Origin of the sequence: Bacteriovorax sp. PP10, assembly GCF_035013165.1 — a bacterium.
Taxonomy (GTDB): domain Bacteria; phylum Bdellovibrionota; class Bacteriovoracia; order Bacteriovoracales; family Bacteriovoracaceae; genus Bacteriovorax; species Bacteriovorax antarcticus.
The window spans coordinates 806,666-863,399 of record NZ_JAYGJQ010000002.1; the positions used below are offsets into that span (position 1 = coordinate 806,666).

The 56,734-nt window shown below is 38.2% G+C and carries 60 protein-coding genes (2 of these 60 cut by a window edge); 25 read left to right on the forward strand and 35 right to left on the reverse strand.

Features of this window, described 5'->3' with window-relative positions; genetic code table 11:
- The 4 genes from SHI21_RS13850 to SHI21_RS13865 all read left to right on the forward strand — a co-directional run.
- A protein-coding gene (locus SHI21_RS13850) for a M23 family metallopeptidase (protein WP_323577253.1) crosses the window boundary here: on the forward strand, nucleotides 1–339 show its final stretch. 783 nt of this gene lie to the left of the window's left edge; the window shows 339 of its 1,122 coding nt (coding positions 784–1,122); the start codon falls outside the window, past its left edge; it ends in the stop codon at nucleotides 337–339.
- A gap of 16 nt (nucleotides 340–355) precedes the next feature.
- Nucleotides 356–1,714 carry a glycerate kinase type-2 family protein gene (locus SHI21_RS13855; protein ID WP_323577254.1) on the forward strand — a complete coding sequence of 453 codons (1,359 nt, stop codon included), beginning with the start codon at nucleotides 356–358 and terminating at the stop codon, nucleotides 1,712–1,714.
- Between the two features lie 6 nt (nucleotides 1,715–1,720).
- Entirely contained in the window at nucleotides 1,721–2,587 is an 867-nt protein-coding gene (locus tag SHI21_RS13860) for a GNAT family N-acetyltransferase (protein WP_323577255.1), read from the forward strand.
- Between the two features lie 112 nt (nucleotides 2,588–2,699).
- Nucleotides 2,700–3,353: a hypothetical protein gene (locus tag SHI21_RS13865; protein WP_323577256.1), complete on the forward strand. Its 654-nt coding sequence runs from the start codon at nucleotides 2,700–2,702 to the stop codon at nucleotides 3,351–3,353.
- Nucleotides 3,354–3,408: 55 nt separating this feature from the next.
- Here the strand turns inward: SHI21_RS13865 and SHI21_RS13870 are convergent, their stop codons facing one another.
- Complete coding sequence (locus SHI21_RS13870) at nucleotides 3,409–5,796, reverse strand: S41 family peptidase (protein ID WP_323577257.1); 2,388 nt, start codon at nucleotides 5,794–5,796, stop codon at nucleotides 3,409–3,411.
- Nucleotides 5,797–5,920: 124 nt separating this feature from the next.
- Complete coding sequence (locus tag SHI21_RS13875) at nucleotides 5,921–6,592, reverse strand: hypothetical protein (RefSeq protein ID WP_323577258.1); 672 nt, start codon at nucleotides 6,590–6,592, stop codon at nucleotides 5,921–5,923.
- Between the two features lie 84 nt (nucleotides 6,593–6,676).
- Between SHI21_RS13875 and SHI21_RS13880 the strand changes: the two genes are divergently transcribed.
- On the forward strand, nucleotides 6,677–7,054 hold the full coding sequence (locus SHI21_RS13880; protein ID WP_323577259.1) for a four-helix bundle copper-binding protein: 378 nt from the start codon (nucleotides 6,677–6,679) through the stop codon (nucleotides 7,052–7,054).
- Between the two features lie 36 nt (nucleotides 7,055–7,090).
- Here SHI21_RS13880 and SHI21_RS13885 read toward each other — a convergent pair whose 3' ends face one another.
- From SHI21_RS13885 to SHI21_RS13900, 4 genes are all read right to left on the reverse strand, one after another.
- Nucleotides 7,091–7,501: a VOC family protein gene (locus SHI21_RS13885; RefSeq protein WP_323577260.1), complete on the reverse strand. Its 411-nt coding sequence runs from the start codon at nucleotides 7,499–7,501 to the stop codon at nucleotides 7,091–7,093.
- Nucleotides 7,502–7,705: 204 nt separating this feature from the next.
- The gene (locus tag SHI21_RS13890) at nucleotides 7,706–7,963 is read right to left on the reverse strand and encodes a hypothetical protein (RefSeq protein WP_323577261.1); all 258 of its coding nucleotides are present in this window, start codon (nucleotides 7,961–7,963) and stop codon (nucleotides 7,706–7,708) included.
- Nucleotides 7,964–8,301: 338 nt separating this feature from the next.
- A complete protein-coding gene (locus tag SHI21_RS13895) occupies nucleotides 8,302–9,003 on the reverse strand; it encodes an alpha/beta hydrolase (protein ID WP_323577263.1) in 702 nt (233 codons plus the stop codon).
- A 61-nt stretch (nucleotides 9,004–9,064) separates the two neighbouring features.
- The gene (locus SHI21_RS13900; RefSeq protein WP_323577265.1) at nucleotides 9,065–9,247 is read right to left on the reverse strand and encodes a hypothetical protein; all 183 of its coding nucleotides are present in this window, start codon (nucleotides 9,245–9,247) and stop codon (nucleotides 9,065–9,067) included.
- 223 nt (nucleotides 9,248–9,470) lie between these two features.
- Here SHI21_RS13900 and SHI21_RS13905 point away from each other — a divergent pair, with 223 nt between their 5' ends.
- Nucleotides 9,471–9,896: a YybH family protein gene (locus SHI21_RS13905; protein ID WP_323577266.1), complete on the forward strand. Its 426-nt coding sequence runs from the start codon at nucleotides 9,471–9,473 to the stop codon at nucleotides 9,894–9,896.
- Here the strand turns inward: SHI21_RS13905 and SHI21_RS13910 are convergent.
- From SHI21_RS13910 to SHI21_RS13935, 6 genes are all read right to left on the reverse strand, one after another.
- Complete coding sequence (locus tag SHI21_RS13910; protein WP_323577268.1) at nucleotides 9,885–10,907, reverse strand: DNA topoisomerase IB; 1,023 nt, start codon at nucleotides 10,905–10,907, stop codon at nucleotides 9,885–9,887. The genes SHI21_RS13905 and SHI21_RS13910 overlap by 12 nt on opposite strands.
- A gap of 102 nt (nucleotides 10,908–11,009) precedes the next feature.
- The gene (locus SHI21_RS13915) at nucleotides 11,010–12,272 is read right to left on the reverse strand and encodes a paraquat-inducible protein A (protein ID WP_323577270.1); all 1,263 of its coding nucleotides are present in this window, start codon (nucleotides 12,270–12,272) and stop codon (nucleotides 11,010–11,012) included.
- 136 nt (nucleotides 12,273–12,408) lie between these two features.
- Nucleotides 12,409–13,026 carry an SOUL family heme-binding protein gene (locus tag SHI21_RS13920; protein ID WP_323577272.1) on the reverse strand — a complete coding sequence of 206 codons (618 nt, stop codon included), beginning with the start codon at nucleotides 13,024–13,026 and terminating at the stop codon, nucleotides 12,409–12,411.
- A 72-nt stretch (nucleotides 13,027–13,098) separates the two neighbouring features.
- A complete protein-coding gene (locus tag SHI21_RS13925; protein WP_323577273.1) occupies nucleotides 13,099–13,344 on the reverse strand; it encodes a hypothetical protein in 246 nt (81 codons plus the stop codon).
- A gap of 101 nt (nucleotides 13,345–13,445) precedes the next feature.
- Nucleotides 13,446–14,627, reverse strand: a complete 1,182-nt coding sequence (locus SHI21_RS13930; RefSeq protein WP_323577274.1) for a hypothetical protein — start codon at nucleotides 14,625–14,627, stop codon at nucleotides 13,446–13,448.
- Nucleotides 14,628–14,808: 181 nt separating this feature from the next.
- Nucleotides 14,809–15,291 carry a hypothetical protein gene (locus SHI21_RS13935; protein WP_323577275.1) on the reverse strand — a complete coding sequence of 161 codons (483 nt, stop codon included), beginning with the start codon at nucleotides 15,289–15,291 and terminating at the stop codon, nucleotides 14,809–14,811.
- A gap of 159 nt (nucleotides 15,292–15,450) precedes the next feature.
- On the opposite strand from SHI21_RS13935, the gene SHI21_RS13940 reads away from it, so the two are divergent.
- Nucleotides 15,451–16,116, forward strand: a complete 666-nt coding sequence (locus SHI21_RS13940; protein WP_323577277.1) for an SGNH/GDSL hydrolase family protein — start codon at nucleotides 15,451–15,453, stop codon at nucleotides 16,114–16,116.
- Between the two features lie 153 nt (nucleotides 16,117–16,269).
- On the opposite strand, the gene SHI21_RS13945 is transcribed toward SHI21_RS13940, so the two are convergent.
- The 4 genes from SHI21_RS13945 to SHI21_RS13960 all read right to left on the reverse strand — a co-directional run bounded on the left by SHI21_RS13945 (nucleotide 16,270) and on the right by SHI21_RS13960 (nucleotide 20,994).
- Complete coding sequence (locus SHI21_RS13945; RefSeq protein ID WP_323577278.1) at nucleotides 16,270–17,526, reverse strand: twitch domain-containing radical SAM protein; 1,257 nt, start codon at nucleotides 17,524–17,526, stop codon at nucleotides 16,270–16,272.
- On the reverse strand, nucleotides 17,523–18,704 hold the full coding sequence (locus SHI21_RS13950) for a twitch domain-containing radical SAM protein (protein WP_323577279.1): 1,182 nt from the start codon (nucleotides 18,702–18,704) through the stop codon (nucleotides 17,523–17,525). Before SHI21_RS13950 ends, SHI21_RS13945 begins: the two co-directional genes overlap by 4 nt.
- Nucleotides 18,705–18,845: 141 nt before the next feature.
- On the reverse strand, nucleotides 18,846–19,784 hold the full coding sequence (locus tag SHI21_RS13955) for a ParB/RepB/Spo0J family partition protein (protein WP_323577281.1): 939 nt from the start codon (nucleotides 19,782–19,784) through the stop codon (nucleotides 18,846–18,848).
- A gap of 211 nt (nucleotides 19,785–19,995) precedes the next feature.
- Nucleotides 19,996–20,994, reverse strand: a complete 999-nt coding sequence (locus SHI21_RS13960) for an SDR family oxidoreductase (RefSeq protein ID WP_323577283.1) — start codon at nucleotides 20,992–20,994, stop codon at nucleotides 19,996–19,998.
- Between the two features lie 154 nt (nucleotides 20,995–21,148).
- On the opposite strand from SHI21_RS13960, the gene SHI21_RS13965 reads away from it, so the two are divergent.
- The 3 genes from SHI21_RS13965 to SHI21_RS13975 are packed head-to-tail and all read left to right on the forward strand — an operon-like array spanning nucleotide 21,149 to nucleotide 22,638.
- Nucleotides 21,149–21,607, forward strand: coding sequence for a hypothetical protein (locus SHI21_RS13965; protein WP_323577285.1), 459 nt, complete (start codon nucleotides 21,149–21,151; stop codon nucleotides 21,605–21,607).
- Between the two features lie 12 nt (nucleotides 21,608–21,619).
- Complete coding sequence (locus SHI21_RS13970) at nucleotides 21,620–22,210, forward strand: SCO family protein (RefSeq protein WP_323577287.1); 591 nt, start codon at nucleotides 21,620–21,622, stop codon at nucleotides 22,208–22,210.
- Nucleotides 22,207–22,638 carry a copper chaperone PCu(A)C gene (locus tag SHI21_RS13975; protein WP_323577289.1) on the forward strand — a complete coding sequence of 144 codons (432 nt, stop codon included), beginning with the start codon at nucleotides 22,207–22,209 and terminating at the stop codon, nucleotides 22,636–22,638. The genes SHI21_RS13970 and SHI21_RS13975 overlap by 4 nt, the downstream gene beginning before the upstream one ends.
- Before the next feature lie 68 nt (nucleotides 22,639–22,706).
- Here SHI21_RS13975 and SHI21_RS13980 read toward each other — a convergent pair whose 3' ends face one another.
- From SHI21_RS13980 to SHI21_RS13995, 4 genes are read right to left on the reverse strand one after another with little or no spacing between them, the layout of a single operon-like run.
- Nucleotides 22,707–23,240 (reverse strand): SRPBCC family protein, encoded by a 534-nt coding sequence (locus tag SHI21_RS13980; protein WP_323577291.1) that lies wholly within the window; start codon nucleotides 23,238–23,240, stop codon nucleotides 22,707–22,709.
- A gap of 12 nt (nucleotides 23,241–23,252) precedes the next feature.
- Entirely contained in the window at nucleotides 23,253–24,854 is a 1,602-nt protein-coding gene (locus SHI21_RS13985; protein WP_323577293.1) for an ABC transporter substrate-binding protein, read from the reverse strand.
- A 40-nt stretch (nucleotides 24,855–24,894) separates the two neighbouring features.
- A complete protein-coding gene (locus SHI21_RS13990) occupies nucleotides 24,895–25,968 on the reverse strand; it encodes a GNAT family N-acetyltransferase (protein WP_323577295.1) in 1,074 nt (357 codons plus the stop codon).
- Nucleotides 25,952–26,962 (reverse strand): radical SAM protein, encoded by a 1,011-nt coding sequence (locus tag SHI21_RS13995; RefSeq protein ID WP_323577297.1) that lies wholly within the window; start codon nucleotides 26,960–26,962, stop codon nucleotides 25,952–25,954. The genes SHI21_RS13990 and SHI21_RS13995 overlap by 17 nt, the downstream gene beginning before the upstream one ends.
- Nucleotides 26,963–27,075: 113 nt before the next feature.
- Between SHI21_RS13995 and SHI21_RS14000 the strand changes: the two genes are divergently transcribed.
- On the forward strand, nucleotides 27,076–29,826 hold the full coding sequence (locus tag SHI21_RS14000; protein WP_323577299.1) for a sensor histidine kinase: 2,751 nt from the start codon (nucleotides 27,076–27,078) through the stop codon (nucleotides 29,824–29,826).
- Between the two features lie 9 nt (nucleotides 29,827–29,835).
- Here SHI21_RS14000 and SHI21_RS14005 read toward each other — a convergent pair whose 3' ends face one another.
- The 7 genes from SHI21_RS14005 to SHI21_RS14035 form a co-directional block, all read right to left on the reverse strand.
- Nucleotides 29,836–31,107 carry an Hsp70 family protein gene (locus SHI21_RS14005; protein ID WP_323577300.1) on the reverse strand — a complete coding sequence of 424 codons (1,272 nt, stop codon included), beginning with the start codon at nucleotides 31,105–31,107 and terminating at the stop codon, nucleotides 29,836–29,838.
- Nucleotides 31,108–31,175: 68 nt separating this feature from the next.
- Nucleotides 31,176–32,294, reverse strand: a complete 1,119-nt coding sequence (locus tag SHI21_RS14010) for a sensor histidine kinase (protein WP_323577302.1) — start codon at nucleotides 32,292–32,294, stop codon at nucleotides 31,176–31,178.
- Nucleotides 32,287–33,774, reverse strand: a complete 1,488-nt coding sequence (locus SHI21_RS14015; RefSeq protein WP_323577303.1) for an ATPase domain-containing protein — start codon at nucleotides 33,772–33,774, stop codon at nucleotides 32,287–32,289. The genes SHI21_RS14010 and SHI21_RS14015 overlap by 8 nt, the downstream gene beginning before the upstream one ends.
- Before the next feature lie 42 nt (nucleotides 33,775–33,816).
- Nucleotides 33,817–34,680 carry an alpha/beta fold hydrolase gene (locus tag SHI21_RS14020; RefSeq protein ID WP_323577305.1) on the reverse strand — a complete coding sequence of 288 codons (864 nt, stop codon included), beginning with the start codon at nucleotides 34,678–34,680 and terminating at the stop codon, nucleotides 33,817–33,819.
- Between the two features lie 94 nt (nucleotides 34,681–34,774).
- A complete protein-coding gene (trhA, locus tag SHI21_RS14025; RefSeq protein ID WP_323577306.1) occupies nucleotides 34,775–35,404 on the reverse strand; it encodes a PAQR family membrane homeostasis protein TrhA in 630 nt (209 codons plus the stop codon).
- A gap of 3 nt (nucleotides 35,405–35,407) precedes the next feature.
- Entirely contained in the window at nucleotides 35,408–36,334 is a 927-nt protein-coding gene (ylqF, locus tag SHI21_RS14030; RefSeq protein WP_323577308.1) for a ribosome biogenesis GTPase YlqF, read from the reverse strand.
- Between the two features lie 8 nt (nucleotides 36,335–36,342).
- Nucleotides 36,343–37,254: an acyl-CoA desaturase gene (locus SHI21_RS14035; RefSeq protein WP_323577309.1), complete on the reverse strand. Its 912-nt coding sequence runs from the start codon at nucleotides 37,252–37,254 to the stop codon at nucleotides 36,343–36,345.
- Nucleotides 37,255–37,537: 283 nt separating this feature from the next.
- Here SHI21_RS14035 and SHI21_RS14040 point away from each other — a divergent pair, with 283 nt between their 5' ends.
- On the forward strand, nucleotides 37,538–38,629 hold the full coding sequence (locus SHI21_RS14040; protein ID WP_323577311.1) for a calcium:cation antiporter: 1,092 nt from the start codon (nucleotides 37,538–37,540) through the stop codon (nucleotides 38,627–38,629).
- 89 nt (nucleotides 38,630–38,718) lie between these two features.
- Entirely contained in the window at nucleotides 38,719–39,495 is a 777-nt protein-coding gene (locus SHI21_RS14045; RefSeq protein ID WP_323577312.1) for a hypothetical protein, read from the forward strand.
- Between the two features lie 49 nt (nucleotides 39,496–39,544).
- Here the strand turns inward: SHI21_RS14045 and SHI21_RS14050 are convergent, their stop codons facing one another.
- The 4 genes from SHI21_RS14050 to rlmF form a co-directional block, all read right to left on the reverse strand.
- Nucleotides 39,545–40,291 (reverse strand): hypothetical protein, encoded by a 747-nt coding sequence (locus SHI21_RS14050; protein ID WP_323577313.1) that lies wholly within the window; start codon nucleotides 40,289–40,291, stop codon nucleotides 39,545–39,547.
- Nucleotides 40,292–40,597: 306 nt separating this feature from the next.
- Nucleotides 40,598–40,978 (reverse strand): OsmC family protein, encoded by a 381-nt coding sequence (locus tag SHI21_RS14055; RefSeq protein ID WP_323577314.1) that lies wholly within the window; start codon nucleotides 40,976–40,978, stop codon nucleotides 40,598–40,600.
- 25 nt (nucleotides 40,979–41,003) lie between these two features.
- Entirely contained in the window at nucleotides 41,004–41,702 is a 699-nt protein-coding gene (locus SHI21_RS14060; protein WP_323577316.1) for a pirin family protein, read from the reverse strand.
- Nucleotides 41,703–41,878: 176 nt separating this feature from the next.
- Entirely contained in the window at nucleotides 41,879–42,769 is an 891-nt protein-coding gene (gene rlmF / locus SHI21_RS14065; RefSeq protein ID WP_323577318.1) for a 23S rRNA (adenine(1618)-N(6))-methyltransferase RlmF, read from the reverse strand.
- Between the two features lie 315 nt (nucleotides 42,770–43,084).
- Between rlmF and SHI21_RS14070 the strand changes: the two genes are divergently transcribed.
- From SHI21_RS14070 to thpR, 7 genes are all read left to right on the forward strand, one after another.
- Nucleotides 43,085–43,243 (forward strand): hypothetical protein, encoded by a 159-nt coding sequence (locus SHI21_RS14070; RefSeq protein ID WP_323577319.1) that lies wholly within the window; start codon nucleotides 43,085–43,087, stop codon nucleotides 43,241–43,243.
- A 471-nt stretch (nucleotides 43,244–43,714) separates the two neighbouring features.
- Nucleotides 43,715–46,132 (forward strand): hypothetical protein, encoded by a 2,418-nt coding sequence (locus SHI21_RS14075; protein WP_323577321.1) that lies wholly within the window; start codon nucleotides 43,715–43,717, stop codon nucleotides 46,130–46,132.
- A 25-nt stretch (nucleotides 46,133–46,157) separates the two neighbouring features.
- Nucleotides 46,158–48,866 (forward strand): RCC1 domain-containing protein, encoded by a 2,709-nt coding sequence (locus tag SHI21_RS14080; RefSeq protein WP_323577322.1) that lies wholly within the window; start codon nucleotides 46,158–46,160, stop codon nucleotides 48,864–48,866.
- Between the two features lie 84 nt (nucleotides 48,867–48,950).
- Nucleotides 48,951–50,648 (forward strand): AMP-binding protein, encoded by a 1,698-nt coding sequence (locus SHI21_RS14085; protein ID WP_323577324.1) that lies wholly within the window; start codon nucleotides 48,951–48,953, stop codon nucleotides 50,646–50,648.
- Between the two features lie 2 nt (nucleotides 50,649–50,650).
- Nucleotides 50,651–51,007, forward strand: coding sequence for a nucleotide pyrophosphohydrolase (locus SHI21_RS14090; protein WP_323577326.1), 357 nt, complete (start codon nucleotides 50,651–50,653; stop codon nucleotides 51,005–51,007).
- Nucleotides 51,008–51,066: 59 nt separating this feature from the next.
- Nucleotides 51,067–51,609 carry an SRPBCC family protein gene (locus SHI21_RS14095; protein ID WP_323577327.1) on the forward strand — a complete coding sequence of 181 codons (543 nt, stop codon included), beginning with the start codon at nucleotides 51,067–51,069 and terminating at the stop codon, nucleotides 51,607–51,609.
- A gap of 210 nt (nucleotides 51,610–51,819) precedes the next feature.
- A complete protein-coding gene (thpR, locus tag SHI21_RS14100; RefSeq protein WP_323577328.1) occupies nucleotides 51,820–52,371 on the forward strand; it encodes an RNA 2',3'-cyclic phosphodiesterase in 552 nt (183 codons plus the stop codon).
- A gap of 122 nt (nucleotides 52,372–52,493) precedes the next feature.
- Here the strand turns inward: thpR and SHI21_RS14105 are convergent, their stop codons facing one another.
- The 3 genes from SHI21_RS14105 to SHI21_RS14115 form a co-directional block, all read right to left on the reverse strand.
- Entirely contained in the window at nucleotides 52,494–52,670 is a 177-nt protein-coding gene (locus SHI21_RS14105) for a hypothetical protein (protein WP_323577331.1), read from the reverse strand.
- Between the two features lie 70 nt (nucleotides 52,671–52,740).
- Nucleotides 52,741–52,887, reverse strand: a complete 147-nt coding sequence (locus SHI21_RS14110; protein ID WP_323577332.1) for a hypothetical protein — start codon at nucleotides 52,885–52,887, stop codon at nucleotides 52,741–52,743.
- 67 nt (nucleotides 52,888–52,954) lie between these two features.
- The gene (locus tag SHI21_RS14115; protein ID WP_323577333.1) at nucleotides 52,955–53,323 is read right to left on the reverse strand and encodes a response regulator; all 369 of its coding nucleotides are present in this window, start codon (nucleotides 53,321–53,323) and stop codon (nucleotides 52,955–52,957) included.
- Nucleotides 53,324–53,522: 199 nt separating this feature from the next.
- On the opposite strand from SHI21_RS14115, the gene SHI21_RS14120 reads away from it, so the two are divergent.
- Both SHI21_RS14120 and trmA read left to right on the forward strand, forming a co-directional pair.
- On the forward strand, nucleotides 53,523–54,566 hold the full coding sequence (locus SHI21_RS14120; protein ID WP_323577335.1) for a linear amide C-N hydrolase: 1,044 nt from the start codon (nucleotides 53,523–53,525) through the stop codon (nucleotides 54,564–54,566).
- 45 nt (nucleotides 54,567–54,611) lie between these two features.
- Nucleotides 54,612–55,709: a tRNA (uridine(54)-C5)-methyltransferase TrmA gene (trmA, locus tag SHI21_RS14125; RefSeq protein WP_323577337.1), complete on the forward strand. Its 1,098-nt coding sequence runs from the start codon at nucleotides 54,612–54,614 to the stop codon at nucleotides 55,707–55,709.
- Here the strand turns inward: trmA and SHI21_RS14130 are convergent.
- Nucleotides 55,692–56,126, reverse strand: a complete 435-nt coding sequence (locus tag SHI21_RS14130) for an SRPBCC family protein (RefSeq protein WP_323577338.1) — start codon at nucleotides 56,124–56,126, stop codon at nucleotides 55,692–55,694. The two genes, trmA and SHI21_RS14130, sit on opposite strands and share 18 nt — an antisense overlap.
- A 140-nt stretch (nucleotides 56,127–56,266) precedes the next feature.
- Between SHI21_RS14130 and SHI21_RS14135 the strand changes: the two genes are divergently transcribed.
- The 3 genes in view from SHI21_RS14135 to SHI21_RS14145 are tightly spaced (at most 20 nt apart) and all read left to right on the forward strand, a layout consistent with a single transcriptional unit that may run on beyond the window.
- Nucleotides 56,267–56,518, forward strand: coding sequence for a BON domain-containing protein (locus tag SHI21_RS14135; RefSeq protein WP_323577339.1), 252 nt, complete (start codon nucleotides 56,267–56,269; stop codon nucleotides 56,516–56,518).
- Between the two features lie 20 nt (nucleotides 56,519–56,538).
- A complete protein-coding gene (locus SHI21_RS14140) occupies nucleotides 56,539–56,718 on the forward strand; it encodes a hypothetical protein (RefSeq protein WP_323577340.1) in 180 nt (59 codons plus the stop codon).
- A gap of 1 nt (nucleotide 56,719) precedes the next feature.
- A protein-coding gene (locus SHI21_RS14145; protein WP_323577342.1) for an OmpA family protein crosses the window boundary here: on the forward strand, nucleotides 56,720–56,734 show its 5' end (the start). 615 nt of this gene lie beyond the right edge of the window; 15 of the gene's 630 nt are visible here — the first part of the coding sequence; the start codon lies at nucleotides 56,720–56,722; its stop codon lies off the right edge, out of view.

The following is a 56,734-nucleotide window of genomic DNA, read 5'->3' on the forward strand; positions in this document are numbered from 1 at the left end:
ACAATCTCAAGAACTCGCTCGAAAGGAAAATTTATTACGATTCGCCACGATAATGGATATCTCACGACGTATATTCATTTAAAGAAATATGCACCAGGCCTTAAAGTTGGGAAAAGAGTTGAGCTTGATGAGAAGATCGGTGAGGTAGGTAGAACTGGTTTTACAACTGGAGCTCACTTACATTTTGGTGTGATTAAAGACGGCTACTTTGTGAACCCAATCTATTTGGTAAAGAACTACCCTTATAGTCAGAAAGATCAGCACTTGGACTCTGAGATTGGTCTTGAAGAAAAGGCCATCAATAATGGCGATGTGCTTGAAGATGCTATTGAAGAATAGTACTCTCTGAGTCACTATGACAAAACAATCAAATTCAAATGTACTAAAAGATCACGCAGAAACAATTTTCCGTGCAGGACTTGCGCGAGTTAATTCACGTTTATTACTTGACCAGGTCCTAAGTCTGAATGGCGACATTCTGACGATTAAGACCGAAGCTGATGAACTCTCAATCAATCTGACTCACTTTAGAAAAATCAAACTCATTGGATTTGGGAAAGCTGCGGCCCAGATGGCCTCTGGTCTTTGTGCCATATTAGATTCGAAAATCGTTGAGGGGGTCATTGTTGTTAAAGACCCTACAGAAGTTAAGCTTCCAAAAAGTGTTGAAGTGATTGTTGGTTCTCATCCAATACCAAATGAGCAAAGTGAATACGCTGGAAAAAAACTACTTGAATTCTGCAATTCATGTGGCCCGAACGAACTTGTCTTAGGAGTGATTTCTGGTGGAGCTTCTGCCCTAGTTGAATTGCCAGCAGAAGGTTTAACTCTCGATGACGTAAGAAAGACTACGCAAGTCTTGATGGCAAGTGGTGTGGCGATTCAGGAGATGAATTGCATCCGCAAACATATATCGCAAATCAAAGGTGGAAGACTCGCTCGTGAAATTTTCCCGGCAGCTTCTGTTAACTTTATTTTATCAGATGTGATGGGAGATGATTTAGCGGTTATTGGCTCAGGTCCCACTGTTGCTGACAAAACAACTTTTGCAGATGCACTGAAGATCATTGAAAAATATAAACTCTCAAGTAAATTACCTGCGAGTGTGATCGCGCATATTAAAGAAGCAAAAGATGAAACTCCTAAAGTAGGAGATTTTAACTTAAGTGGAACAAGAAATATTTTAGTGGGAACAAATCGCCAGGCATTAGCTGCTGCCAGAAAGAAAGCTCAAGAGCTAGGATATGAAACACTTATTCTAAGCCATGAGATCCAGGGTGAAGCGAGCATGGTGGCCCATAAATTTTATAACTTTTCAAAAGAGTTAGAAAAAAATCCTAAGATGAAAAAGCCTGCTTGTATTTTAGCTGGAGGGGAAACCACAGTTACATTACAGGGAACAGGAAAAGGCGGGCGCAATCAAGAGATGGCCTTAGCCTATGTTTGTTGTCTGATGGATCAGCCTGATCATTCTTTAAACCAAATTTTTCTTTCAGCTTCAACAGATGGAAGTGACGGGCCGACAGATGCAACGGGAGCTTTTGCTTCAATGGACATTTTAAAGTCAGCTCAAAAGCTGAGTTTAGACCCTGAAGCATTCTTAGATAATAATGACTCTTATCATTTCTTTGAAAAAACTGGCGGGCATTTAAAGACAGGTCCGACTGAAACGAATGTTTGTGATTTGCAAGTTCTACTGATTGGTGGAGAGTAAGGCCTCATGTTTTTATCCGAAAGTCATATTGAGGAACTGATAGCTTTTACAGAAAAGTATTCTGGAAAACCTCAGCCCTCTAGCGCGATGGTTAGAAGATTTCTAAGAGAATTGATTTCGACTAAAGATTTAGTTTTTGATTTACAAGATAATCATGGGCGCATGGCCTTGGCCGTACTCTTGGATAAAGTGATTAATCCTGCGAATGACTCTTGCTTAGAAATTTTGGCCGTAAGATCAGACCTCGATGCTTCTTCTTTAGTTTTTAAATTTATTGAAATGGCCAAAAACCATCCCACAATGAACCGTACTGGCTTTCAAGTTGGATTTCATCAAGACTCTCTTATAAGCGATACAGAGCTTAGCAAATTAGGACTGTCACATTATTATGATACCTTCGAAATGCTTCACTCTGATCTCTCTAGTGTCGCTAGAGATGATCATGTAAATATCAGTGACGCTGTCATGTCAGATCAATATGAACTCTATCAGGTTTTATGTGAATCATTTGCTCAAAGTCCTGATACAAGTATTCCAGATGAAGCGACATGGAATAGAAATTTTTTAAAATCTTCAAAGTCGCATTTCTATTTATTTCGCTCAAACAATGTGATTGTTGGATTTGCTAATCTTGTTGAAGGCGAAGATGGAGTAGAAAGTGAGATTAGAACATTGGGTGTTCTAAGCAGTGCAAGAGGAAAAGGAATTGGAAAACACTTGCTTCAACACAGTTTAATACAATCATCAAAATTGGGATTTAAAGCATGCCGATTAACGGTTGCTGTGGCGAATGAAAAAGCTCTTTCAATGTACTCACAGGCCGGATTCAAAGTTGCAGAAAAATTTAAAACTTTTCGAATTAACTTTCCATAGTCACCAAAAAATTACTTTGTAAGACTTCTTAACTTTCTTGGTATTTGATTTGCAAATCCTACATTCAACAATCGCGTTTTGAATGTTCAAGATGCATCAAACAAGGAAGCTTATGAAGCGTTTAATACCTATTTTTTCAATTCTACTTATTTTGATTACATTAAATGCCTGCAGTCATGACGAAAGCAGAGTGCCTGTGTCAGCACCAACTCATGAAGCACTTGGAAGTGAAACGGCCGAAGCTAATGGTACTGTTAGGCATATGCTTACGAACCCAACTGGAAAAGTTGAGGGATTCATTATGAGTGATGGAACTCAAGTAATGTGCCCACCAAATATGTCTGAGCAAGTGATGAAAACAATTTCTCCAAATGATAGAGTGAGCGTTCAAGGTGTAAGAGAAAACGATAGAGTTTTAAGAGCTAGCAAGATTACGAATACATCGACTAATAGATTTGTTGATATCGCAGCAACTCCACCGGCCAGTGAACCTGCTGTGCCAATGCGCAAAGATATCAGACCACCAAGAACAGCTGGTATGAAGCCATTAACTGCAAAGGGAACAGTTCGATCTCAAATTTTTGGGAAAGCGGGTGAACTCAATGGAGTCGTTCTTTCAGATAAGAGCATTATACATTTTGGACCTAGGGTATTAGAAAAATCGAAAGCGCAATTTGATATAGGCAAGAGTGTAAAGGCGTCTGGATATGGGACTAGTGGCTCATATGGGAAATCATTGGAAGCGACGAGCATTTCTAACTATTAATAGTAAAAGAGCAAAATTGACCTTGGGGTATGTAAAGATGCCCCAAGGTTTTACCTTATTTTAATACTGGCGTTAAGGAAATATTCTTAATTGTAATACCTTTATCTGTCGTCTCAGGATCACTTTCAAATACAAAACGAATCTCAATGGCCTGTCCTTGAAACTGTGCCAGATCAACTTTATAGTTTTTCATTGGTAGATCACCGCTTAGTTTATCAATTAAGACAACTTCTTTGCCGTTAACGATAGCGATCACTTTCATATAATCTAAGTCTTTTTCAATTTTAACAGCAGCATCAAATTTTAATTCATAACTTGCTACAGGTAGAGTTACAAATAACGAAGCCTCAGCGAAAGACATATCAGCGTAGTAAGATCCATCACCAAGATATAGTGAGTTATTACTTATGTTCCATCCATCTTGTTTTTGAGTGTTGTGAGTGTACAGAGCTAGACTTTGATTATCCTTTAAATTAATTTTTAAAGATTGGTTTAGACCAATAACTTTGCTCTCTGGAACAATTCTATAATTGATAACTTTTCTCCAGACTCTTTTATCTTTGCTTGATCCAAGAATTTCGAATCTTCCATCGCCAACAGTATTAGTTTCAATGACCGCAGGAAGAGTTATCGCCGCATTCACTGCTGCTGGTTTAATCGCGCGTGCCTCACGGACTCTGCCATCCACTTTAAATTCTATTCCCGTTGTATCGTTCCAGCTCGCAATCAATTTTGCTTTCTTGTTGATTAAGAAATCTTGTCTGTCTTCATTGGCAAGGAAGATATTAGAAGTATATTTCTTAGATTCCTGTTGAAGGAATCTTTCCAGCACCAGGATCTGGTCATTGTTGCTATTGAATTGATCACTCATGCTTGGAGCTGAAATGCGATCAACTTTTACACCAATATCTTCAATTAACTTACCTTGATTCACACCAGATCTAAATGCCTGACGGAAAGCAAAGGTAATATTCTGACCATTGGGAAGTTTTTTGAAAATGCCTGAGTCCACACCATATTGTTCAAAGTCTTCAAGTATTTCATCAAGACTAAAAACATTAGCTCCGCCACCACCTGTCGTTTGATCTTCGCCGAAAACTGTTGCGACTTTATGATCTTGAACGTGAGCTGCGAAAGTATCGCAAGCAGAGTAGCAGTTAGAGTCTACATAAACCGCTACTGGTTTAAAGTAGACTTGGCCTAAGTCATTGACTTCTTCGACCGAATCAATCGGTAATTTTTTAGTGAAAGGAGAGTTTGTACGTTGAGCTTCTTCTAGTGCTTTTGTAAAAAGATCCATTGGTGTTAATGCCGTATAAAAAGCATTAGCTTCACTATTTCTTAGAATATAAGTGTGAGGTTGAATTTCATGTGGGCTAAATAATTGGATCATTCTTTCCGCCAGGGGAAGTCGTCCACCTGTGTTGCCACGAAGATCAATCATTAGTCCGTCTGTATTTTTAAGTTCATTTTGAAGTAAGTTTTTAACCTTTGTAACGACTTCGTTAACTGTTACATCGATCGGGTCAAAACTCATAAGTTCAATGTAACCAAAATTTCCAAATTTCGTTTTATTGATTTGCCAGTAAAGAGTAGATTCACCCGTTTGATCAACGTCAGCTCTATCTTTTTTTGCTTCGGCCATTGGTGCTTTTCTTACTGTGTTTACTGCAAGATTATTTTTTTGACCAACACAGTTCCAGTCTTTCCAGGTTACCCATGGAATTTCCATTTTGTATTTTTCGCCTTCACTTGTCTGAAATTCAAATTTGGTGCTGTCTTTTTCAGGAAGAAGATCAAGGTTGTGCTGGTAGAATCTTAGGTTTTCAATACTTTTTCTTCTGGCCGCACTTGGGTTAGCACCAAGGGAGTGATCCATGTTTGCCTGGATGGCCTTTTCAATAGAAAGACCGTTGTATGAAGTGACGATATCACCAATTTTTAATCTAAAAGGCTTAGGCATGAATTTTAAAACTGCAGCGTCATCTCTCATCGTTGAGACAGCGATAACTTTTTTTCCATTAGCAGCAGTTACTTCCTTGAAAGTAAAAGGCAGGAATGAGTCGTAACAAGCAAAAGGTTTAGGAAGATAATAAAGAGTATGTAGATCGCGAAAGCGAAAGAAAATATCACTTAATTGTTTGTGGAAAGATAGATCAGAGATTGTGCTTAGTTCAGATTCGATTTTATTTAAGTAAGGAATTGGGTTCGCTGTTGGCCCGAAGTCTTTTATTTTTAGTTCACGGTTAATGTAGATTTGAGAAAGGATGAGGCGAGCTTGATCGAGGACAAGTTTCTTTTGTTCGACTGAGTACTCAGGAAGTTTGATGAATGGGCGAGCATTTTTTAATAAACTGTATGCTGGAGGACCGGCGAATGCGGACAATGAAGTAAGGGCGGCCACAAGGGAAAATGTAGTTCTAAGAAACTTCAAAGTGGGCATGAGTGACTCCAAATAATGATTACTTAGAGGGTATATATGAAGTAGGGATTTAGAGGGGGGTTGGTGTAAAACTTATAGAGGAGATGCCTTAGGCACAGGACTCTAATTTTAATAACTTAAGCAATTAAATTTTAAAATCGACTTCAACCTTATTATTGAGTCTATAGATTCTAGTAGGGGTTACAAAAACTCTTCCACCATTTAACTGAAATTTAGAATCCACCTTATTAAGTTTAGCCGCAACGATTTTTAACTGAGTCATCTTCGCCAAATTCAAAACTTTCTTAGTCCCACTATGATTCTCATGACTCGAACTCATCGACCATTCACCATTGGCCGCTTTTGTGAGCAAATAAGTCTCTTCAGTTCTATAACGATCTTTTTCAAGCCCGTGCTCAATAATTTCATCACACAGCTTTCTGTAGCGTCCAAAGGCCTTCTCTTCAGGGTTCTCATTTACTAAAAGAGGGGATTGAGTTCCTTTCTTAATTTTATAAACCAAATTCTCACTTATAAAAATTCTTCCACCTTCTTTCTTAACTTCAGAATCCAATTCATCGATTAATTCCGTCAGTTTTTTTAAAAAAGGCATGGCACTCAAATCTAGCATAGTTATTGTCGCAGCATCATGCAGTCCGGTCTTAGTACTCTTAAACCACTGGCCATCAGCTTGCTTTAAAATATTATAGCTTTCCTTCAATGTACGCGGATCAACATCTTTCTTGAAACCCAGAGTCTGAAACTCCGTACACACTTCTTGGCATAAATTTAAATTATCGTTTTGGATCTTAGTCATGATGAAAGATTTTAACACATTTCATATCTCATGGCCCCTAGATTGCAGCTAAAATATCAACGTCTTTACGAAATGGAGGATACTATGCAAACACAAGTGATGGAAAATAACTCAAAAGGAAAAGGTCATGTACCAACTAAAATGGATCAATGTATTCAAAACTGCTTAAACTGTTTCAGGGTTTGTGAGCAGACACTTGCCGAAGCCCTATATGGCAATTCACAGAATTTCTCCCAGGCCCTTATTTTAATAAAGTCATGTGCAGAAATTTGTCATACATCAGCTAAATTTATGATGATGAATTCTGCTTTTCATGTAGATACATGTGGGATCTGTGCAAAGGTATGTATTGAATGTGCAGATACTTGTGAATCGCTTGGAGATGAAAATTTAAGAGAGTGTATTGAGGCGTGTAGAGCGTGTGCTAAGAGTTGTAATGAAATGTCTAAGATGTCTCATTAAATTCGAAATAAAGGGCCCTGTTGCGGGCCCTTTAAATTATTTTCTTGGTAATTCAAATCCAAGCATCCAATTGATTCCAAATTTGTCTGTGAACATTCCAAAGTAAGCCCCCCAGAAAGTATCATTCAATGGAACCTTCTGTGTTCCGCCTTCACTAAGACCTTTATAAATCTTTTCAACTTCTTCACGACTTTCACAATGAAGGTACAGTTGAATATTGTCTCCTACATGAGCAGTGCCTGTTGGAGTGTCACTGGCCATTAAATTAAAATCACCTTTCTTTAAATTAGCATGAATGATTTTATTTTCAGCGCCGCTCGGGCAATCTGTTTGAGGAGCTTCTCCATAAGTCGTCATGAAGAGTTCGCCACCAAGATGGGAGTTGTAGAAGTTCACTGCTTCTTTGCAGTTGCCATTAAAAATTAGATAGGGGGTTACGGTTTTCATAAAATTTCTCCTCTTGAAGATTTCTTCATACTTGCTTATTTAAGCTTAAAAAAATGAGCATTGGAAATTAGATTCAAAAATGTAATGAAAATTTAGATTGAGAAATAACCGACTATAGAAGTAGTGATCACTGCGGCAAGATCAGAAATAAAAAAGGGCCCCTTATCGGGGCCCTCTTTATAAATAATTTTTTAAATTAAAAAATTAGTTGTGAGCTGGAGTAGTTGCTGGAGCAGCAGCTTCAACAGACTTAACTTCTACTTTTTTAGTCATTTTAGCGTGTTTTTTTGAAACTTTTTTTGCAACTGGAGCAACTTCAACAACTGGAGTTGTAGTAGTAGTTGTTGTAGTAGCTGGAGCAACTTCTACAGTTTTTGTTTCAGTAGCTTTAACTTCTTTTTTGTCTGAAGCAAAAGATACAACTGAAGTAAGAGCAAGAGCGATAACGATAAGTGATTTCATGAGAACTCCTTTAGTAGTTCCTTCAAGCAAGATATTTGCTCAAAGTATTTTTTTTGAATTGAAAGAAATTTACTCCTTTTTTGAAAAATCACAATTGAAATTTTTTGCCCTCCCCATTTTGAGAGGTAGGAAGCGATGGTTGATTTTTATTTAAAGAGATTAAAATTTTTTAACATGGCCATTTGAATGTAGATTGGAAGAAGGAAAATGATGGCTTAGGCGAACGAGATTAAAATGAGATTAAAATTTCAGATCTTCTGAGATGAATAGCTTTAAGAATGGTGCTTTTTATAAAAAAGAAGAAGCTACGCAGTAGGGACTAGTTTATCCATAAATCCTCATCTTTGTCTTACCGCGCTTCGATTGGTGGACAGGGTGTTTTTAATCCAGGCATTGATGTCGACCAGTTCTTTATGGTTAATCGTGTGCCCTAAACCTTCATATGAATGGAATGTCGGGCTGATGGAGGTCTTTGAAAGCGTGCTATTTGCAGCACTGGCCGCATCGAGTGGGATCCTATTATCTTCAGTCCCATGTCCTATGAAGACCGCTAGGTTTTTTAAATCATGCCCAGGCTTCATCTGTGACTGCACTATCGGAAGCATGGCCCCGCTAAGAGCAGCGATTCCTCTTACGGTCATAGGCTTCCTTAACCCTAATTCGTAACTCATCATAGCGCCCTGGCTAAAGCCAATGAGAAATACTTTTTCAGTATCAGTTTGGTATTTTCGGACAGCGCCCTTGATAAAGTCTTCGAGTAGTTTTGAGCTATTTTTAATTTCTTGTCCAACTTGAATAAGACCACCTGGTGGAATTTGCAAGCTGAACCATTGATGGCCAGAGTAGATAGGCAGTGGAGCTCTTACAGAAAGATAAGTAAACTCCGGAAAGAAATCATTTTTAAAATGAGAGATATCTTGTTCACTTCTAGTGAACCCATGAAGAAAAATGACAAGCGGTTTGTTTTTTGTGTCAGCAGGTGTTTGCGCGATGTATTTGAGGGGCAGATCTGTTTGTATCTTTATTTCTGAGTAAGTCATAGTTATAAACTCTTATAGTAATTCGGCGAACAATGAAGTCCGCCGAAATCTTCGATAAAAACTATCTTTTATTTTTATCAAATGTGTTCACTTTTTTATCTTGAGAGTGTTCAAGTTTATTGCCTGCACGAGAGATGGCACCGCCAACTTTCTGTGCACCAACATTGGAAACTTTTTCTCCTAGTCTTTCGATTTTATCCCCAACCTTTTTAGAGAACGGTTCTTTCTTTTTTAAATCTTTCATATAATTCTCCTGCAACGTAGTCGTTCGTTAGTGAACTGTCTCATGCTGCATATTAACGAATACAAGATTCATTCCAAAAAATATGACTGTAATCATAGGAGTTTTCTTATGATGCTGTGGTAATTTTCCCCACGGCCTTAGAATTGCAATTATTTATTAGAGTAGATTCGTCATTGTCACACAAAATGAGTTGAGTATTGTGTGTGCTACAAGGAGAATTTTTATGAGTGCCAAAAGTGAAATCTCTGATCTGTTAAAGCAGTATGAGTTAGATGTGCAGGATAAAAACATTGAAGACTTATTAAGACTTCATACAAGCAACATTGAAGCGTTTGATCTCATGCCACCATTTAAGTATTCAGGTAAAGAATTATTGCGAGATAGAATTGAGCATTGGTTTAAATCTTATGATGGAGAAATAAAATTCAAATTTAATGACATTCATGTAGAGTCTGGCGAAGAGCTAAGTATATGCCATGCTCTTATTAAAACATCTGGAAAATTAAAAAATGGCGAGAGGACCGATATGTGGACAAGGTCAACACTTGGGTTAAAAAAAGAAGAAGGGCAGTGGAGAATCTTTCATGAACATACTTCTGAGCCAATTGATGTGGCGACAGGTAAAGCTGTCACGGAATTAAGCCTTTAGTAACTTTTTGAGAATCTTTTCTTCTTTCTGCATATATTTAGAGGTACTCGTACAGGTCTTGCATAATTTCTTCAGAGTGTTTTTTTCATCGGCCAGGAAAATAACAGGATGGATATAATACTTTTTGCAAACAGCGACAGTATTTCTTAAGTGAGCGGCCGTTTCTTTAATAACAGAGATATGTCTTTTTTTGATTTTGTTCTCTGATAGTTTTTCAAGAGGGAAGTTCTGCATAAGCAATTTTAAAGCTTCGCAAGTACCACACCATGTTCTTAAATCTTTTGCAGTAAAATCTTCGTGAGTAGCATCTCTTAAATAATCATTTACATGCAGAGAGTTGATATCTGTCACGTGATCATCTTCAATGAAGGCAAAAAGCTCTTCACCTGGGAGATCCTGACAGCGCTTGATGATTTTTGAAATCTTTTCATCTTCAAATGTAATATCGTGATCGACACCACTTTTCCCACGAAAATTAAGTTTAATGTTTTTACCTTTTACTTTTGCATGCTCATTAAGAATTGTCGTGAGTCCATAAGTTTCATTTTGAGCAGCGTATTCACTATTACCAATTCGACTTCTTGTAATTAACATGACCTTAATAACTGCAGCGATAACTTTCTCTCTAGGCATTCCAGGGTGCTTTAAATCAGATTCTATTTTTTTACGTAGGAGTGGAAGCTTCTTACAAAGAAGTTTCATATTCTCAAATTTCGTAGTGTTTCTTTTGATAGTCCATTTTTCATGATAGCGATACTGTTTGCGAGCGCGAGCATCTCTTCCTGTCACTTGCAGATGTCCATTAGGATCTTTGCAAATCCAAACATTCTCCCACGCAGGAGGAATAACTAATTCTTTAATTCTTAAAAGATTTTTTTGATTTGGATTTTTGCCAGTGGTCTCATCAATATACTTAAAACCTTTTCCTTTCTTTAATCGTTTGATTCCAGGTTTTGCATCTGTGACATATTTCAGGCCAGCTGCCTTCGCACTCTTTAGGGGGTCAAACATACATTCTCCATCAAGCATGGATGCTTGTAATGAAGTAGTGAATGCACGCTCTGTACCAAGAAATTATGATAATGCTGGGGCAAAAAGTAGCATTTGAGTCAACTATTTTTCCTCATGAGGCAATTTAGCTAGATAAGCTGAAAGGAAGAGAGCGAGCATCGCATAGGTGAAAAATAGATAATAACCTGGTTGAAGGGCCGTTCCATTGGTTGTCAGGATGACAATGTCTTTAGTTGCTGTTGAAAGCTTTCCAAACTGGCTTGTAATGATGCCGTTAAAGCCAATATAGGCCATGAAGATAGCGACGACCATAACATCGGCCATTGACCACTTACCGGATTTTAAAACGAAGAATTTAACCCATTTGTTTTCTCTGGCCTGACGATAGTTATAATAGAAGGCCCATGACGAAATGATTTTCAAAACAGGGAACACGATACTGAAGAGAACCATTAAAATTCCTACGAACTTCATTTGAAAAGTTTCATGAGTAATCATGATCCAGAAAACATCGAGAACACTTTTGGTTTGAAAATAGAGGACCTGATTTTCAAAATGGATTTGATGATCCATCAGGATGAAGGTCATCTTTGATATTTTAGCCTCCATGTCGATCATTGGAGATGTGACACCTACAACAAGCAGAATAATAAGCGATAAAATCATAATACTGTATTGGAAAGGCTGAAGTGCCTCTTTATTGTTAAAGGCAGGCAGGAGAAAAAGAATAATTGAAATGGAAATAAGTATGATTGATTCGTTAGAGATCACTTCTTTTTTCTTTGCAATTTCATTGGCAAGTACCAGTCTTGCCGTTTCAATATCCAGAGAGTCAGTGCGCTTCATAATCCTTTCGACTTGAGACATGTCCTGCTGGTCGAAGGTTTTATCAATATACTGAACAAGCTTCTCTTTCAGGAGAGCTTTTATTTTGGCCTGATTGCGGGTTTTTTGCATCTCTTTAACCATTGAGTCTGCATAAGTCGGAATACCTTTCTTAATATCATCAATGCTTATAAAAATATCTATGAAGGCCTGCTTGATAGCTCCTTTGAATCCTTTATTGCTCTGCTTGATTTTCTCATCAACTTTAGTGATGAGAATATTCAATTGAGTTTCGATGTTGCTTTTTAATTCAGTTTCATAATCGTTTGTGAAATCTAGTTTATCGACTTCAGCTAATACAATCCCAGAGACTTGAGTTTTCCATGTATCGACGCTTAGAAGACCGTATCTGATGTGATTAAGTTCGGCAGAGTCGACTTTATTGGCCTGATTGATAGTAGAGTTGTGAATGATTTGTTGGCATAGAACGATGGACGTCAGGATGATGAGTACTGATAAGATCATTTTAAATTTTTTCATGGTCAATAGAATCCTATTTGAGATCAATACACTAGAGTATTGTTCAATATGATTTGGGATACTGCAAGCGCGTTGCCATGAAGAGGATTGAAAGATGGGTACTTTGTGCAAGTACCCATAGCTCGGTGATTAATCTCTAATGAACAGTATTAACCTTCACTTGAACCTCATTTCTTTTCAAATGCGGCACTACAAACGGAGCATCATACTGAGCAATAAAAAAATGTCCAGTCATCGCTAACTCATTTTGCTTTTTAACCCATTCACCCAATTCTTTTTTATGTTCCTCAATCTTGCTTAACTTATTATTCCCAGAGTAGGTAACAACAGCAGCATTGTAAGGCTCAACTTCCTCCAGCATGATTTCCGGATTTTTAGGCTTCGGGGCCGTGGCCAGTGTGTACTCTTTAGGAAGAATAAATGACATCGTCCAGGCCCCATTAGGATCTTCATGTTGTAATATCGGATCGGTCATAGGAAGCTGCTCGTTTTTTTTGCTCTCACTTCCTTCAAAGATGTAGGCTGCAAGCTTTTCAAAAGCATGCTCTCTAAAATAATCATAAGACATCCCATGAAGTGTAATTTTCGCAATCAGTTGCTTCGGATAATGTCTCACTTCAAAGTCACCATCTTTTTTAAGAACGTTATAAATGGGTTCTTCATTAACCCGAATACCAAACGTTTCAGGTATAGATTTAAATTTTTCTTTGATTGGGGGATGTAATTTTTCAGATTCAGTATTATTGGGTTCCATAACTGCTCCTTGTTGTTGCTATAAATAATAGCAATACGTGTGCCGCAAATGATGGAAGCTTAGGTGTGAGAATTAAAATTCGCTGATGGAACTGGAGAATGTATCACCATTGTCATGCAAAACAATAGATTGAATCTCTAGAAAGAGGTCATAAAAATTAAGATTATCTTCTTTTGTTAGTGCTTTGTTAAACTCATCATTGCTCAACATTTCAAACGTAAATTCCAGACAGTCAAGAATTTCTTCTTTAGCAAAAGGGGAGTTGGTAGAAGATGAAAAAAAGAGGTAGTTTTTTTTATAAATTTCTTCGTCATTCATTATTTTAGAATACAAAAAGACCACATTATTCCACGATTCGATAACCGATAAATCCGAATCGAAGATAATTTTATGAAATGAATTTTTTAAATTCCATTTACTCATTTTGCACTTACAACTTCATATCCAATTTGTTCAATAGCTTTAATTGCTTCATCGTTAATGATTGAAATCGAAGAGACGAATCTTAACTTTACACTGGCCTCAAGTCCTAATATATCTCTTAGGGCCTTATGCTCAATTAATTGATCAAGAATACTCTTAGTACCATGGTTAAGTAGTCTCATGTTTATAGGCTTATTATAAGCTTTAACTTCCACCCAGGTAACAACGCCTTGATTATTTTCAGTGATCAAGTCAATCTCTTTACTTCTTATCATTTTAAAAATCTTGCTGATGACAATCTGTCTTTGATCCATTGAAAAATGGTTTTCTTCTAAGAATCTATAAGCTTCTCTAAAAAGACCTTCTTTGTGTGGATTGATGAACTCAATGATTTCTTCGTTCGTCATTTTGCTCACTTTAACTTCCAGAGCATTGACCTTTTCAGCAATGGCCCTTTCAGTGATTGGATTGCTTGGACCTGCTTTATCAAATCTCATTCCACGCATTAAAACTTTTTCTTTTGAAGTCGCCATACCCATTAATTCCCCATAGCCACCTTGAAAATCACTAAGGGTATCAACAACTCTTAAGTACTGAAAAAACACTTGATCTACTTGTGTTCCCGTTACATCGTCATCAATAGGAATGACTGTATCTAAATTAGGAATAGTCGTTTTTCCTTTTTCATAAGAAGCGATAAGTTCAAGATCATATTGCTTAATACTTTTCCCCTGCGAAACCTTGCTTTTTACTTTTGAGACTTCTTGAATAAAAAGTTGAACCTCGGGAGATTTACTATTTGGAAGCTGCTGAAGATCTGAGATCAACAAATCATAATTGTTAATAGTTTTACGCTTAATTCCTTCAATGTAAGTAAGAGCATCTCTAAGAGTAGGTGGTCTCTTATTTAATGTAAAAAAATCCTGATAGTATTGGCCATAATCAATTGAACTCAGTCTTATGCCATCCATTCTTTGAATAAGATTCTTATTTTGTCCTAATAAAGAGGTCGATGGAATTTCCAATGCCACAATATTTTTATTAAAAAATAAAGCAACTAACTCATCACATCTTTCAGACGCAACTGAGCGCTCGTTTACAGACTCAACATTTGGTTGGATGTGTGAGCAGCTAGAAAGTAATAAAATAAACAGTAGTGATAATAGGGAAGTTTTCATCTAGAAATTTTAACATGTTTAAGGACTTAAACAGGGTTAATTGTGATGCTAAAAAAGTTGCCTATTTGAGAGAGGAAATGGCCTTTAAAACTAGGTAAAAGATTCCATTTTGAGGGATAAATTGGGGCATTTGCATTTTACAAATTTCCACCAGATCGAAGACCTGGTGGAAATGAGAGAATTATTGTTTACCTAGCTCAAACTCGGCCATGAAATTTCCCGTCGTCGTCTCACAAGCATTTTCGAATTTTGCATTAAATTTTAAAGCAAAGTAGTAGTAATATTTATGAACATATCTGAAACCATCTTTGAAAATAGCATCAAGATCTTCTTTTTTTAGTTCGCATGTTTCATCTTTTATTTCTGAAGCCACATAATTTAAAATATCGTTTTTTGAATCGATACTATAGTGAACACTGTATACGCAAGATGGCGCTTGTGAGGAAATAACACTGATAACTGCATTTTTCATTTCATGATCAACACTCATGTATTGAAGGCCTAAACCTTTGTCAGTCATGATTGTTGGAGCAGCAGCTTCATCACGAAAGCTTTTGCATGAGTATTTTGTAAAGTGTGCGTGGTATCTGTATTCGTCTGCATTTGGAACGTCTGCGAAAGCTGCAGTCACAGCGAAAAGGCAAAATATTAGAATGTATTTCATTTGATTCTCCATTGAATGATTGGAGGATTTATACTTGTTTGAGTACTGAAACACAACCCCGTCAGGCTAAAATTACAGGTCTAAGTTGCTAATATCAAATACCTGTAGAGTTTTCATAGTTTACTTTTGAGGGGAGGTTTTATGTTAGATTGCTGCCTTATGAAAATAACACTTCTGGCAATCCTATCGATGATTTCAACTGCGGCCTTGTCTGCAGTCAATCCTACAATTTTATATGTAGGGGACTCCCATAGTTATGGAAAACTTGGAGTGACGATTGAAAAAAATCTTTCAACGATTTCTGATCGCATTATTTTAGAAGCAAGTTGTGGAGCGACTCCAAGTACGTGGCTGGGAAATAATAAATTCGAAAAAACTGTTTGCGGATTCTGGAAAAAAGACGGCAAAGAAGAAGTGAGATCGCAAGAGCACCAGACTCCGAAATTTGCTGATGAGTTAGCGAAGTATCGCCCTGATGTCACGATTGTTCAGTTGGGAACTAACATCGCAGTGAATGCACCTAAGAGTGCAACGAAGAGTATTGTGGCGATGATGAATGCTATTGAGTCAGAAGACAGTATCTGTATTTGGATTGGGCCACCTGATGCTAATTCGAAAGTAGTGACGAGAGAGAGATTGAAAGAGACGAATGCACTGCTAAGTGAATTGGCGAAAGCGAATAAATGTTTTTATATTGATAGTTTGAAGCTTACGAGTTTTCCTGCGAATAATAAGGAAGGGATTCATTATCCGCCGAGTTTGTCTGCTGAGTGGGGGGGGAAAGTGAGTTTGGAATTGTTGAAGATTCTAGGTAGTGACCATTAATCAAGTCACCTCATCATTTCTTAAGCTATTGTAATGATCTAATTAAATATCAAAATTTCGGCCTGAATTCTAATCCTATTATAATTGGATTTAGATTTCATGATAGTCACAACTCTCGAAAACCCTCTAGTCAATATCCCGTTGGTGATTTTCCTAGTTACTATGGAGACTAGTCAGTTCAGGAAAAATCATTTCAAACTTTTCATTACGAATTTTATCAAGGGCCACGATGTGGTTCTTGAGCTGCTTTAGTAAATCTGACTGATTTGTATTGTGAACTTCCAGAAGCTTAACAAGAGATGAGATATTCTTCTTCTCAGAAGAAGTTAGGTCGCTTTGTTTAAGTAAGTGTGTGAGCTTTGCTATCGCTTGCGTTTTTAGTTCATCAGGCAAAAGGTGGAGCTGCATAAACTCAGGTTCATGAAGGATATCAGGATAGACTTCAACTTTTCTTCCCGTTCTCACTGCAATATCTTTAAAGAATAAAAACAATTCATCAAAATAAAGCACATTGAAAATCGAAACAGTGCAATTGATATCAATACTCACATTCTCAGGAAGTAGTAATGTCTTATTAAAATTCTCTTGAATCATAGACCACTTACTAGGCGATCTCAACCAGTCATTCTTTTCCTTCAGACCATCAATCGAACAGCTGAGCGAAATCTTCTTAAAGCTCGGAGCAATCTTTAAAAACTCTTCCGGCAATAACGTCAGATTAGTATTATATCGAAGATAAATATTCTTAGCGTAGTCATTTTCCTTGAAGAACTTTAACAAAGAAAAATGCTCTTTAATTAACATCGGTTCACCACCGGTTAAATAAATCTCTTCAATACTCCCTGCGATCGAATGAAACTGCTCCCAGAAATCGGGACTCTTGTGCCAGGACTCACTTAAGCGTGCTTGATCCAAGGTACTTTGATAACTTTGTAAAACAGCATTCGTTGGATGAGCTTCAACTTCACGGGCCCAGGCTGAACTGAAAAGTGGATTGCATGTTCTGCATTTCAAATTACAAAGGTTACCAAGTCTAAGATCAAAATAAACAGGAGGAGAGTTGATCTTTCCATTCTGATTTTTTGCACAAGCTATAATTTCCTTTGATGTCTCAAGATATTTTCGGTTTTCACTTTGGCGCTTAGATATTTTTCCTGTTGCTTCTTCATTATGACAAAATTTACATTCCGGAGGAACAGCTTGAGAGAGCATCTTCTCACGAAATGAATCCATCCATTTTGAGTGCCAGATTTCATTTATCGATTGGGCCGAGAGGTGAGAGCGTTTTCCATCATCATTTAAAACATAACTATTTTGACTGAAACAACAAACGCGAGGACTTCCATCAGGCTTACAACTGAAGTGGACAAAAGGGACGACACAAAAATGTTGAGGTAATACAGAACTCATTCTAATCCTAACTCCGGAACAATTTTTGAAATATTTTGATTTCGGAGTTGATCTAATTTTTTTGTATATGCAATAAATTGGTTCCATTGAGAAGTTTTTGAAGAATCCAATAAATTCACTAGGGCCGAAACCCCAGGATAAGCGATTTCTTTTTGAAGTATCTGTTGTGCTTTTTCAGCAAGATTTTTTGGTAAAACATTCAGAGCAAGATAAGATGGGTCTTGAACAAAATCTAAATTTATAAAAAGATTTTTATTTCTAAAGAACTCAATGAAGCTTGGGATTTGGAAAATATTATAAATCTGTACAGTGCAACCAATGATGACTTTTACGGGAGCATGAGAGGCCAGCTCCTGCATTTTATCAATATTGCGAAGAATCTGCTCGAAGCGACTTGGCGTACGGATATAATCATTCACTTCGTAAAGGCCATCAACTGAAACTCTTAAATTCACTTGTTCAAAATGTTTCCACAACTCAGGCAGGTCATTATCCCAAACAGTACCGTTTGTGCTGTAATTTAATTCGATATGAGAAGCATGGCCTGATTGGATACAATATTTTAAAAACTCTTTATTGGCCGTAACAAGAAAAGGCTCACCACCAGTAAGTCTGACTGTTCGAAGTTTTGGTACAACTCGTTTTAGTTGCTCCCATACTCGCGGGTCTTGCGGCCATTCATTTTTTTCAAGACGTGACCAGGTTTTATCGTCAGGTTGAGGGACTAGCTCTCCTAAGTCCCTCCATTCTTTCATCCATGCAGAAGACGAATAAGGATCACACATACGGCAACGCAGATTGCATATATTTCCCAGGCGTAAGTCCAAGAGCTCGACTTGATCAATCTTGATAGTTGAGGCCAGGTCTTCATTTGATAAATCAGGGTATTTTTCAAGCCAAGCCGTTTTCGCAGATTTTATTCCTGCATTGTCTTGGCGATAACAATTTTCACATGCCCTAACGTGTTCATTCGCTAGCATTTTCTTACGAACTTCCTGAAAGAAGTTTGTATTCCATGCTAATTGCAAATCATCGGTAAGCTTTGCGACTGAGCCATCTTCATATTTAGAAATGTTTGCATCTTGTAAGCTGGAACAGCAAAGCCTTACACTTCCAGAAGGAGTTGCAGACAATTCTTTCCAAGGAACAGGGCAAAATGTGTTATTGGGCTTAATCATTTTCTTGATAAGTTTAACGAGAAAGAACTAGGGGAGCAACTTTTGATAAAAATGCTGCATTGTGAATGTTCAAAATACCTTAACCGCTATTTAACTTATGCCTCTTAAGACCTATATAACTGGCCTTAAGAGGCATTTTAATTATGCCTGGTAACTAGTTTCTTGATGGTATCCATTTTCTTTATAAAACTGCAAAGCTTTCATTTCTTCTTCGTCCATCACTCTTCCGAAATTTACAACTTCATTAAAAGCTTTCTGAGCAGCTTGTGGGAAATGCTCAAGAGCGATTCCTTCAAGTTCCAGTTGCTTTAATTTCTTTTGTAGCTTTTTAAGCATCATTTCGATTTCCATAAACTCACGAGCGTGAGGAAGTTTTGGAGTTCCTCTTAGAGCTTCTTCTACACCTTGAGACTTTGCCATCTTAACGAAGCTTCTGATCTCTTTTACAGGGAGAGTTTTAATATGGTTAAGAGATTTTTTCTGTTCGTCTTTTGTCAGTTTAACAAATTCATTTGTCTGGCTGATTGAAAGCTCACCTGATTGTCTTGCTTCTTTTACTTCGTCAGAGGCCATTTCATCACGGTTAATCGCTTCGTGAATTTGTTTTGGAGATAGACCCGTTTTTTCCGAAACAATGTTTAAGAATTTTTCAGCAGGAAGAATGACTTTCTTCTTTTGAATTTCTTCATCGTTTGCGTCCATTCCTACAACTTCTGCCGGAGCACTTTCTTCGTATGGATTGATTGCTTGATAAATTTCTTTAGCACGTCTTAGGTGACCTTCAACTTCGACTTTATTTAAATCTTTTCTTACAAGATTTTCATCGATTGAAATTAGTTCTCTTTCTAATTCACCTTTGTCGATAACAACAACTGGTGCTTCAGTGTAGCCCAGGTTTAAAAGGGCCTGGTAGCGGCGAGCGCCTGCCAGAATAACGTTATCTACAGAGATAACCAGAGGAGCGATAAGACCGACAGTAGAAATTGATTTTTCAAGATCTGTTACATCAGTTCCTAATCTTAAATAAGCGTTCGTTGCTTTAAGGTCGTTAAGCCTTCTTGTTTCAGTTTGTACTTGCACTTGTGCGTCTCCAAAATGTCATTGTGTGTGTGAATGTGTGGAGCATTAGAATGAAGATTGTGAGGCTTATTGTCAGTTAAATTATGCTTAAAATATATGACATCTTCTAGCATCGCGATTTTTGATGTTAGAAGAATTTATTTAGAAACAATGCGCGTTTTTGAGTTGCGTAAATATGGGCCTTTTCCAATGAAAAAGGCCCATTTATTTTTTATTGTAGTTGACGATTGGAAGGTGATGATTGCAATGAATGATTCATTTTCCAAGCGAGATAAGCACCAGCAGCTACGGCGCAGACTCCACCGACAATCATCGTATTTCTTTTTATATGATTATAAGACCCTTCAATTTGCGAAGTGGAAGCAGGTGTCGGTGAAAATAAGGTCCCATCGTCAATTGGCGCTCTTTTTCCATTTTTAAAGTGATGTTCCATGACTCTCGCCAAAGAATTGGCCGAGGATTCCGGAGCAAGGTTACCGATAAATTTTGCAACTCTCGCAGTGAGACCAATGAGCTGTTTATTTTTTGGATTTTTAGCAAGCTCGACAATCTCATCAGCAACTCTATGAGCACTAATCACTGGATGCATCGGCTTCATTTCAACTCCCACATAATTCGCTCCATGCTTCATTCCTGGCGAGCCAACAAAACCTGGGAAGACATCACAGATATGAATGTCAGGCCACTCACGAAACTCTGCTCTAATCGCATCCATAAAGCCTCTTAGACCAAACTTACTGGCCGTATATGAAGCTGAGTATGCACTTGGAATGTAGGCTCCGATTGAGTTCATATTGATGATGGTTCCTGATCTTTGTTTTTTGAAATAAGGCAGAACCGCGTGTGTTCCATGCATGTAGCCCATTAGGTTAACGGCAACAACTTGTGCATGTGAATCCATGGGAACAATTTCATAATTCCCAATTGCCCCAACTCCGGCATCATTGACCCATACGTCGATGCGTCCGTTAAAAGCATTGGCCGCTTTACGGGCCAGCTCCAGCACAGAGTCTGCGTCAGTCACGTCAGTTTCAACAACTAAAGTTTTAGCTCCAAACTTTTCACATTCTTTGGCCACATCTTTCAAAGTGCCCTCATTTCGTGAAGCTAGAACGACATTGGCCCCTTCTTTGGCGAAAGCAAGAGCTGTTCCATGTCCGATACCGCTTGATGCTCCCATTATGACCACTGTTGAATTTTTAATTGTCACGTTCTCCTCCTTGATTGGTAAAGTAATTTTAGATTACAGTCATGGGAGTAAATGCATAAATCATTCCACTATTAAGTGCGAGCGCAACATATTGCTGCGTTTACTGTGCTTATCAAATGAAGTTTAATGCATTGATAATTAGGAAGAGGCCTTTGTGTTCGAATCAGTTCTATTTTTACATTCATGGTTTCGTTGGGTGGTTTTAATCAGCATTATTTCATTGGGATTTAAATTTATTAAATCCTGGATTAAGAATGAAAAATGGAGTTCAGCAGACAATTCATACCTCAATGGATTCTCTCAAATTTATTACACACAATTAGCTATTGGTCTGACTTTATATTTCGGTCTGAGTCCAATTCCTAAAGCCATTATTTCTAATCCTGATCTCATAAAAGATCCTTATTTCTTTTTCTTTGGAATTAGGCATGCACTTTCAATGATTCTGGGAGTAGGTGTGTTTCATATGGGAAAATGGATCGCTATAAAAAAGCCAATTGAATCTCGTTATCGAATTTTATCTATCACAATGATTGTCACTCTTTTGATTGTTATATCAGCAATCCCATGGCCTAAGCTGGTTTATGGAAGGGATTTATTTCGTTGGTTTTAATCGGAGAGTTAAATGAAAAATAATCTTAAATTTTTTGCCGCCACATTGGGGCTGATGGGAGTTTTAATTTTCTCTTATCTGCAAATCAGAGGAGAGAGAAACTTTAATCCACTTACTCATCCCTTAAAAACATCAACGGGAACTATCACTCTCAATGATCTAAAAAAAGATAATCAGATCGTGCTTATGTATTTTGGATTCTTAAGTTGCCCGGATGTTTGTCCGACAACTTTAAGCTTAATGTCGAGTGTCTTTAAATCCCTTCCTAAAGAACAGCTTGATAGAATTACTTTTCTCTTTATTGATCTAGACCCTGAGAGAGATTCCATGGAGAGAATGGTGAAGTACTCATCTTATTTCCATCCGAAGATTCGTCCAGTGATCATGAGCTTGAAAGAGCTCGATCTCTTTACCAGATCCTTTGGTGTGGTATTTATGAAAATGCCATTGAAGTCGACAATGGGTTATACGATTGATCATTCAACTGACATCATTGTTTTATCTCCAGAAGGGAAGATGCTTCAACCTATTGCTCATGGTTCACCTAAAGTCGTTATACTTGATCAGCTTAATAAAATTTTTAATCCACAAGGTATCCAATGAAAAAAATCATCCTAACTCTTAGTCTAGTTTTATCTGTAAACTTATTTGCTGCTGATATTGAAGTTAAAGATGCGTCTATTAAACCAACATTACCTGGAATGCAGGTGACAGCTATTTTTATGAAGCTTATTAACAACACTGATAAAGATATAAAATTGATGAAAGTGACAGGGGACTTCGCAGGAACTTTTGAACTTCACAATATGGAAATGGCGGGTGGGAAGATGGTTATGAGACCAGTTGATTTTATCTTGCTTAAAAGTAAGTCTATGACTGAGTTAAAGTCTGGTGGACTGCATGTCATGGTTTTTGATGTGAAGGGCCCGATAATGGCAGGTAGTGAGTATAAAGCGAAGCTCGTATTGGATAATAATAAAGAAGTTTTTTTTACGGCGAAGTCTTTAGAAATGCCAGCTCATCATCATTAAAAAGTTCCATTAAAAAGTTCCAGCAGACTTGTGGTTGAGCGCTTGCGCTACCACAAGTCTGCTGGCACCTATAAAAGTTTTTCGATTTTTACGAACTGCTGTTCCCATCCCATCTTGGAAAAAAGAGACATTAAAAGAGGAATTCCTTCTTGTTGAACTCTCACTTTCGTTCTTTGCCCTTGAGGAGTGAAATCAATAGTAATTGTCATTTCATCACGCCAGTTACCCGGAAGCCCTGCTTGTTTTGCAGTCATCGGAGTTCCTGTCTCATCAGAAAAGGACATCTTTGCAACGATTCTTCTGTGCAGAACAATCTCAGTGTATCTTCCAGTATTCCAAGTCGTCTGATCCTTAGGCGATTTCATCGCATATAAAAAAGAAGCACCCACTCTTAAATCATTTTGAATGATCGGAGCTGTGTAGTGGTTTGGCCCCCACCATTTTTGGATTGAGGCAGGCTCAGTCCACACTTGCCAGACTTTTTCCACAGGAGCATCAAAGATTGTTTCAATCACGACGACAGAAGGTGTTCTGGCAGCGTAAAAGAAAAATCCTAAAGCAATCACACACAAGAAACCAACAGCAATTCCAAATTTTTTCATATGAACCAATCCTTATTCAAGTTCAACCTGATCAAAGTAATCATACCCAAAAGGATCGATTTTGAAATTCTTTACTTTTTTATCCATCACGCGGAAAACTTTTGCGTGAGCAATCGTCACCCATGGAGCTTGTTCTTTAAAAATTCTCTGAGCTTTTTTATAAAGATCTGCTCTGATTTTTTGATTTGTTACACGTCGTGCTTGAACCACTAGGTCATTGAAGTCTTTGTCACACCATCTCGCCGTATTGTTTCCAGACTCTACACTCGCACAACTTAAAAGATCGTTTAAGAAAGTGTCCGGATCATTATTTCCAGTCCATCCAAATTGAATCATCTGTTGAGTTCCAGAGCGAGAGGTCTTTAAGAATGTCGGCCAGTCAAAAGTCACAAGTTTAACTTTGATTCCCACTTTTGCGAGGTCGGCTTGCATAAGTTCGCCCATCTTCTTTCCGTCTGGATTGTAGGGACGAGTAACAGGCAGAGTGATCATTTCTGTTTCGAATCCGTTTTCATATCCAGCTTTTTTTAGAAGAGCTTTTGCTTTTTCGATACTGTAGTCATAATCCTTTAAGTTTTTGTCATAAGACCATAGGGCCGGTGGAACGGGGTTAGAAGCAACAACACCTGTACCATGATAAATAGCATCGATGTAAAGTTTACGGTTAAGAGCGTGGTTAACAGCTTGTCTTACCAGAACGTTATCAAAAGGTTTTTTTGTGACGTTCATGGCAAGGTAACCAACGTTTAATCCTTCCTGACTCATAACCAACACTTCTTTGTTGGCACGCATATCATCTAAATCAACAATTGAAGGTAGTGTTACGAACTGACATTCTTTCGCTTTTAATTTTTGGTAACGAACAGTTTGGTCTGGAGTGATCGCAAAAATAAGTTTGTCGATTTTATTTTCTTTTTTACCTTTGTAACTTTTAGCATCCCAGTATTGAGGGTGTGCCACGTATCTGATTAATCCATCTTTCACGTAAGAAACGAAAGCAAAAGGTCCTGTACCAATAGGAAATTGGTCCATATCTTGTTTGCGGTTTTCTTTTGCTAATTTGTCTCCGTACTCAGCTGAAAGAATGCTCATGTAGTTTCCGGCCATGTAAGCTAGAAAAGGAGCTTGAACTTCATTTAAAGTAATTTGAACTTTATACGGATCAAGGGCCACAACGTCTTTGATATTATCTTTGATGTTATTTTCATACTGAGTGTAAATCCCTCCGCTCACTCCATGGAATGGGTGATCTTTTACTCTTTGTCTGTTGATTGAAAACACAACGTCTTCAGCATTGAAGTCACGAGTCGGAGTGAAGTAACTTGTCGTGTGGAACTTAACACCTTTTCGTAGCGTGAATGTATAAACTTTTTCATCTTTAGAGATTGTGTATGACTCTGCTAAACCAGGAATCATTTTTGTTGTTCCCAATTCAAATCTTAAAAGCTTGCTATAAAGTGTAATAGCAGAAGCGTTGTAAGAAGGAGCATCTGTGACAACTTGTGGATTGAAAGATGCGGGAGAAGCTTCCGAGCAGTTAACAAAAGTTTTTGCTTGGACTGACAGCGTTCCCATCAGGGCGATCATAGTAACAAACTTAATACCGATAGACATAAAATCTCCTAGTAATTGACTACTAGAGTATGCATCAGTTTTAAATATTTTTAAAGGGAAGATGCTCGCTCAGTTTTAGAATGGATTGCTCTACATGCACTTTCTCAGTTTCAATGAACTCAGCAATGGCATTTTGGAATGCAGGGTGTTTTATTTTATGAGCACTATAGGTGCGAACGGGTCTGAACCCTCTGGCAATCTTATGTTCACCTTGAGCGCCTGCTTCAAAAACAGCAATACTATTTTCAATGCAAAAATCAATTCCCTGATAGTAACAAAGTTCAAAGTGAAGATTTTCGACGTAGGAAGTTGAGCCCCAGTATCTACCGTAAAGCTTTTCGCTATCGTAAAAAAAGAGTGAACCGGCAATGGGGAAGTTATTTTGACTAGCTTCCACATAGAGGATGTTTTTGCTCAGGTTCTTGAAAATCAACTCAAAGAATTCTGCATTCAAGTAATCAAAAGAGTTCTTATTCACAATCGTCGAAATATAAAACTGGTACATCCTGTCGGCATGCTCTTTGGTCAGTTCATCACCAGTGTAGCGTTTGATAGACAGGTTATCGTACGATCTTTCCGTTCTTATATGCTTGGCCTTCTTCGATTTTAATTTAGAGAGAAAATCTTCAAAGCTTTTGTAACCAGGATTAAAGAAATGGTACTGGATACTTTCTCTTATCAAATAGTTATTTTTTTGAAATAAAGGAATTTCAGCGTTTGTTAAAAAAAGAAAGTGTGTTGAAGAAAAATCGTTCTTCATAAAAAAATCATCGTGCGCTTTTAATAATGCATCGGCCAGATTTTCATCAAAAGATTTCATTAAAAAGTGCTGAGTTGTCACTGGTGTAAAAGGAAGAAGAGAAGTGAGTTTAGGATAATAGGGAATACCATATTTTTCAAAAGCTTCTGCCCAACCCCAGTCAAAAATATACTCACCATAACTATGAGTTTTAATAAAACTCATTAATATTCCAGAGTCATTTCGAGTAAAGGCCGGCGTCCATCCTGTTTCAGTTTTTACACTTCCACTTTGCATAAGTGCATTTAAAAATTCAAAATTTAAGAATGGATTGGTCTGTGGTTGGTGAAGAATCCACTCAGGTTTGTTTATCACAACTGGCCTTGCCGCACTTATAGCTGCACATGTAATGGATTTTTTCGGAGTCACTCCATGAGTCTTTTATTTCTGTTTTAAAAATAGCATGGTTCATGATTTCAGTTGGCGTATGATGATAAATTGAATTGAAAAATGGGGCATATTGCTTTTCCATTTTTTCAATGTGGTATTCGCGCTTGCTTGAATCATCAGTATGTTTCCATCCAGCGATATGACAGCAAGGCCAGATTCTTCCTTCATGATCTATGTAGGCCGTTTCATCTCTCGAGCTTTCACAGTCAATTTCAATTGAATTTAATTTTTCTTTTGTAATCGTAAGATCTTGTCGGGTTAATTTAGGAAGTCTTGAAAGAAGTTCAGCTTGCTCGTTTGTTGATAAAATTTTGTAGTCAGGATGATAATCTTCAGCAAAATTCTTTTTCACTTCAAATTTGGCAAATCCAAGTTGCACTGAAAGCGCGCGGGCGGCTTCAATTTGATGTTCATTGTGATTAAAAACGATAAACATCCACATTGCACGGCCTCCGGCCTTGATAAATGTTTGTGCGTTTTCCATGACAGAGTTCCACGAAACTCCTCTGCGATAAATATGATTTGTGTCTTCTAGTCCATCAATAGCAAACTTAACAAATCTTCCACGCCCATTTAGACGAGAAGCAAGCCCCATCCAGAGATCTTTTGACCCAAGACTCCCGTTGGTGTGAAATATTAAACTTAAGTTTGGCCTGTGCAGATCTAGATAATCGAGTATTTCCAAAAGATGAGTACTGGCCATCGGATCGCCGTAATTGCCGCAGAATAGAATTTCTTCGAGTTCATTGAAATAAGGATCCAGCAAAGCTAGTTTGAATGACTTCGGATCTATATGAATATTTTTTTCATAGTGATTATTTTCAGCACCTACAATATTTTGTCTGTAGCAATGTAGACACTTTGCATTGCAGGTGGATACTAAATCAATTTGAATAAAACGTATTGGGCGCTTATACATGCCTAAAATGATATCCTAGGTAATTTTGTTATTCTAGCGAATATGTGGGACATCATTTATTTGGACTGAAAAATGCAGTAGAAGTATTAATATCATCTAAAGAGAAGGATATTATGGGCAGTAGTCGTTATTCATTTTCTTTTCCAGGTAACCAAGTCACTGCACAAATAGCAAGAGACCTGGATTGGTCTATGCATCCTTTAGGGCCACCGGACAAATGGCCGCTGTGTTTAAAATTAAATCTCAATACTCTTTTTACAACTAAACATCCTGTGACGTTATTTTGGGGAAAAGAAAAATTCTTTTTTTACAATGATGCTTTTATTCCGATTCTTGGTGCTATCAAGCATCCTAAGGTAATGGGGAAGCCCGGGGGGGAAGTATGGCCGGAAGTCTGGAGGAGATTTTCATTGGAGCTCGATACTGTTTTAGAAACAGGTGAAGCCTCATGGGTAGTCAATAGGCATTCACCAATCAAGCGGCCGGATAAAAGTTTGGTAGCTTTTTTTACCTATAGTATTTCACCATTGATTGATGAAAATGGAGTGATAGTTGGGTCCTTAGTTATTAGTGTGGAAACAACTGAACAAGTTCTTTCTGAAAGAAAAATTAAATTAGGTCAAAGAGAGTTACTCGAAGCGCTTAATCGTTTTAAAGAAATGAGTGAATCACTTCCGCAACTTGTCTGGACCAGTCTTCCTGATGGCCGCTGCAATTACTTAAATAAACAGTGGATGGAGTATACGGGGAAATCACAAGAAGAGATGTTAGGTGACAGCTGGATTGATACTGTTCATCCTGATGACCGGGAAAGAACTGAGGACAAATGGAAAGGAGCTATTAAAGGTTTTCATCCTTATGATATCGAATACCGAATTAGAAGACATGATGGAGTATACCGCTGGTTTAAAGCAAGAGGTTCACCTTTTAAAAATGAGGCAGGGAAAATAATCTTATGGTTTGGTACATGCACAGATATTGAAGAGACAAAACAAGAGCAACTTAATTATGAAAAAAATGTTGATTTATCTCCAGCGATGCTTTGGATAACTGATGTTAGTGGATACTGTTCCTACCTGAGTAATCAATGGCACGAATTGACCGGTCAGCCGATAGAAGAAGGTTTAGGTTTAGGATGGCTTGAGTATATTCATCCTGATGATAAGTTCTATGCAGAAAAGGCCTTTAGTGATGCCAATAAAAATCATGAGCATTTTGCGTTTGAATATCGTTTAAGAATGAAAGATGGAAGCTACCGATGGTCAATCGATTCAGGGAACCCGCGCTTTGGTCCTCATGGTGAATTCTTAGGAATGGCCGGAACGGTCTTTGATGTTCATGAAAAAAAGCTGGCAGAAGAAGCATTAAAAGAGTCACGTGCAGATTTATACCGTGTTTTAATGCAGGCACCGTCAGGTGTCGCATTCTTAAAAGGGCCGGATCTTGTCTATAGTCTTGCCAACTCAAGGTATCAGGAAATATTTGCCAAAGGTGGGTCCATCATTGGCAAACCTATGCGACAGGCACTTCCACAAGTTGCGGAAACAAATTTTCGTATTTTTGAAAAAGTTTTTCGAACTGGTGAACCTTTTTCTGCTAAAGAATTTAAGTCAACAATGGATAGTGACAAAGATGTTTATTTAAATTTTTCAATTCAAAGAATTACGAACTCTAAAGGCGAGCCGGAAGGTGTGATTGTCATCGGCGATGATGTCACAGAACAAGTTAAAGATAGAATGGCCCGCGATGCACTTACTAAACAGTTGCAGGCCATTGTTGAGAATATGAACGAAGGTCTGATTCTCTGTGATGAAAATGGAAGAATGCTTCTATGGAATCCTGCTGCTTGTAAAATGCATGGGCTTCACAAAGCTGAAGATGTTTTTGAATATTATAGTGCATACCCTAAAATGTTTCAGCTCTACAGTATTGAAGGAGATCTCCTTGAATTAGATGACTGGCCGATTACCCGGACTTTAAGAGGTGAAACATTTATCGGGCAGGAATATATTATCGAAAGTCTTGAGACCAGCGATAGATGGATTGGCAGTTATAGCGGGTCACCAATATTTGATAGTGAAGGAAGAATCGTATTTGCTGTAATGACGATTAGAGATGTCACTTCACGAATTGATTCAGAAAAAAATCTAAAAGATGCGATTAATTCTCGCGATGAGTTTTTATCAATTATTTCCCATGAATTAAAAACACCATTGACCAGTTTGAAATTGCAAAACCAATCGGCCATAAGGAAAATAAAAAAAGGTAGTGTTGGTGATTTATCTACGGATAGATTGTCTGTCTTATTTGATAAAAATGAAAATCAAATTAACCGTGTGATCAGACTTGTTGATGATATGCTTGACCTGACCCGTATTCAATCTGGTAAATTTTCTTATAATTTTATTAAATGCGATTTGCATGAAGTGGCCATTGATGTGTATGAGAGATTTAAAGATCAATTTGAAAGTGCAAGCACATTGTTAAGCAATCTAAGCATAGAATCAGTCGTAGGTTTTTTTGACCGCGACAGAATTGAGCAGGTAATGGTGAATCTTCTGACCAATGCTCTTAAATATGGGAAAGGGAATGCAGTAACAATCAGACTTGAAGTACTCAGCAATGTGGCCCGACTTGAAATTCAAGATCATGGAATTGGGGTTAAACCGGAAAATGTCGAAGTTATTTTTAAAAAGTACGAACGAATTGTTTCTGCTGATGAAGTCTCAGGATTAGGAATTGGATTATTTATTTGCCGTGAAATTGTCGAGGCCCACGGCGGGAAAATCTGGGTAGAGAGTATCTTTGGAGAGGGATCAAAATTTATTGCCGAACTTCCATTGGATGCTAATAATTTAAAGTGAGCGCTCTAATTATTTAGTTAAGCGCTTTGCAAACTGGGCCAGTCCATTAACAACCGATTGGTAAATATTATATTCAATCAATTTTTCTTTGCCAAAAACTTCAGTAAGACGAGATCGAAGAAGTGGAAGCTGTGAAGTCCCTCCTGTAAGACAGACTTGATTGACGTCACTGATTTTCAATCCTGATTGTGTAAATACTTCCATCATCGTCGACATGATTTCATCGACTGTCGAGTTAAGGCTTTCTTCATAACTTTCCTTGGTTAAAGATTCATCAATCGAAATTCCAGGATAACGGTAATGAAAAACAGCTTCAGGTTGAGACCCCAGTTTAACTTTTGTTTTTTCAATTTCATCAAATAGTGGAAAACCTAACTGACATTCAACTAAGGTGAAAAGTTGATTCATGTGACGTTCACCATCTGATGACAAAGCAAATTTCTGAATGTGCTGTAGGAATTCCCATGTATCTCGTTCGCGAAGGTGAGTGATGTGGGCCGGAGAGCATATTTTGGTAAGCAGCTGACGAGGGAAAGTTAAGATATTATTTCCACCGGGAATTTTATATTCAAAGCGCGATCCAAAATGAGGAGCAATGAAATCTTTCATCATCACACCATCGAGAGCATCACCGGCCTTAAAGATCCCACTTAAGCCCAAGATATCATCTTGTGAGTAAGCATTCTGATGAACTTTCATTAAAGTGAAGTCTGAAGTCCCTCCACCAAAGTCAGCAATCAGAACAATTTTTTGTTCATTAGAGTTTGCATTGTAATCAAGTCCCGCAGCAATAGGCTCCGGACAAAACACAACTTCTTTAAATCCCGCAATCTCGCAGGCCCTTTGCATTCTATCCTGAGCAAGCTGATCATCTGCCTTATTCATTGAGTAAAGAGCAGGTCTTCCCATGACAATTCTTTCTACATTTTCACCAACCACCAGGTTCGCGCGCTTTCTCATCTCACCGACAAAGACGGCGATGATTTCTGAGATGTTCATTGTTTTGTTAAAAACAGTTGTCCCTGCATAGTTACTTTCAGGAAGAAATTTTTTAACTGAGCGGAAGAATCGGCCTTCGCCATCGTTGTTTACGTACTCTCTTATGGCCTCTTTACCAAAGAACCATACGTTGGGCTCAGGTGTGTAGAGAAGTGAGCGCAAAACGTTGCTAGCATCCTTCTCCAGATTGATTGGTGTGATGACACCAGTACTGGAAACGTGGCTCAGAAGTGAATTCGATGTTCCGAAGTCTACTGCATAGTATGACATATTAAATTCCATGGAATTATTTTAAAGCAGCAACTATTATAGAAGGTTTTTGGATTTTGATCAAAGAGTAAAAAAAGGTGCTACAGCGGAAGCTCAATAATAAAGTTTGAGCCATGTCCCAGCTCACTTTCAGCTCTGATCGTAGCATCGTGAAGATCGAGGATTTGGCGTGTAATATAAAGCCCAAGGCCTAGTCCACTAGTGACAGAAGACACTCTTTCAAAGCGCTCAAAGATACGCTCCAGGTTTTTAGGAGCAATTCCCATTCCTTCATCCTGGACATTGAATACGGCCTTATCACCTTGAGTGCGCAGACCAATAGTGACATTTTTATGAGGCGAATAGCGAATTGCATTTGAAAAGAGATTGTTGATCACTTGTTCAAGTTTATAAGAATCCCAGTTGCCGAAAACATGAGGAGCGATATCACTTTTCACTTGAATACCGACAGCTTCAAACTGAGGAGTGAATCTCTCGATAAGTTCATACAGAAGTTCTGAAAAATTAAAAACAGTTTTAGTGATATTTAATTTACCTGTATTAATACGGGAGATATCGAGCATGTCATCAACCAGTTTATTCAGGCGATCAATTTGGTGAATCGTGTAGTCGAGTTGCTTGCGCATTTTATCAGGCAGTAAAGCTTCCGGTCTGACAATTTGTCTTCTGGTCATTTGAGTTTGAAGCTTAAGCGAAGTCAGTGGAGTTTTTAATTCATGACTGGCGATAGAAATAAATTCATCGCGAATTTTTGTGGCCTCAATTTGAGACTCCAATAAACTTCTCACTTGAAACTGGCGTCTGCGTGAACGAAGAGCAACTTGAGTTGCACTAAGAAGTGTAAGCGGCTGAAGTGGACGCTCAAGCAAAGTTACATTTCCGCTGGTCACAAAAACTTCCAAACGTTTCATTTTGAATTGCTTACTTCTTGCTCCACCGCTAGTTAAGAGAATAATCGGAATATCTGACCACGGATTTTGAGTTGAGAGTTTTTCATTTAGAATATCGACACCTTCTTTTGTCAGTGCTTCTTCGGCAACAATAATCACTCCGGCATTTTCATAATCCATCTGGCAAAGCTCATCGAGATCTTTTGTCAGTTTAGAGTTCACTGAATCGTGCTGCAGTACGGATGCAATTAATTTTGCGTCTTGTCCTGTTGGGCAGAGTAATAGAGCTTCTAGGTGTTTATCATTCATTGTTAATTGAGTTCTCTCTAGAGTTTGAAGTGAATTCAGGAACGCCTGTTAAGACACCTCTAAATTCGGTTAATGGCCTTCCAACTACCAGTCCATTTTTAGTAAAAATTAATTCTCTGATTGTTGTCTCATGCATACCTGAACGCTGCTTGATGACTGAAACGGCCTTTCTTACTGTTCCCGCATTTTCAAAGTAACGTGTGATGACGACAGTATCTGCAAGATAGGTCAGATCAATCGGCGTGTTCATCATGTGGCCCATCATTCCTTGTTGAGCGAGAACAAGTAGTGTTGCCACACCCTGGCCTGCAAGGAAAGCTAATAATTCATGCAACTGAAGAGTTAAGAATTGTTCCTGGGGCATGGCATGGAGGTATCCATTTAAACTATCAATTGAAACAACTTTAAAATTATCTTTTAAAACGGCCGTTCTTATTTGATCAGCAAATTCTCCAGGCGATAGTTGAGCTGGATCAATTTTAGAAATTTTCATTGTTCCGGCATCAATATGTTTTTGGATATTCATACCCAGAGAAGTTGTTCTGGTAAGCAGAGTTCCCAGGCTTTCTTCAAAGGCGAAGACAATCGATTTTTCACCACGCTCAGCTGCTGCATAAGCATACTGAAGTGACAGTGTCGATTTCCCTGTTCCGGCCGGACCTAAAAATAGTGTGCTTGTTCCAGCGTCCAGACCTCCACCTAAAAGATTGTCGAGTTCTTTAATGTCACTGCTAAAGCGCTCAACACTACGTTTAGAATCGTGTTGTGCGGAAATCATTCTTGGAAAAATATCCACTCCACCTTTTTTAATAATGTAGTCATGGAATCCACCCATGTATTCAATCCCGCGAAGTTTTACAATATTGAGTCTTCTGCGTTCATTTCCAAATTCAGGGTGAAGTTTTTGAAGATTGATAACTCCATGGACGATACTTTGTACCTGAAGATCTTTTGGACTGGTTGTAAGATCGTCGAGCATTAAAACCGTACAATCTTGTTTCGCAAAATACTGCTTAAGTGCGAGCATCTGTCTTCGGTATCGGAGTGAGCTTTCCGCCAGCATTCGCATTTCAGAAATTGAATCAAAGACAACTCGCTTTGGTTTAATTCTTTCGATTTCAGAATAAAGGACATCCATCGTTTGATTCATTTCAACTTCAGATGGATAAAAAATAGTATTTTGTGCTTCTGGTTTTAACTGTTCTTCAATTGATCCTAATTCCAGCATATCCAGTTTACTGATATCCCAATTATGCGATTCCGCAACTGCTTCAAGTTCTTCACGTGACTCTGAAAAAGAAATATAAAGGCAGCGTTGCCCTTCAGCGATACCTTCCAATAAAAATTGAAATGCTAGTGTTGTTTTTCCTGTACCAGGTTCACCTTGCATAAGATAAAGACGGTTTTCTGGAAAACCACCATTTAAAATGTTATCAAAACCTTTGATTCCTGTTTTATAGCGAATTTGTTTTACTGACATAAAAGTGTTCCTTGTTACACACTAAGGCCGCCTGGACTTATATTAATGATTAACTACAAATGTTTCCTGACCAGGGCGCTGAGAAGGTAAAATGATTGAATTAATGCTTTCTTCATTCTGAACAGTGGCGGCCAATATAATTTCTACAGTAGCAGTAGGGCGATCCCATTGAGGAAAGTGCCCGCATTTTTCTAACCAGACTAAATGGGCCTTCGGAAAAAGTTTCATCGCACGTTTTGCTTGATTCTTAAAACAGACGCGGTCTTGTTTTCCCCACACAATAGTAATGGGAAATTCTTGTTTGCGATTCATGCCTTGTTGTGGTTTACCAAACGTCAGACTGAATAATAATTTATCAAATGTTTTTGCTTTGACGAAATCACGTAACTCATGTTGAACCGTTTCAGGTGCCAGATTCGCAGGAGCGTATGAGAACTGTGAAAGGAAAAGTTTTTTCAAAAAATGACTCTGAGAAATTTTATCAATCTTCGAATGGAATAATCTCACCATCAAGATTGAAATATTCATGGAAACATAGAAGATTATTTTTTCAAAAGTATTCCAGAATCCTCCGGGATCAAGGGCCACGACGGAGCCAACGATTCCTCCACGACGTGATAATTCAAGAGCGAGTCTTGCTCCCATAGAACTTCCCACGACATCAATTCCCTGAAGATTGTGAGTCATGATGAATGTTGTGACGTCATTGCAAAGTGCAGAGAATGAAACTTCACCTTCTGAAGGGGGCGTTTCTCCTGATCCGGGAAGATCAATAGCGATAACTTTTCGATGAGAGGCCAATGCGGTGGCAATGGGGTTCCAAGACTGGAAACTTCCTCCAAGACCATGAATTAACAATAATGGTTTTCCTTTTCCCATTTGGATGTAATTCATTGCTGGTTTCATTGTTTCTCCATTGGCGGGGCATTGTGTCCCGTCACGTTCTTTTATTGGAGAAATTGCAAGATCTGTACCTAAAATGGATTAAAATAGTATTTATTTAGACGATTGAGTAGATCAAAATGAAATGGAGAATGGCCCCGACAGCAACCATAACGTGAAAAAATTCGTGATAACCAAACACCAGAGGTTTGAAGACAGGACGTTTTAATCCGTAAGAAATAGCACCGATTGAATAAGCAATTCCACCAGCGATGAGAAGAGAAAGATTAACGAGTCCAATGTGGGCCGCGAGTTCTGTAAAATAGGGAACAATCATGTAGCCCATAATGAGATATAAAATCGCACTGTACATTTTCGAGATATTTACAAAAAAGATTGATTGAATAATTCCAATGAAGGCCACAATCCAGATAAGTGTGAGTAGTGGCATTCCTGAGCTTGAAGGAAGAGCTAGAAGGCACATCGGTGTAAATGATCCTGCAATCATCAGGTAAATTCCTGCATGATCAAGACGCTTCATTAAAAAGCGCTCTGTCGGGTTCCATGTAATGCGATGGTAAAGGGCACTGATTCCAAACATAGTTAGAAGTGCCATTGAATAAACGATAGTTGAAATATACTGGAGACGCGATTCACTTCGGGCAATTAATAAAATCCCAGCACCAAGAGAAACAAAAAACATTGCTTGATGAAAATGGCCTCTTAGAAGTGGCTTTTCAACTTTCATGTTTTACTCGTCCTTTGGTGGAACGCCAAAACAGCATTTCCCTAATTCACCTTTTCTGAAATCACCTAAAATAAGTTTATAAACTCGCTCAAGGTCAAGCGCGCCTTTTTGCTTTAGGCAACCACGAAGAACAGCGATCTTTTCGATGATCTCTTCTGTTGGAATTTCCAGTGACTCAAGTTTGTATCTTTCTTTGAATTCTTTTGAATTTAAACTTCTGAAATGATCCACTAAAAATTTTGCAGGTAATTCTTCACCCACAACATCATCCGGAATTGCATTTAGAGCGCTCAACCAAAGTCCATGCTCTTCTTTTGCAAGAGAAGGCGGCATCACTCCTGGAGTGTCGAGAAGGTCTAAGTCTTTATCGATTTTGATGAGCTGTTGAACTTGTGTTTGTCCTGGCTTGTCCGCCACTTTAACGGCCGTTCTACCAGCAAGCATATTGATGATTGTCGACTTACCAGTATTTGGTAAACCAATAATCATTAAACGCATTTGTGTTTTTGGATTGGGAACTTCGGGATTAGATTGTCTGCGTTTATCCGCCACAATCGTTCTGGCCATCGCCATCATCTTTTTCATCTGCCCTTTATCAAAGCAGTCGATAAACATAAAAGGTGTACCTTGTTTTTCAAACCAGGCTTCCCATTGGATAATCATATTCGGAGTAGCAAGATTTGCTTTATTCAAAATAATGAAATGACTTTTTTGGCGAAGAGTACTTTCCAGGTTTTTATTTCCTGAGGCCAGAGGAGCGCGTGCATCTCTGATTTCAAAAACAATATCAACTGTTTTAAGTTTTTCTTTGATCTCTCTGATCGCGCGGGCCATGTGACCCGGGTACCAGTTAATGCCGGCCGCTTTGTAGTCTACGTCCGGCGTTAATTCTATATCATCTGTAAGTTTTAGTGGTGTGTTTTTCTTCATTGGCCTGATTATAGAGCAATATCTACAACAAGCATATCATCTAGTCGATCAAGAGGGATTAAAGCGTTATCAATCTCGTCTTTATGAACAGTTCTAACGGGTACCGGTCGTTTTACGTCTGTTGCCAGGCCCACAAACTCCAATCCTCGGATTAATTGCCAAGTTAAGTCAAACTCCCACCACATACGTCCATGTGCTGCACAGTTCGCTTGAGCATGGTGATTGTTGTGCCAACCTTCGCCAGCTCCCAGAATCGCTACCCACCAGACATTGCTTGAGTCATCGCGAGTTTCGAAGTTTCTATATCCCCAACGGTGTGTCGCTGAATTTACAAACCAAGTGACGTGCAACATGATCGCAATTCGCATTGGGATTCCCCACATAACAAATGCCCATCCGCCCATCATGTATAAAATCGGCGCCAGAGATAAAGCAACCAGGAAATTATATTTAGTCAGCCAGTGGTAATATTTGTGTTTGTACAAATCGGGAATGTACTTGCTCCACTGATCTTCATTGTCCTCAAATTCTTTGTGATAAAAAAGGTGAGTGACATGTGACCACCAGAATCCACCGTGACGAGCACTGTGTGGGTCTTTTTCTGAATCAGAGTATCTGTGGTGAAGTCTGTGTTCTGCAACCCAAAGAAGAACCGGCCCCTGGCCAGATAGAGCTCCAAATGTTGTTAATACATATTCGAACCACTGAGGAACTTTGAATGAACGGTGACTAAGCAGGCGATGGTAAGTCAACGTCACGCCAATTGGGCTGATGATGAAGAACAAGGCCCAGCATACTGCAAATGCACTCCAGCTAAAAAACGGAATAGCTGCAAGAGCTAAAAGGTGAATAACAGCAATGCCGATAATATTCGGCCAATGCAAACGAAGTTTCGCAGTATTTATTTTTTTGATTGTCATGTAACAAGCTTACTTTGGTATGCAAGCATAAGGATATAACTAAAATAAGAATGACAATAAAATGACAATTGAAGAGAATATGAAAGGAAAAGAAAGATTTTGAGAGTGAAAAAATCACTCTTCTTACATCTCAGATGACATAACTTGAATCTATTCTAATTAGACTAAAATTTCTTTTTGAGCATTTGGATCAACTAAGTTAAAATCATTTCGCACGTGCGCTCTTACACGGTCAAAATTTCCAAAAAGCTAAAAAATTTATAACTAATCTCGAGGATTTTTAATGTCTAAATTTATCAAAAATATAAACTGGATGGCCGTCTTACCCTATCTTTGTCTGATTTCTCTTGGTGGTATTTACGCAGCAGGAGAGTTGACGCTTACTTTATCATTGGTTGCAATCGTCTTTTTAGTGATCGCGATTATGGCCTCAGTTTATCACGCAGAAGAAATCGCTCACGATATTGGTGAAGGTTTAGGAGCATTAGTTTTAGCTCTTTCGGTAACTGTTATTGAAGTGGGCTTAATTGTTTCACTTATGACGGCCGGTGGAGAGGGCAGCAGTGCCATCGCCAGAGATACTGTTTTTGCGGCCATTATGATCGTTAGTAATGGTATTGTTGGTATTTGTATTTTATTAGGTGGATTAAAATATGGCGAAGTTGAATTTCAATTTCGTGGTGCCAATTCTTTATTAGTCGTTCTTATTTCTCTTTCAGTTTTTTGTTTTATCTTACCCAATTACACAACATCAGTTGTGGGCCCTTATTATAATAATAGCCAACTTATTTTCATTTCAGTTATTTCAATAATTCTTTATATCGCTTTAGTTTTATTTCAAACTAAAACTCACGCTTATTATTTTCTTTCTGAAAAAGAAGCACCAACCGGTAAGTCAGATCACAAGAAAGTCATTTCAACCAAAAAAGTTTTAGTTAGTTTTGCTGCACTTCTATTTGGATTAGTTAGTGTTATTGGGCTTGCAAAGTTTATTGCACCAATGATTGAAAGTGGTGTCGCAAATATTGGGGCTCCCAAAGCAGTTGTTGGTCTTCTCATCGCTTCAATTGTTTTATTACCAGAAGCAATCACGGCGATTTTAGCAGTCAGACAAAATAAACTTCAAACCAGTTTAAACCTGGCACTAGGTTCAGGGGCGGCCAGTATCGCACTGACAATTCCAGTCGTAAGTGTTTATTCAATTTTAAACAAACAACCATTGATGTTAGGGCTTGATCCAAAAAGTATGGTGTTTTTATTTTTAACTTTCATTGTAGGAAGTTTAACTTTAGGAAATGGAAAAGCGACTGCTCTTAGTGGAGTGATTCATTTAATTATCATGTTTGCTTTTTTCGCCGTTACAATTATTCCTTAGTCTCTTGAACAAAACTTTTTCTACTAAACATTAAGGCCTTATGTTATCGTGATTCCATTCAGAATAGAATGACGATAACTTAGGCACTCATGAATAAAAAATTAAAATTAGGCATTATCATCACAATCGTCGCCCTTGTTATTGGACTGGTTTCAATAAAAAAAGGATCGAAGACTAATGTGACATTAGTGGGAATAATTCATAATACCAAAAATATGAATCAGGTCTTATTGATTTGCGATGCCAGAACATTCAAAGAAGCCGACTTTGTTTGCAATCATATTATGAATTCTGAGGATGATGAGGTTAGCAATCTTTGTAAATTACGTCTTGATGTTAACATGACTAAATTCACCAACAAATGCATGCGTTACTACAAGCTTGTTGATCGCGTCCGCCAGTCACAGAATAAAGTCTCTGAGTATCTTGCAAAAAACAGACATGACCACTTAATTTATGAATCTCGCAATCCAATCCACATTGAAAATTTCGATTTAGTTTTAAATAATTGCCAGGATCCCACTCAACGTCCCAGCTGTCTGCTGGAGACTCATTCGTTTTTTATAGATGGTTGGTTTAGAAAAAAGAATGTCGATTACCTGTTTGAAGAGCCTACTCTGGCCGCTTTCATAAAAAAGCATCCTCAATTTGAAACAGATATTAGTATTTGCAAAGATTATCAGATCGAAGAAAAATGCAAAGTGATGAGTGAATTTATGAAGCTGCATGCAAATGCTACCGAACATTATCTAGGCCGGACTCATGGGAAAAATGTCATTGTGATCATGGGTCAAGATTTTATGAATTATGTGTCTTGTAAGAACTTTAATAAAAATAGATATAATTGTAAGGACGTTATTCTTTGAGATAAAGAGACTTGTGGAGGCTTAGGGGCAACCACAAGTCTGTGAGAATTTATTTTTTTGTAAACACGGCCATGTCAGTATCATTCTTTGGGTTAACTAAAAGCATTTCTGTACTCTTTCCACCGAATGCACCTTTTCTCTCTAAGAAAATTCCGATTGCACTTGGCAATTGATTTTTCTTTGTTCCCGTTGCCAGTACAGAGTTTTGGTTGATCAAGTACATTGAAGGGAATTTCTCTCTTAATGTAAATGTTCCGTTAATGTTTTTTGTTAAGAAAACTGCTGTTGCTTCTCTTTCTTTTGAATCTACTTGAGAGATTTGAAGAGCATTTTTTGTTTCAGAAGTTTTGTACTCGCCACCTTCAATATCTAACCAAGTCACTTTTGATGGTTTGCCTGCAAATTCAAAGTATCCATTGAATCCGTTATTATTAGAAGAGTTTGCACTCATGATTTTAAAAACGTCTTGTCCTTTATTATTTTTTGCTGAAGAGATAACCAAACTTGGGTCATCATTAACAACTCCAATTTCTCCATCTTTTGTTACTTCAAGGGGAGTCATTGAGTATGAGCTTGAATTGATTTCATCTACTAAGTACAAAGAGATCTTTTTTTCGTCTTTCATAAGAACAGCAAAGAATGATCCTTCACGCCCTGGTGCTGCTTTTACTAAAAGATTAACTTTATCGTCACCGTTGTGTGCTCCAAGATATCCACCGTCTTTTAAAAAGCCTGCGAATGCGCTTGAACTAAAAACAGTTAAAGCTAAAAGGAATGTCATTTTTTTCAAGTTCATAAATTCTCCGTCCGTTCAAATATTATAAAAAGTGTCGTTGTTGTTATGTCTTAATTAAACTATTACAAAACCAAACCGGCCTCAACGAGAGGACGCAATTCGGGTATTTTTTCTAGCCTACAGTAGTCAGCACTGCAAACGTTGAGCCTATAATGAGGCCATATAAAACAGGTGGTTAAGTGGGATATTCGTGCTGACAAATGCTCAGTTTGTAACAGCTGTTTAGACTTTAGACGCATATATAAAGAGGGAGTTAGACAAGAGAAAGGTGTGAGGCACTTGCCTCAACACCGAATAATGAAGGAATTAGTTCTTAAGAATTGTCTCGATTTCAATGTGACTTGTGAGCAATTTATGAATCGGACATTTATTGGCAATTTCTAAAAGACGAGTTTTTTGTTCTTCATCAAGATTACCTTTGAAAGTAATTTCTCTTGTAAGGTGAGAGGTCGCGCCTTCTGAATCTGTTGTCACAACGACATCAGTCGATTCAAGTGGCCATGTTTTTCGATTAGCATACATCTGCACCGTAATAATCGTGCAAGAGGCGAGAGCAGCTTCCAGAAGCTCATGTGGACTCATTCCTTCATCATCACCGCCACTTTCTTTGGTTGTCCCTGAGAGAATCTGATGATCTCTTACACTTGAAATCGCACCTAATGTTCCATTCCTTGTCGCAGTAATCATATAGAACTCCTGTACTTTGTTTATTTTAAGCTAAGTCAAAAAGAATAAATTCACTTTGATCTTTCGCTTTGAATGTTAATAATGCTTCATCATTTACTGATACCGCGTCTCCAACATTCAGGTCAGTTCCGTTTACATTTAAACTTCCCTTAATAACCTGAACCCAGACTCCTCTTTGTGGACGAATCTTGAAGTCGACAGTATCGGAAGCTTTTAAGCGAGAGATATAAATATCAGCGTCCTGTTTAATATCGATTGAACCATCACGACCACTTTCCGATACAACTAAAACCAGCTTCTCTCTGCTTAGTGCTTCTTCAAATGATTTTTGCCCGTATCCAGGTGTCCCACCAATCTTATTTGGTTGAATCCAGATTTGAAAGAAGTGAGCTTGTTCATCTGGAAGTTTATTGTACTCCGAGTGAACAACTCCACTGGCCGCACTCATTCTTTGCACTTCGCCTGGACGGATAACCGCTTTGGTTCCCATCGAATCACTGTGCTCAAGAGCTCCACTGACAACATAAGAGATAATCTCCATATCATTGTGTGGGTGAGCTCCAAAACCTGTGCCACCTTCAATTCTATCTTCGTTGATAACTCTTAAAGATCTAAAACCCATATGATTTGGATCGTAATAGTTGGCAAATGAAAATGTGTGTTGTGAGTTTAGCCAACCATGTGCTCCTACTCCGCGTTCTGATGATTTTCTAACTTTTAACATAACCCCTCCTGTCTAACTTTTGCAGTTCTCTTTCAATCAGTATATCGGAATTATTGATAATTTATTAGATAGTAATATATGGAATCATTGTTCAGTATAATGGATAATTGGACCGGTGCGAGATTAGGTATAGGTCATGTCTCCAATGAAGGAGACATGAATTGATTAAGTCAGGATTAGATAACTTTAAAAGTCCAGGCCACGATACGACTCTTCTTTTGCCCTTGTGCCAGGTCGATCGTCTTAAACGAGACAGCATTTAGCCTTTTTAATTCATCGTAGATAAAAGGCAGCGTAGTTGATTTAGAAACCATTGTACTAAACCACTGAACATTATTTTTGAAAGGTACACTTTCCTGAATCATTTTCATGATGAAAGAAAGTTCTCCACCTTCGCACCAAAGCTCATTGCTTTGACCACCGAAGTTCTGGACATTTTTTTTCAGGCCAAGGTTTCTGTTTTTCTTTTCTGTCCCCGCACGTGCCTCTTCAATTGAAGAGTGGAATGGAGGGTTGCAAACAACTACATTGTAGAAGTCGTTAGCGCCAATCACGTTCGTGAAGTATTTTGTTTTATCTTTTTGCAGGACAATTTTAATGTCAGAAGAAAGTTTATTGTTGTCTACAATCTTGAGAGCATTGTTGACTGCCGTTTCATCGATATCTGTTCCAACAACACTCCATCCGTATTCGCTGTTAGCAATTAACGGATACACACAGTTTGCTCCAACTCCGATATCAAGCATTTTAATAGTTGGTCCTTGAGGGATAGAACTATTTGCGGGAGTTAAAAGATCCGCAATCTGGTGAATATAATCAGCGCGACCTGGAATGGGTGGGCATAAATAGTCTTTCGGAATTTCCCACTGACCAACATTGTAAAAATGTTTTAACAAAGCACTGTTAAGTGCGATGACGGCCTGAGGATTTGAAAAATCAATCGACTCGTTATTGAATTTATTCTTTTGCACGAACGGTGTGAGTTTAGGGTAGCTGGCAATCAGCTCCTTAAAATCGTAAGAGGATTTGTGCTTGTTTCTTGGGTGTAGACCTGTTTTTTCATTCATAGGCCGTAACATAGAACATTTGGTTCAATCATTGAAGCTTTGATTGGTGAAAGGGCCAATTACTGTAAAAATCATCCCATTTTCTGGGGAAGTTCCAGGTGTTGTGTTCGTGAATGCCCCTAAATTGCTGAAATAGAATAGGCCTATCTGTCAAAGTGACAGTCATTGGGGTCGATGAAATTAGTCGAATGCGATTATTTAAACTCATTATTGGGAATAGGCGACAAATAACCGTATTAAATTAGTTAGGGATACTCTTTCTAATTTATGCTTTTTTGAGATTTTATATGATTTTAATCATGATAGCCTTTGGGCATGAAAACAAAAAACAGCTGTCTAGGTTTTTGCAAAATACTTAGAGAAAAGAAAAATGAAATTATTGAAGAATGGAAAAAAGAAATAAAAGAAGTTCTCGTCGTGGCCAGTGAGCAACCAACACTCATAAAAGGGTGGGGATCGTACTCACTCTCATAAAAGGATTAGTAGAAGCACATAACGGATCTATCTCGGTGGTGAGTAATGGAAGTGTTGGAACAGTTTTTAAAATAGAGCTTCCCAAAATAGCTTCTAATAAAATAGAAACGGCCTGATTTACATTTTCCCAATGAAAAACAAGAGTGTTTATAAAATTATTTTAAACAGCTTCGTTTCAAAAACATCATTTTAATAAGAAAAAAATTCCATTCTAATTCAACCTATTTCACGATGTGTTGCCACAAATCGTCGCTATCTTTTTTTGGCAATCTAAGGCGATCTATACTTATAACTGATTAAATTTAATCAAATGATTGGCGCTTAATTAACTGATCTGATCAGTACCTTGTACTTGAATTAGACTTTAATAACGAAGGCCAGTTGTTTGTATTCATTATTTTCGTAACTAAAGTTTAGTTGCTAGATAACGATACATAAATAAATGCTGATTAATAATTAAGGATTCGTTTTATGTCGCTTAAAAATAAAATTGTTCAAAGTGAAAGAATAATCACAGATAAAATCACGATTGTGTGTTTTATGTTTGTAATGATTTTTTCTTTTGGATGTATAAATGAAATAAGAGTTACATTGCCATCAAAAAAAACAGATGGATTCAATCCAACAATCTCAAACGTAGAAGTCATTAATAACCAGGTTATCATCACTGGAAATAATCTTGATAAAGTTTCTGGTTTTGATATTAAAGAAGGGGCCACAGTTAATAATCTTGTTATTGAATCGAAAACAGTTCATAGAATTATTGCCAACACTACCGCAAGCGTAGTGTTTTCTGCAGGGAAAATACTAGACTTCGTTTTTTCAAACGCACAGGCCGCTTCAACTTTTACAGTTAACTTTTCTCTTTGCGACTCAACTTTAGGCGGCAAGGCATTTAACTGCGGACTGGTTCCAACAAGTGGACAAGTTTTAGCATGGGATGATTTTACTGGTAAGTGGCAACCAAAAACAATCTATGGTGTGAATTATGTCGGGACATGGGATCCGACAACTAATGCACTTCCAGCGAATCGCTCACTGACAGTGAGTGGAGACTACTTTATAGTTAGCGAAGCAGGAACAGTTGGAGCAGTCAATTATGCTGCCGGTGACTGGATCGTGTGGAACCATACATTACAAGTTTTCGAAAAAGTTGAGACATCAGTTTTAATAGGCTCAGGGACACCTGCACACGCCGAAGGTGATTATGATCTTACTGACCTGGGTGATGTTGTCATTACGACTCCAACGAATGGGCAGATTTTAAAATTCAATGGGACGACATGGGTTAATACCGCAGCTCCAACAATAACTGAAACAGATCCAAACGTTCAGGCCTTTGCAAAATCTGCATTACCTGCATGTACAGGAGCGCAAGTTTTAGGTGTAAGCGCCGGAGCATTTGCCTGCGTGACTCCAGCTGGTGGAGGATCGACGAATCTAACAACTCCTAATAAAGTTGTAGTGACAGATGCTAGCGGTGATATAGCAGTAGCGACAGCATCAACAACTGAAGTTAATTATTTAGTTGGTGTGACGAGTTTAATTCAAACTCAGTTAGATGCAAAAGCTGCATCTTCTTCAATCGTAGACTGGTCAGCATACGGAGTTGCTCCCACAATTGATCCTTCAAGATTAAGTCTATTAGTCGCAAACGCGAGTAAAGCAGTTGTGACAGATGCAAGCGGAATGATTGTGGCTTCCGCGACGACAGCAGCACAAATTGGATATTTATCAACGCTTACATCAGATGTGCAGACTCAGCTTACAGCGAAGCAAGCGACATTAACTGGAGCTTCAACCATTCCAGGTTCAAAAATGCGCGTCTATAATGCTGCTGGAACTTTTTATACAGAAATTACTTCTGCTACAACTTCAAATAGAAATTTCATCTTACCAGATGCCAATGGGGCCTCTGGAAATGTTTTATCTACGGATGGAGCCGGAACTCTTTCATGGGTAGCTCCATCAGCTTCGGGAATTACAAATGTAAACGGTAAAACAACTTCAACCGTAACACTTACAACTTCAGATATAGCTGAAGGTACAAATGAGTATCATACAAGTGCAAAAGTGCGCGCAGTAACATTAACAGGATTATCAACAGCAACTTCAACTGATGTCGTGGCCGGTGATACATTTCTCGTGGCCGTAGGTAAATTACAAGCTAAAGCGAGTGCCGTTATGAGTTCTGTTATTGGAACGATTACGACTTCTAATACAGTGATTGCAGCATCGGATACATTGATTGCGGCACTTGGTAAATTGCAAGGACAGGTGAATGCTCTTATTACCTCAGATGGAAACAAACTTTCAAAAACTGGCGGAGATACATTAGCTGGGCCTTTAACAGTATCCGGGATTACAGCAGATATTATCGTTCGAACGACTCCAATGCTTGGAACTTCAGTCGTTAATCAGGACTATGTTACGAGTGCAATTACAACGGCAACTGGTGCCATTACAAGTTCACAATGGACGACAAGTTCGGCCAATGTTTATTTTACGAACATTGCAGCGGGATATGTAGGAATTGGTACCAACTCGCCGGCCTCAAAACTGGAAGTTAAAAACGGATCGATCACAACAGCATACTCAGCAATCACAACCAGAGCTGTCGATTTTTCTACCGCCAATGTGATTTCAACAAATGCAGCAGCTGGAACTGTTGCTTTCACAAATATGAAAGATGGAACAAGTTATACTCTGATCATTCAAAATACCGGTAGCTATGTTCTTGATGGTTCTGCTGGTACTGTTGGTATTTCATCATGGAGATGTGCTCCTGCTTGTGCAAGTAATACGATTAGCAATTCAAGTGGACATGTACTTATTACGATGTTGAAGGCCGGTACAGTTGGATACGTAAGCTACATCAGTGACATGTAATAATATAATTGCGGAATAAAAAACAATGAATTTCTTTTTAAGCACATTATTTATTCTCTTATCATTTACTGTCCAGGCCGGAGGAATTCTTCCAATGGCAGGCTTTAGCCAACCTTCTACATTAAAAGTAAAACAAATCTCCACTGGAATGGATTTTAATTGTGCGCTTTTAGAAGATGGATCACTAAAGTGCTGGGGAAAAAATGACAACGGAGAATTAGGTCAGAAGACGGCCATCCTTGTTCCCAATGCGGACCCTGCACAGATTGTTTGGGACCATATGGGTGATGTTGCCGGTGAGATGGAAAAACTTCCTTCAATTAATTTTGGTGTGGGAAAAAAAGTCTTACAGGTTTCTGCGGGAGGCGATTCTACTTGCGCGATTATGGAAAATTCTCGAATCAAGTGTTGGGGAAATAATTCAGTTGGACAGCTCGGTTATGGAGATACAGACAATAGAGGAATGACAGACGCAGAAATGTTGGCATTACCTGATGTGGACTTAGGTGACGATTCTGGAAGACCATACACTGCACTTCAAGTTTCTCAAGGCTCAAATCATACATGCGCTATTTTAGATAATTCAAAAATAAAATGCTGGGGTTATAACAATTTTGGAATGCTTGGGATCGAAAATAATGACATTCATGGTGATGTGCCGGGAACGATGGGAAATAATTTACCATTCGTAAATTTGGGGACGGATGGTGGAGGGAGAGAATTAAAAGCAGTTCAAATCGTTGCTGGTTTTGCTCTTACATGTGCTTTACTCGATGACTCTTCAGTAAAATGTTGGGGTGCTAACTTCTCAGGACAATTAGGTGAAGGTGATACAAACTGGAAAGGGGACGGTGTTGGAGAAATGGGAAATGGCAGACCCGCCATCAATTTAGGTACTGGATTAAAAGCACGACAAATTTCAACCAATGGAGAATTTGTGTGTGCTCTTTTAAATAACGGGCAAATTAAATGCTGGGGAAATAACGGAAACTATCAAGTAAAAACTGGAAATAACACTAACCACATTGGTGATCAGGCCAATGAGATGGGCGATAATCTAGTCGCATTAAATCTTGGTACCAATGTGAAAGCAATTCAAGTAGCAGCGTCATCTGATCATGTATGTGCATTGATAGATGATGGAGGTGTGAAGTGCTGGGGTTACAACGGGTATGGGCAATTAGGAAAAGGGCATACAAATATCATCGGTAGTTCGGCAGCACAAATGGGCGATAATCTTTTGCCAATTGATTTAGGTACAAATAAAAAGGCGATTCAGATATCGGCCAGTGCATATAATTCATGCGCTCTTCTTAGTGATGGTTCACATAAGTGCTGGGGGGTAAATAATATGGGCCAACTTGGAAAAGGCAATACAAGTAGTATTGGTGTTTCTGCCGGACAGATGGGTGATAGTTTACTTCCTATCAAGATGGGAAAACGTACATCAAGACTTTTAAGAGTGGCAGGAACTAAGGCAAAAATAAGTCATGCTCACCAAGGAATTAAAACAGTCGAGAGTACTACTAATCACGCTTGTGCAATTTTAGAAAATTTAAAATTGAAATGCTGGGGACTTAGTGGATGGGGAGAGCTTGGATATAGCAATACAACGAGTAAAGGGGATGTCGCAGGGACCATGGGGAATGCCTTACTTGAAGTTGATCTTGGCACAAATGCTATTGTAAAAATGGTCGCGATTGGCCAGTCTCATACATGTGCATTGATGGGAGACTCTCAGATAAAATGTTGGGGAAGAAATACTGCCGGAGCTTTGGGCTATGGAGATAATACTCAACGTGGGCACACTACTGGTACAATGGGGGCAGCACTTACCAATATTAACCTGGGAGCAAACGTGAAGGCATTACAAGTCACTGCTGGTTATGATTCTTCATGTGCTCTCTTGGATGACTCTACAGTAAAATGCTGGGGCCTGAATTCTTATGGACAGCTTGGCCAGACAACAAGTGCTGATACCAATTCGATACCTGCTAGTGCAATTGTTCTGGGAGAAAAAGTATTATCGATTTCAAGTGGAGTCTATTCTAATTGTGCTATTTTATTTTCCGGAAACGTTAAGTGTTGGGGAAGAAATAATATGGGACAATTGGGGCAAAATAATACTTCCAATTATGGTTTTACCGGCTATGCAATGTCATCTCTTGGAAATATTAATTTGGGAACTGGAAGGACCGCTTTAAGTATTGTTATTGGAGATGAACATGCGTGTGCAATTTTGGATAACTCTTCTGTAAAATGTTGGGGGTCAAACAGTAGTGGACAACTTGGTCTTGGAACATCAGTGGCCAAGGTTGGAAATGCTGCTGGAGATATGACAGGACTTGCTACTGTCAATTTAGGTAGCAGGAAAGCAAAACAACTTGCTCTTGGCACATTACATACATGTGTATTGACAGAAATTGGAACAGTTCTTTGTTGGGGTTCGAATTCAAATGGTCAATTAGGTGTTGGAAATACAACCTCAAAAGGAACGGCCGCTGCTGACATGGGAACTAACCTGGTTGCAGTGGACTTCGGGGCCGGAAGATTTGCGACTCAAATAAGTGCCGGGTTACAGCATACATGCGCAGTTTTAGATGATTCAAGCGTAAAATGTTGGGGAAATGGTATTTATGGATCTTTAGGACAAAATGGAACAGCTGATATAGGAAAAACATCTGCTAATGAAATATCTTTGCTTATGCCAATTAATTTAGGGACTGGAAAATAAAAAAAACTAAAAAGTTTTAAACTGTACCGAATGTTTTGCTTTAGATACAATTTTTGTATCTACTCACAATGTCGGAGTTTAAAAATGTCACAATCAAATACACAAAAATTTAGAGAAGCGAGAGACTACCTGCTTAAGAATAGACTTGATTACAATAAAGTAATTAAAGAGTTCAAATGGCCAGCATTCGATGATTTCAACTGGGCACGTGATTGGTTTGATGTGTACGCAGGAGAAACAAATAAAACTGCTCTATGGATTAAAAGAGATGGCGAAAGCGATTCAAAATTAACTTATGCAGAGTTATCAGAGCGATCAAATAAACTTTCGTCTTACTTGCAAAAAATTGGCGTGCAAAAAGGTGATCGCATTATCGTACTACTTCCGAATATTGTCGCAACATGGGAGATGACTTTAGCTGCGATTAAAATTGGCGCAGTCCTGGTTCCGACTTCAGTACTGGCCACTAAAGGGGAAATCACTGACAGGATAAGCAGATGTCATGCAAAGTTCTTAGTCACTGAAGCTTCATGCATGGATAAAATTTCTGATGAATTTGTTATTACTAAAATCCTGGTCGGGCCTCCTGTGAGAGGATGGCTCAGTTACGAAGACGCTTACAGCGAAAAAAATAATTACAACATCATTACAACCAAAGCAACCGACCCACTTCTTTTATATTTTACGTCAGGAACAACTTCAAAAGCTAAACTTGTTCAACATACGCATCAAAGTTATCCAGTAGGACATTTTTCAAGTATGTACTGGATCGGAATTCAGGAGAATGATATTCACCAAAATATCAGTTCACCTGGTTGGGCCAAACATGCATGGAGCAGCTTCTTTGCACCATTCAATGCTGGGGCAACTAATTTTGTTCACGACTACGCACGCTTTGATGCCAAAACGACGATCAATTATTTAAGTGAATGCAAAGTAAATACTCTTTGTGCTCCACCGACAGTTTGGAGAATGTTAATTCTTGAAGAATTAGGAAAAGTACCAAGTGCACTTCGTGAAGCGGCCAGTGCTGGTGAGCCATTAAATCCTGAAGTTATCGAAGAAATTCAAGCAGCATGGGGAATTACAATCAGAGATGGTTACGGTCAATCGGAGACGACTGCTCAAATTGGAAATACACCAGGACAGTTTATAAAATTAGGAAGCATGGGAAGACCACTTCCTGGTTATAGCATTGCTTTACTGGATGCCGACTATAATGAAGTTAAAGATGGTGAAGTGGCCATTAGGCTTGCAGCTAATCCTATTGCACTCATGGATGGTTACATGGATGACATGGAGAAAACCAAAGAGGTCATGAGGAATGGATATTACCGCACAGGGGATGAAGCTACGATGGATAAAGATGGTTATATCTTTTTCGTTGGACGCGGAGATGATGTTTTTAAAAGTTCGGATTATAGGATAAGTCCATTTGAGTTGGAGAGTGTGCTGATCGAGCATCCATATGTGGCAGAAGCTGCAGTCGTTCCGAGCCCTGATGACCTAAGAACAAACTTGCCGAAGGCCTTTATCGCACTGGTTCCAGGCGTTGAAATGACAAAAGAAGTTGCGGAAGAAATCCTATTATATGCAAAGGAGCATCTACCCCCTTATAAAAGAATCAGAAAAGTTGAGTTTACTGTTTTACCTAAAACGATTTCAGGGAAAATCCGCCGGGTTGAATTACGTAATTTGGAAAAGGATAGGATTAAGCAAGGTCTCAGAGGGGAAAATGAGTATTTTTTGAGCGATTTTACAAGGCGTGAAATAAAGGAATAAGTATGAAGATCATTAATTTTGAAAAACTAGAAGAAGCCGTTTTTAAATTTTCAGGCGATAGAGATTGGGATCAGTTCCACTCAATTAAAAATCTGGCAATGGCCTTAAGTGTGGAGTCGTCTGAATTAGTCGAAATCTTCCAATGGATGAAAGAAGAAGATTCTAACAAAATCACTTCTGATGAAACGAAGTTCCCAAAAGTAAAAGATGAGATCGCCGATATCTTTATTTATCTCATCAGGCTTTCTTCGAAGTTAAATATCAACCTGGAAGAAGCGGTCATGGAAAAGATGAAAAAGAATATTGAAAAGTATCCGGTTGATCAGTTTAAAGGTTCTTCAAGAAAGTATAACGAATAAGTTAATTCCATTTTATTGGCAGTTGATTTGAAACTGATAGTATAAAGTCAGGAGATCTTATGAAAATAAAACTTACTTTAATTGTGGCAGGTCTTTTAATTATCGTGATCGCCATTTTGGGTGTTATTGCTCCAACTCATTTTGTGATTGAAAAATCGGTGAGTATTGAGAAACCAAGATTTGTTGTTTTTGATAAGATAAGATTTTCCAAAAGTCATGAAGCATGGAATCCATGGTTTAAAAAAGACCGTCTTGTTAAATACGATTGGAAAGGCCAGGATGGCACAGTGGGATTTATTACTCATTGGGTAGGAAATAATAAAGTTGGTGAAGGAGAGCAGGAGATCAAGAAGATTGTTGAAGGTGAAAGAATTGATTATGAAATGCGATTTGAGAAACCAATGAAAACGACGAATTTGTCATCTCTAATCACCACAGAAGAGGGTGATACAAAAACAAAACTTACGTGGGTGATGAGAGGGAAGATGAGCTTTCCTGGCAATGTCATGTATATGGTTTTTAAAATGCAACCTAAATTAGAAGATGATTTCGAAGAAGGACTCAATGTTCTTAAGGCCATCTTGGAAAAAGATGTGAACTAATTCTTTTATCATCCGAGTAATGCTTTTTCATACACTATTAAGTTTCTGGCACTTAGTATGCAGGTTAAATGAAAAGGTCCAAGGAGGATGTATGGGAAAATTACTGGATAAAATCAAAAAGAAACTACAGTCTAAAGACAAAAAAGAAATTGGCGAACGAAATGTGAAAACAACTAAAACATTTCCAAGACAAAAAGCACCACTTAAGTAATGAGACTATTTTTGGGAGTTGATGCTCAAAATTTAATTTTGAAAAAAGATCAACTCAACAAATTAAGAGTGGGATTAAAAAGCAAAGATATTGAGCACAGATTTGAACCTCATGATCAGTGGCATATCACCCTAATTAGCTTAGGCGATATAAATCAAGAGGATTATGAAGATCGCGAAGGATATATCAACAATGTGATTCAAGCACATCCACGCTTTGAGTTAAAACTTCAAAGTGTTTTGGCGTTTCCTAATTTAAAAGAAGGGCGAGTATTGTGGATTGGTGTACAAAACTCCAGAGAGCTCAGATCTCTGCAAGCGGATCTATGTCAGCAAATTCCATCGTTTTGTGAGCTGGAGTTTAAACCAATTCTCCCTATCGTTCGCTTGAGAAATCATAAGAACGTCACCAATATACTTTCGCCTTATAGATCTACTCAATTCGGAAAACTCTCTGTTGAAACAGTTGTGCTTTATGAAATGATTAGCAGTGGTGCTTTTCCTGTTTTTAGGCCGCTGAAAACTTATTATCTTTCTCCTCTCGCCGCTTAATCACTTAGTTAAAAGTTCCACAGCAACCGGCACGACAACTAATTCAAGTGAGCTACAACGACTGTGTAGAGCACATAAAAGATAATTCTTATAATTGAGCGAGTGTCGAAACACTCGTCCAATTATTTCTTATGCTCTTTGCGAACACCTTTAAATTTCCCTTCAGATTTTTGATCAATAAATCTTCCAGTCTCAGTATCCCTTTTTACATATTTATCATTTTGTGGATTGTAAACCTGACTACGATGTTTAACTTGCCCGTTTCTATGACCATCGCCTTTTGGAGGATTGGTTGCCATAAATATCTCCTGATTAAAATAAGTAACAGGAATAAAAGCAAATGACTTTTATTCCTGTTCTAAAAGTTTTTTAATGAGATCGAGATCCCGCTTTTGGTTTTTTTGCGTTCATCATCGATGAAGATGAACTAGATCTACCTGCTGCAGAGGCCTTTTTAGAAGTTGATCTTGCTGCTGCAGATCTTGCTGATGAATTGGATGCTTTTCTTTGTACCATATTTCCCTCCTGTGGAATTCCATACCGTATACAAAATAAGAAGCATAATTAATGCCAACTGGAAAATTTAACAATACTTAGCGACCACTTCTAAAAGTTTTGCAACTTCCAGAGGCTTTCTAATAAATTCTTTTGCACCCGAAGTATCGATTCGATCTGCGACTGCAGAAATAATAACGACTGGCACACTCGAGCTGTCAGGCTCATTTTTAAACACATCAAGGAATTGTCTTCCCGTCATAATAGGCATCATCATGTCTAATAAGACCATGCAAGGTTTTGGATTGTTGCGAATATACTCCAAGGCCTCTTTTCCGTTGGCCGCTTCAGCTGTCGTGTGGCCTTCCATACGAAGAATCTGAACCAGTGCTGAACGAATATCAATATCGTCTTCAACGACGAGAATACTTGCTAAATTATTATGTGCTGCTGCCATTTCATTTCCCTCAAAACTCTTATGCAACCTCTTCGGTCAAGTAACTCAATTACATTAATTTATGAGGGGAAAAGGATGTTATTTTGAGGAGATAGGATGGGGTATTTAGGCCCATACTAACCTTTTTATGGACCTCTTAAAGATTTTTTGAATATACATTCTGGTGTCGGTTGGTATTAATAGTGACTAAGAGGTGTGTATGAGAAAGTTGGTTGCAATCATTCTATTGTGTTTTTTTATTCAGACAGGAGAGTCCTGCACAATCTTTTCTTTATATCCAAACGGACAACACTGGGTCGGTCGCACTTTTGACTGGGCCTATGGCCATGGTTTGGTTTACACCAATAAAAGAAACGTTACCAAAACTAGTTTAAAACTTCTGCCTACTGATGTGACAAGCACATGGACTTCAAAATACGGAAGTGTAACATTCAACCAATTTGGTAGAGAGTTTCCAACAGGTGGAATGAATGAAGCAGGATTATTAATCGATGCTCTTGAACTTAAGTCTTCTATTTTTCCACAAGCAGATACACGACCATCGTTTAATGAACTACAGTTCATGCAATACGTATTAGATAACTATGGAAGCATTGAAGCGCTGGCAAATGATTTAAAAAGTATTCGTCTGTCTCCCGTTGGATCAAAACTTCATTACTTCGTATGCGATGTGAATCAGTGTATGACAGTAGAGTATATTGATGGAGAGGTCGTTACTCACTCTGGAAGCACGCTTCCAATCTCAGGTATTGCTAATAATACTTATGAAGAACATGTTGATTACGCCCGCGACTTCATTACTTTTGGTGGAGATAAATCCATCGTTCTTGATTCAAAAGATTCATTGGATAGATTTGTTCGCTCAAATTACAACGCTAAATTTATTAATCAATCAACTGATCCTGTTCAAACTCTTTTTGGTTTCTTAGAAGATGTGGGTTCAACAAATAACCGCTGGCAGCTGATTTATAATCAGGATGAAAAGACTATTACCTTTAGAACTCAGACTCATTTAGATAAACAAAGAAAAGTTGATCTAGTAAAAATTGATTTTTCTTGTATTACTTCTACGCAGTATTTTGACCTGGATAGTGACACTGCTGGGGACGTCAATGTGGCCTTCAGAGACTTCGATTCTGAGGTGAATCTTCAAGTTATTAAAAAGTCAGTCAAAATGCAGGGGCTTCCGGCCGCTTTAAGCGGAAGACTGGCAATATATCCTTCTGAAACTCAATGTAATTAAGCCTCCGCACTACCCAAATTCGAATGATTTGGGTATAGTGCGGCCATGAATCCAAATCAACTTAACACTGAAAACTACGACTCTCAGCTTGAGATCAAACGCTTAAAACTCAAAGAACTTTTTTCAGATTACACCAATCTTGAAATTGAAGTTTTTGCTTCAGCACCTTCTCATTACAGAATGCGCACAGAGTTTCGCGTGTGGCATGAAGGTGAGGATTTGTTTTATTACATGTTCGATAAAGGTGCAGACGAAAAAATCCGCACAGAGCAATTTCTACCGGCAAGTCTTTTGATCAATCAAATGATGACGGCCTTAATGGATGAGCTAAGACCTAATCACACTTTAAGACATAAACTTTTTCAAGTGGATTTTCTTTCAACTATGAGTGGAGAGATTTTAGTATCTCTGCTTTATCACAGACAATTAGATAACAACTGGATCACTGAAGCTAAACTTTTAAAAGAAAGGTTATCTGCAAAATTCAAAATGAATCTGGTGGGACGTGCCCGCAAACAGAAGTTCGATCTTGACCACGATTTTGTTATTGAAGAGTTGTTGGTGGCCGGAAAAAAACTCATCTACAAACAAGTTGAAAACAGTTTTACTCAACCCAATGCTGGTGTGGCCACGAAGATGCTCGAGTGGGCCATTGATGTAACAAAAAAGAGTGAAGGGGATTTGTTAGAGCTTTATTGTGGGAATGGAAATTTCTCAATTGCTCTTGCTCCTAATTTTAGAAAAGTTTTGGCAACGGAGCTTGCTGGCCCTTCGGTCGATGCAGCTCAATACAATATTGAAGTGAATGGAATTGATAATCTTCAAATCATTCGTATGTCTGCTGAAGATTTTACTGATGCTATGGCCGGGAAAAGAGAGTACTACCGTCTGAAAGGGATCGATCTAAAAAGTTACGACTGCAATACGATCTTTGTCGACCCACCTAGAGCAGGACTGGATGACAATACAGTTAAGTTAGTACAAAACTATAATCATATCCTTTATATTTCTTGTAACCCAAATACACTGATAGAAAATCTGGCAACGATTTCTACTACTCATAAGATCAAGCGCATCGCTTTGTTTGATCAATTTCCTTATACAGATCATATGGAGTGTGGAGTTTTATTGGAGAGATTCTAGGATCGCCTCAAGTCGGTCGATGTTTTGTTCGTTGGGTTCACTGACAAAAATTCTCATGTCATCACATTCTTCTTTAGAACCAAAAATCATTTTAAATGAATATTTTGTTTTTTCTTTCGATACTTCCTCGAAAGTGACGACCGCTGTAAACATCGGGCCGGAAACATGATCGACGACAATCTTTTCGGGTTTTATGATTTCAATAAAGACCATTTTATTTCTATAATCTATGCCGTCCGGGCCGTGCATGATGAAATCCCATTCACCACCAGGCCATAATTCAAAAACATTAAAAGTATTTTTAAAGCCATGAGGGCCCCACCATTCTTGCAAGTATGTTGGATTTGTCCAAGCTTCAAAAACTTGTTCTCTTGGGGCATTTAAGATTCGTGATGTGCCAAGTTCATTGTCATTCATAACGACTCCTTCTTACATCTCTATTTTATTTCAGAAGTGGTTAAAAGCAAAATACGCAACTGTAAAGGTTGGTTAAAACCATGGCCTCATATTTGCTTTTAAATTAATCAACAATAGACCTAAGGGAGGGAGTCTTAATTATGACAATAGAAAAAGGGCAAATGATTAGTATTAGGAATAATTTAAGTAGGTCAAATGAGGAAGTCAGAAAAGAAATTTACCGGGCATTAGGAGAAGAAAGTGGCATAGATGTACATGTGCATGAAGGGATCGTGCGTCTTACTGGTGTAGTAGATACAGAAGAATCTTTGGATTTCATTGAATCGACCGTACGCGAGCTTCCGGGAGTAGATGACGTAGAAAATGAGTTAACTGTAAAAATCGTACAATAACATTTTGTAAGGAGTTAATAATGAAATCTAAAAAACATCTTGAAGTCGTCCAGAAAAAAGAAGAAAAAAGAATTTTAGAACATGTTCCAAATCAAAGTAGAGCACCAGGACAAATTCAAGGATTCAGTAAACAATTAAAAAAAAATGTAGGTCAAGGTCGCGGTCAGCGAGTGAAGGCCGGATCTAATAAAGGATTTTAAAATGAAAAAAATGTTA

Excerpts from the sequence above, each read along its gene's own strand:
- SHI21_RS13980 (WP_323577291.1), bottom strand. The coding sequence starts at position 23,240 with ATGAAAAAATTTGGAATTGCTGTTGGTTTCTTGTGTGTGATTGCTTTA.
- SHI21_RS13950 (WP_323577279.1), bottom strand. The coding sequence starts at position 18,704 with ATGATTAAGCCCAATAACACATTTTGCCCTGTTCCTTGGAAAGAATTG.
- SHI21_RS14000 (WP_323577299.1), top strand. The coding sequence starts at position 27,076 with ATGGGCAGTAGTCGTTATTCATTTTCTTTTCCAGGTAACCAAGTCACT.
- SHI21_RS14070 (WP_323577319.1), top strand. The coding sequence starts at position 43,085 with ATGAAAACAAAAAACAGCTGTCTAGGTTTTTGCAAAATACTTAGAGAA.
- SHI21_RS14045 (WP_323577312.1), top strand. The coding sequence starts at position 38,719 with ATGAATAAAAAATTAAAATTAGGCATTATCATCACAATCGTCGCCCTT.
- SHI21_RS13865 (WP_323577256.1), top strand. The coding sequence starts at position 2,700 with ATGAAGCGTTTAATACCTATTTTTTCAATTCTACTTATTTTGATTACA.
- ylqF (WP_323577308.1), bottom strand. The coding sequence starts at position 36,334 with ATGAAGAAAAACACACCACTAAAACTTACAGATGATATAGAATTAACG.
- SHI21_RS13930 (WP_323577274.1), bottom strand. The coding sequence starts at position 14,627 with ATGAAAACTTCCCTATTATCACTACTGTTTATTTTATTACTTTCTAGC.
- SHI21_RS13945 (WP_323577278.1), bottom strand. The coding sequence starts at position 17,526 with ATGAGTTCTGTATTACCTCAACATTTTTGTGTCGTCCCTTTTGTCCAC.
- SHI21_RS14085 (WP_323577324.1), top strand. The coding sequence starts at position 48,951 with ATGTCACAATCAAATACACAAAAATTTAGAGAAGCGAGAGACTACCTG.
- SHI21_RS14055 (WP_323577314.1), bottom strand. The coding sequence starts at position 40,978 with ATGATTACTGCGACAAGGAATGGAACATTAGGTGCGATTTCAAGTGTA.
- SHI21_RS14060 (WP_323577316.1), bottom strand. The coding sequence starts at position 41,702 with ATGTTAAAAGTTAGAAAATCATCAGAACGCGGAGTAGGAGCACATGGT.
- SHI21_RS14120 (WP_323577335.1), top strand. The coding sequence starts at position 53,523 with ATGAGAAAGTTGGTTGCAATCATTCTATTGTGTTTTTTTATTCAGACA.
- SHI21_RS13975 (WP_323577289.1), top strand. The coding sequence starts at position 22,207 with ATGAAAAAAATCATCCTAACTCTTAGTCTAGTTTTATCTGTAAACTTA.
- SHI21_RS14135 (WP_323577339.1), top strand. The coding sequence starts at position 56,267 with ATGACAATAGAAAAAGGGCAAATGATTAGTATTAGGAATAATTTAAGT.
- SHI21_RS13870 (WP_323577257.1), bottom strand. The coding sequence starts at position 5,796 with ATGCCCACTTTGAAGTTTCTTAGAACTACATTTTCCCTTGTGGCCGCC.
- SHI21_RS13915 (WP_323577270.1), bottom strand. The coding sequence starts at position 12,272 with ATGAAAAAATTTAAAATGATCTTATCAGTACTCATCATCCTGACGTCC.
- SHI21_RS14020 (WP_323577305.1), bottom strand. The coding sequence starts at position 34,680 with ATGAAACCAGCAATGAATTACATCCAAATGGGAAAAGGAAAACCATTA.
- SHI21_RS14130 (WP_323577338.1), bottom strand. The coding sequence starts at position 56,126 with ATGAATGACAATGAACTTGGCACATCACGAATCTTAAATGCCCCAAGA.
- SHI21_RS13925 (WP_323577273.1), bottom strand. The coding sequence starts at position 13,344 with ATGAATGACGAAGAAATTTATAAAAAAAACTACCTCTTTTTTTCATCT.
- SHI21_RS13875 (WP_323577258.1), bottom strand. The coding sequence starts at position 6,592 with ATGACTAAGATCCAAAACGATAATTTAAATTTATGCCAAGAAGTGTGT.
- SHI21_RS14105 (WP_323577331.1), bottom strand. The coding sequence starts at position 52,670 with ATGGCAACCAATCCTCCAAAAGGCGATGGTCATAGAAACGGGCAAGTT.
- SHI21_RS14110 (WP_323577332.1), bottom strand. The coding sequence starts at position 52,887 with ATGGTACAAAGAAAAGCATCCAATTCATCAGCAAGATCTGCAGCAGCA.
- SHI21_RS13890 (WP_323577261.1), bottom strand. The coding sequence starts at position 7,963 with ATGAAATCACTTATCGTTATCGCTCTTGCTCTTACTTCAGTTGTATCT.
- SHI21_RS14035 (WP_323577309.1), bottom strand. The coding sequence starts at position 37,254 with ATGACAATCAAAAAAATAAATACTGCGAAACTTCGTTTGCATTGGCCG.
- SHI21_RS13910 (WP_323577268.1), bottom strand. The coding sequence starts at position 10,907 with ATGTTTGACCCCCTAAAGAGTGCGAAGGCAGCTGGCCTGAAATATGTC.
- SHI21_RS13900 (WP_323577265.1), bottom strand. The coding sequence starts at position 9,247 with ATGAAAGATTTAAAAAAGAAAGAACCGTTCTCTAAAAAGGTTGGGGAT.
- SHI21_RS13995 (WP_323577297.1), bottom strand. The coding sequence starts at position 26,962 with ATGTATAAGCGCCCAATACGTTTTATTCAAATTGATTTAGTATCCACC.
- SHI21_RS14080 (WP_323577322.1), top strand. The coding sequence starts at position 46,158 with ATGAATTTCTTTTTAAGCACATTATTTATTCTCTTATCATTTACTGTC.
- SHI21_RS13895 (WP_323577263.1), bottom strand. The coding sequence starts at position 9,003 with ATGACTTACTCAGAAATAAAGATACAAACAGATCTGCCCCTCAAATAC.
- trmA (WP_323577337.1), top strand. The coding sequence starts at position 54,612 with ATGAATCCAAATCAACTTAACACTGAAAACTACGACTCTCAGCTTGAG.
- SHI21_RS14050 (WP_323577313.1), bottom strand. The coding sequence starts at position 40,291 with ATGAACTTGAAAAAAATGACATTCCTTTTAGCTTTAACTGTTTTTAGT.
- SHI21_RS14075 (WP_323577321.1), top strand. The coding sequence starts at position 43,715 with ATGTCGCTTAAAAATAAAATTGTTCAAAGTGAAAGAATAATCACAGAT.
- SHI21_RS14015 (WP_323577303.1), bottom strand. The coding sequence starts at position 33,774 with ATGTCAGTAAAACAAATTCGCTATAAAACAGGAATCAAAGGTTTTGAT.
- SHI21_RS14090 (WP_323577326.1), top strand. The coding sequence starts at position 50,651 with ATGAAGATCATTAATTTTGAAAAACTAGAAGAAGCCGTTTTTAAATTT.
- SHI21_RS13935 (WP_323577275.1), bottom strand. The coding sequence starts at position 15,291 with ATGAAATACATTCTAATATTTTGCCTTTTCGCTGTGACTGCAGCTTTC.
- SHI21_RS13970 (WP_323577287.1), top strand. The coding sequence starts at position 21,620 with ATGAAAAATAATCTTAAATTTTTTGCCGCCACATTGGGGCTGATGGGA.
- SHI21_RS14005 (WP_323577300.1), bottom strand. The coding sequence starts at position 31,107 with ATGGAATTTAATATGTCATACTATGCAGTAGACTTCGGAACATCGAAT.
- SHI21_RS13860 (WP_323577255.1), top strand. The coding sequence starts at position 1,721 with ATGTTTTTATCCGAAAGTCATATTGAGGAACTGATAGCTTTTACAGAA.
- trhA (WP_323577306.1), bottom strand. The coding sequence starts at position 35,404 with ATGAAAGTTGAAAAGCCACTTCTAAGAGGCCATTTTCATCAAGCAATG.
- SHI21_RS13985 (WP_323577293.1), bottom strand. The coding sequence starts at position 24,854 with ATGTCTATCGGTATTAAGTTTGTTACTATGATCGCCCTGATGGGAACG.
- SHI21_RS14040 (WP_323577311.1), top strand. The coding sequence starts at position 37,538 with ATGTCTAAATTTATCAAAAATATAAACTGGATGGCCGTCTTACCCTAT.
- SHI21_RS13920 (WP_323577272.1), bottom strand. The coding sequence starts at position 13,026 with ATGGAACCCAATAATACTGAATCTGAAAAATTACATCCCCCAATCAAA.
- SHI21_RS13885 (WP_323577260.1), bottom strand. The coding sequence starts at position 7,501 with ATGAAAACCGTAACCCCCTATCTAATTTTTAATGGCAACTGCAAAGAA.
- thpR (WP_323577328.1), top strand. The coding sequence starts at position 51,820 with ATGAGACTATTTTTGGGAGTTGATGCTCAAAATTTAATTTTGAAAAAA.
- SHI21_RS13855 (WP_323577254.1), top strand. The coding sequence starts at position 356 with ATGACAAAACAATCAAATTCAAATGTACTAAAAGATCACGCAGAAACA.
- SHI21_RS14140 (WP_323577340.1), top strand. The coding sequence starts at position 56,539 with ATGAAATCTAAAAAACATCTTGAAGTCGTCCAGAAAAAAGAAGAAAAA.
- SHI21_RS13940 (WP_323577277.1), top strand. The coding sequence starts at position 15,451 with ATGAAAATAACACTTCTGGCAATCCTATCGATGATTTCAACTGCGGCC.
- SHI21_RS14010 (WP_323577302.1), bottom strand. The coding sequence starts at position 32,294 with ATGAATGATAAACACCTAGAAGCTCTATTACTCTGCCCAACAGGACAA.
- SHI21_RS13905 (WP_323577266.1), top strand. The coding sequence starts at position 9,471 with ATGAGTGCCAAAAGTGAAATCTCTGATCTGTTAAAGCAGTATGAGTTA.
- SHI21_RS13880 (WP_323577259.1), top strand. The coding sequence starts at position 6,677 with ATGCAAACACAAGTGATGGAAAATAACTCAAAAGGAAAAGGTCATGTA.
- SHI21_RS14095 (WP_323577327.1), top strand. The coding sequence starts at position 51,067 with ATGAAAATAAAACTTACTTTAATTGTGGCAGGTCTTTTAATTATCGTG.
- SHI21_RS14115 (WP_323577333.1), bottom strand. The coding sequence starts at position 53,323 with ATGGCAGCAGCACATAATAATTTAGCAAGTATTCTCGTCGTTGAAGAC.
- rlmF (WP_323577318.1), bottom strand. The coding sequence starts at position 42,769 with ATGAATGAAAAAACAGGTCTACACCCAAGAAACAAGCACAAATCCTCT.